Below are 54,999 nucleotides of genomic sequence, written 5' to 3' on the forward strand. Positions count from 1 at the left end.
GCGGTCGAAGGCACCCGCCGCTCGGTGTCTGTCTCGCACCAGGCGGCGGACGAGCTGAGCACCACCGCCCGCAGGCTGACCGGGCTGGTCGACCGGTTCACGGTGTGAGCTTTCTCCGCTGCCCCCAGAACACCTGGTAGTGGCTCATCCAGCCGGCGGCGGGGCGCAGCGGCTCGGCCTCGAGCCGGCACGGCCGCCACTGAGCCTGCCGGCCGCGCGAGATCAGGCCGGCCCGCTCGAGCACCTTGAGGTGCTTGGAGACGGCCGGCAGGGTCATGGCGAACGGCTCGGCGATCTCGCTGACCGTGGCCGGGCCCTCGGCCAGCCGGTCCAGGATGGCCCGCCGGGTCGGATCGGCCAGCGCCGCGAAGACGACGCTCAGCTGGTCCGTGGCCGTCACCGTGATCCCGTCCAACCGCCCCACCGCCGGCCATGAAACGGACTGAAGGCTGTCATGCGGGGACGTAGGTGACCACGTCGACGCCGGTCTTGGTCTGCCAGGTTCCGGTGAGCGACAGGGCGATCTTCGTGCCCTCGGCCCAGAGCTTGCGGCCCTCGCCCAGCACGACCGGGAAGACCATGATCCGGTACTCGTCGATCAGGTTGTGCCGGGTCAGGTAGTTGACCAGGTCGGCGCTGCCGTTGATCAGCAACGCGGCCGGACCGGCCTTGAGCTCGCGCACCGCGTCGGCCACCTCGCCCCGCAGGAAGGTCGCGTTCCACTCCGGCTCGGTGAGCGTCGTGGTGGCCACATGCTTGGGCATCGAGTTCATCCTGACGCCGAAGTCGCCGGTAGCGGCCTCCATCTGCGGCCAGGCCGCCTTGAAGCCCTCGTAGGTCTTGCGTCCCAGCAGCAGCGCGTCGGCCTCGCGGAGATTCGCGTCCTGCCAGCCGCCGAGCTCGTCGTTGAAGTAGGGCCCGCTCCAGCCCGGCTCCTCGAAGACGCCGTCGAGGGTGACATATTCAACCGCAACGATCTTTCCCATGAAAATCCGCTCCCAGCTCGTTGTTTTACCGAATGGTTAATTAACTGACCGGTAAATTACGGTCACCGCGCGCACCTGTCAAGCCACGGAGGGTCTGGACCGGCACTCTCAGGTTTTCGTAAGCTCCCGGTGACAGACCTTCCCGAGAGGTCAGTGATCCTCTAATCTCCGAGGAAATTTCGCCTTTCGAGGAGGCCGGATGGCCGTCGCTCATGGAGTTCCGGTCCTCGCCACCCCGGTCGAACCCGTTCGGCGGTCGTGGATAGGACTGCTCTTCGCGGCCAATCTCGGGCTCTGGATGGCGTACTTCACGCCCATCCAGATCCTGTTGCCGCTCCAGGTCGCCGAGATCACCCCGCAGCACAAAGAGCTCTGGCTCGGCATCGTGACCGGCATCGGCGCCGTCGTCGCCATCGTCATCAACCCGCTGGCCGGCATGCTGTCCGACCGGACCCGGCTCAAGCTGTTCGGCCGCCCCTACGGCCGCCGTCACATCTGGACGCTCGCCGGCTGCACCCTCTCGGTGCTCTCGATCGCCGTGCTGGCCGAGGCGCCCAACCTGCTGGTCGTGACGCTGGCCTGGTGCTTCGTCACCGTCGGGATCAACACGATGCTCGCCTCGCTGACCGCGGCCGTGCCCGACCGGGTTCCCGTGGTGCAGCGCGGCCTGGTCTCGGGCTGGATCGGCATGCCCCAGGCGCTCGGCCTGGTGATCGGGGCCATCCTGGTCACGGCCGTGTTCACCGACATCGGCACCGGCTACATCGCGCTCGGCCTGGGCCTGGTCGTCCTGACCACGCCGTTCGCGCTGCTCACCCAGGACGATCCGCTGCCGCCCGGGCACCCGGTCAAGCTCCGGTGGAAGATCGACCTGCGCGGCAAGCCCGACTACCTGTGGGCCTGGGGCACCCGGTTCCTGGTGCAGCTGGGCAACGCGCTCGGCACGCTCTACCTGCTCTATTTCCTCACCGACGCGGTCAAGCTGGAAGACCCGGACACCGGCCTGCTCTACATGATCCTGCTCTACACGGTCGGCATGATCGGCACGGCCATGCTCGGCGGCTGGCTCTCCGACCGCCTGGGCCGCCGCAAGATCTTCGTGGTCTGGTCGGGCGTGCTGATCACCATCGCGGCCACCCTGCTGGCGATCTGGCCGACCTGGACCATCTCGCTGGTGGCGGCGCTGCTGTTCGGCGCCGGCTACGGGGTCTATCTGGCCGTCGACACCGCGCTGATCACCCAGGTGCTGCCGTCCGAGGGCGACCGTGCCCGTGACCTCGGCGTGGTCAACATCGCCAGCGCCGCCCCGCAGGCGCTGGGCCCGCTGCTGGCCGCCCCGATCGTGACCCACCTGGGCGGCTACCCGGCGCTGTTCGGGCTCACCGGCATCGTCACGCTGGCCGGAGCCCTGGCGGTGATGAAAATCCGCTCAGTGGCCTAGGTACCCTTAGCGGGTGACTGTTCGAGTACGCTTCGCCCCTTCCCCGACTGGCATGTTCCACGTCGGTGGCGCCCGCACGGCGCTGCAGAACTGGATCTACGCCAAGCAGCACGACGGCGTCTTCGTCCTGCGCATCGAGGACACCGACGCCGCCCGCAACCGTCCCGAGTGGACCGAGGGCATCATCTCGGCGCTCGACTGGATCGGTATCGAACGAGGGACGTACGAGGGCCCGTACTACCAGTCCTCCTACGCGCAGGACCACCTCGCCGCCGTCACCCGCCTCTACGGTGAGGGCAAGGCGTACTACTGCGACTGCAAGCGCGAGGACGTCATCGCCCGCACCGGCAACCAGCACACCGGCTACGACGGCTTCTGCCGCGACCGGGCCCTCGGGCCGGGCGAGGGTCGCGCGCTGCGCTTCCGCACGCCCGACGAGGGCGAGACGGTGGTGGAGGACCTCGTGCGCGGCAAGCCGACGTTCGAGAACAAGCTGATCGAGGACTTCGTCATCGCCCGCAGCGACGGCTCCCCGCTGTTCCTGCTGGCCAACGTCGTCGACGACATGACCATGGGCATCACCCTGGTCCTGCGGGCCGAGGAACACCTGCCCAACACCCCCAAGCAGCAGCTGCTGTGGGAGGCGCTGGGTCACACCCCGCCGACCTGGGCCCACGTGCCGGTCATCGTCAACGAGAAGCGGCAGAAGCTGTCCAAGCGCCGCGACAAGGTGGCTCTGGAGAGCTACCGCGACGAGGGCTACCTGGCCGCCGCCATGAAGAACTACCTGATGCTGCTCGGCTGGGCCCCCAGCGGCGACCGCGAGATCGTGCCGTGGGAGGTCATCGAGGACGAGTTCCGCCTCGAGGAGGTCAACCACGCGTCGGCGTTCTTCGACATCAAGAAGCTGCGCGCGTTCAACGGCGACTACATCCGCGCGCTCTCGGTCGAAGAGTTCATCCAGCTCTGCACGCCGTGGCTGAGCGGCACCGACACCATCGCGGCCCCGCCGTGGCAGCCGTCGGACTTCGACGCCGACGTGTTCACCGCGGTGGCGCCGCTGGCGCAGACCCGCATCGCCGTCCTGTCCGAGATCGTGGAGTACGTCGACTTCCTCTTCCTCGACGACCTCACGTACGACGAGGCGTCCTGGGCCAAGGCCATGAAAGAGGGCGCCGGCGAGATCCTGGACGCCACGTTGACCGCCTACGAGGCCCTCGAGGAGTGGGCGGCCGAGCCGCTCAAGGGCGCGCTCGAGGCGGTCGGCCTGGCCCGTGAGCTCAAGCTCGGCAAGACCCAGGCGCCCGTACGCGTCGCGGTCACCGGCCGCTCGGTCGGGCTGCCGCTGTTCGAGTCGATCGAGGTGCTCGGCCGGGAGCGCACGCTCGCCCGCCTCCGGGCGGCGCGGGCGCGTCTTACCGCCTGAAAAGCGCCCTTTATCGCATAGGGGGCCCGGTCGGCCATTCGCCCGCCGCCGTAACGGTGGTGAAATCCGCTGAGCGGGTGACCGGCCCCCCGACGCGTTGCGCGGGGTGGGTACTATTCTGCCCGCTGATCAACGGCCGTCATCGTGTCGAACGTCATCCCCCAGATGGCACCAATTCGTCCGGCCCGAGATGCGCCCGGGCTTCCGCTCGGGAAGGCTGAAGGCCTCGGTCGTTCCACGGCATCCGCCGTGGCAGCGATGAACGGTGCGCGAAGCCATGTCCACCACGGGGCGGGGAGGCCGGACGATGGTTCGAGGGGCTATGAAACGGTTCGTGTCCGCGGCCGGAGTCGTCGCGATGACCGCGGCGCTCGCGATCGGGCTGGCGCCCGGCGCCGCCCTCGCCGCCGAGGCCGCACCGAAGCCCGCGGCCAAGCCCACCAACATCCAGATCGCCGGCAAGGACATCGATGAGACGATCGTCATCACGGTGCTCTCGAGCAAGCGGCTCTTCGGCAGCCTGCTGAGCGAGGTCAACTGGATGGCCTCGGCCCGGCCGCAGACGACCCCGCTCAAGGCCGACAAGCTCGGGCCCAAATACACCGTCACGGTGCTGGCCAACAAGACCGCCCTGCAGAAGTACGAACTGTTCCCGATGGCCGCGGGCGGCCCACGGGCCCACCGCCCGGCGAGTCAGCCCGGCAACAAGAAGGTCACCGACGGCTGGTTCTACGGCCGGCTGACGATGTCCGAGACGCTGCGGGTCAGCGGCGTGCCGCTCAAGGCCAAGCCCGACGTGGTCGGCGGCATCGGCGGCGGCGTCGGTGAGGACCTCGACGCGGCCGCTCAGGAATCGGCCGACGCCGCGCAGGTGCTCGGCGAGATGCGCCGGCTCTACCTGCTCAACGGCGGGGTCCTGATGATCATTCTGGTCGGCCTGGCCGGCATCGCGTTCCTGATCCGCCGCCGGGTCTAGCGCACCGACGTCGCGAACGCCGGGCAGCCGTCGTCGCAGTTCTCGTCGGCCTCGAAGGCGTCGAGCACCCGCTCGTCGGTGGCCACCTGTTCCACCTGGGCACCGGTCAGCGCCGGCTTCCCGCGCTGCGCGCCGGCGTCCCGCTCCCCCACCGCCATCACGGCCAGCGCGCGGTTGCCGCCGATCCGCCGGGCGACGGTCTGCCGCACCTGACGGTCGGCGTCGCTCACGTCGTCGTAGCGGACGAACTCCAGGCCGCCCGCGTGGTCCGGGCGGGCACAGGCGTCCGGCTCGGCCGCCACCGGAAAACACCATTTCCGGCGTACGTCGAAAACCGCGACCTGAACCGTGCCGCGCCCCCGCCCCTGCTCGTCGGCGATGCCGTACGCGCGCCAGCCGTCGCCCCGCCGCTGTGACGCCGGCACGACCTCCAGCCCGCGGCCCATGACCAGAGGCTCCACCACCTCGAGCACCCCGTCGGCGGTCGGCGGCGTGGGTGCCGGCGCCCCGCTGGGCGCCACCGGCGTGACCGCCACGACGCTCGTGGGGCCGGTCGAGACGGTGGCCGGCGGCGACTCGAGCAGGGTGGCGGTCAGCAGATAACCGAGCGCGACGATCAGCCCCGCCGTCCCGGCTCCGGCCAGCAGCACGGCCTGAGTGCGGCGCCGGCGCAGCCGAGCGGCCCGGCGGAAGACTGCGTCGACCTCGTCGCCGACCTCCGGCTCCCCCTCGAGCACGTGCTCGAGCAGCTGGTTCAGCGGCCCGCTCATCCGGCCATCGCTGCCTCGGACTCGCCGAGCAGCTTCTCCAGGGCGGCCAGCCCGGCCCGCTCGTAGGCGACCACCTGGTCCTCGTCGAGGTCGAGCATGGCTCCGGTGGCGTCGGCGTCGAAGCCGTCCCAGTGGCGCAGAACCAGCACGGCCCGGCAGCGCGGGGTGAGCTTGTGCAGGGCGTCCAGCAGCAGGATCGACTCGGCCTCGATCCCGGCCGCGCCGGGCGACGCGACGAAGACGTGCTCGCGGCGGCGGTTGCGGCGGCGGCAGGCCTCCATCAGGTCGGCGTACGCGTAGATGTCCGGATCGGCGACCACGCCCCGCCGGCTGTCCGCCACCAGGCGGGCCAGGGTCGCGCGGGTCAGCTCGGTGGCCATCCGCCAGTCGCCGCACATGAGAAAGGCCGAGCGGCGCAGCTGGGGCAGGCGGCTGGTCACGAACTCGCGCAGGGACGTGTCGTTGTCGCCGGACATAGGCCCTTTATAGGTGCCGGACGGGCCGCTTCGGTGCCGAACCGGATTACGCCACCCGGACGGCGGCCTCGACCAGGCGCACGAGATCTTCGAGGTCGGCCTCGAAATCGCCGGGGCCCGCCGCGGGCGGCAGACCGCCGGTGACCTCGCCGGTCGCGTACCCCAGCAGGAACGCCAGAATCATGCGGGCCAGGCGCGGCACGTGCCCGCCGGGGACGCCGGCGTCGTGCAGGACCCCGCGCAGCGCGGCGCTGAGCCACGAGGCCGAGGCGCCGGCCGGGCGGTTCAGCAACAGCGGGAAAGCACCCGGGTGACGGCCGGCGAGGGCACGCACGGCCCGCCCCAGCGCCCGCAGGCGATGCCGCCAGTCCGGTTCGCCGTTGTCGCCGACCTCGTCGCCGAGTTCGAGGTTGAGCAGGTCGACCAGGCCGTCGAGGAGGGCGTCCTTGCCGCCGACGTACGGGTAGAGCGCCATCGAGGTGAGCCCGACCCGCTCGGCCACCGCCCGCATCGACATGGCGGCCAGCCCCCGCTCGTCGACGAGCGCCAGCGCCTGGTCGAGGATCAGCCGTCTCTTGTCGTCCACCGGTTCACCGTTCCGGCTTCGCGGCCCGGGCGCCGGGACGCGCCCGGGAGCGGGCGGACGGCTCACCCGACCGGGGTACCGGGGTTGCTCAGCACCAGCGCCCCGGCGGCCTTCCGCGCCCGGCGGCGCGGCGGCGCGGGCGGACAGCGCCGTGCAGGTGGCCACCGGCCCAGCCGTGCAGTTCGGTGCGGCAGCCGACCCGGCTCGGTCCCGGGTCGTCCTGGACCACCGGTTCTTCTGCTGCCGGCACGGCGATCGCCGGAACCGGCACCGTCTCGGCTGCCCGCTCGGGATCCATCTCCCGCTCCGTCATCTCGCCTCCCCTCACACTGTCGCGGTCTTTCATCGGCAGTCCACGGCCCGCCCTTACCCCGGACGGGCGCCGGTCTGCCGACGCTAGGACGACACCCTGCCAGGTCACCGACCGGAATCGCGGCAGGGGCGCACCGCTACTCCGGACTAAAACGGCGAATCGGTACGAAACTCACCCCTCCCGCGCTCGTGGCAGGCTAAGGGGCGTGTCCGAGACCGTGCCGGCCAAAGGTGCCGCGAAGCCGCCCCCGGCCGCCACCCTGCGCCGGATCGAGCGGCATGCCGGCGCGCTGGCCACCTCGTCGGTCGCCCGCATGGACGAGACGCTGCCGTGGTTCCGCGCCCTGCCGGCCGACCAGCGCTCGTGGGTCATGCTCGTGGCCCAGGCCGGCGTCCGGTCGCTGGTCGAGTGGCTGCGTTCGGGCGGAGTGGTCGCCGCCACCACGCAGGAGATCTCCGACGAGGTCTTCGCCGCCGCCCCGCGCGCCCTGGCCCGCTCGCTCACGCTGACCCAGACCGTGCAGCTCATCAAGGTGACCATCGACGTCGCCGAGACCGAGGTGGCCGCCCTCGCCGCCCCGGGCGAGGAGGAGCCGCTGCTCCAGGCCATCCTGAAGTTCTCCCGCGAGATCGCGTTCTCGGCGGCCCGGGTCTACGCGCGCGCCGCCGAGTCCCGCGGCGCCTGGGACGCCCGCCTCCAGGCCCTGCTGGTCGACGCGCTGCTGCGCGGCGACTCGTCCGACGTGCTGGCCAGCCGGGCCGCGGCGCTGGGCTGGGCCGACGCGCCCCCGGTGGCCGTGGTGGTCGGCCGCTCGCCGGGCGGCGACATCACCGCCGTGCTGCACGCCGTCTACCGGGCCGCCCGTCGCGCCCGCATCGAGGTGATCGGCGGCGTGCACGGCGACCGGCTCGTCGTGGTCATGGGCGGCGCGTCCGACCCGGTGGCCACGGCCGAGGCGCTGGCCGACAGTTTCGGCGAGGGCCCGATCGTGGTCGGCCCGGCCGTGCCGTCGCTCGACCACGCCACCGTGTCGGCCCGCGCGGCCCTGGCCGGCTTCCGGGCGGCGCCCGCCTGGCCCGGCGCGCCGAACCCGGTGGCCGCCGACGACCTGCTGCCCGAGCGGGTCCTGGCGGGCGACATGGAGGCGCGGCGGACCCTGCGCCACGACGCCTACGGGGCCCTGGCCCGCGCCGGCAGCGGCCTGCTGGAGACCCTGGACGCCTTCTTCGCTTCCGGCGGCGTGCTGGAGAGCGCGGCCCGCGAGCTCTACGTGCACCCCAACACGATCCGCTACCGGCTCAAGCGGGTGACCGAGGTGACCGGCCTGTCGCCGCTCGACGGCCGCGGCGCCTTCGCCCTGCGAGTAGCCCTGACCGTGGGCCGCCTCGACCCTGCGACCTAATTCACTAATCGTCGTTCATCCCGAAGGAGCCCCCGGAGAACGGGCCATATGGGGCGATTCACGGGCGCGTTTGTAGGGTTTCCACAACCGTTGTCGTAGGGTTTGGTGGCCGCCGTCAACCCCGCAACCGCGACCGATCCGGAAGAGTCGACTACGTGCTCGCCGTACTCTCCCCCGGCCAGGGTTCCCAGAAGCCCGGCTTCCTGTCCCCCTGGCTCGCCCTGCCCGGCGCCGAGACCAAGCTGCGCTGGTGGTCGGCCCTCGCCGGGGTCGACCTGATCCACCTCGGCACCGAGGCCGGCGCCGACGAGATCAAGGACACCGCCCGCACCCAGCCCCTGCTGGTCGCGGCGTCACTGCTGGCCGCGGGCGAGCTGCCGCTCGATCGCGTGGACGTGGTCGCCGGGCACAGCGTCGGCGAACTCGGCGCCACCACCCTCGCCGGCGTGCTGCCCGCCGAGGCCGCGGTCGCCCTGGCCGGCCTGCGGGGCCGCGAGATGGCCGCCGCCTGCGCCCTCGAGCCCACCGGCATGAGCGCTGTGCTCGGCGGCGACCCCGACGAGGTGCTGGCCGCGATCGAGAAGCACAGCCTGCACCCGGCCAACCTGAATGCCACCGGCCAGGTCGTCGCCGCCGGCTCGCTCGACGGGCTGGCCGCGCTGGGCGAGGAGCCCCCGGCCAAGGCCCGCGTCCGGGCCCTCGAGGTGGCCGGCGCGTTCCACACGCCCTACATGGCGCCCGCCGAGGCCGCCCTGGCTCTGATCGCCGGTGGCGTCTCCGTCGCCGACCCGGTCCGCACCCTGCTGTCCGACCTCGACGGCGCCGCCGTCACCAGTGGCCGCGAGATGGTCGAGCGCCTGGTTCGTCAGGTCACCGCGCCCGTCCGCTGGGACCAGGTGATGCGCACGCTGGCCGGCCTGGGCGTCACCGGCGTGCTCGAACTGCCGCCCGCCGGCACCCTGGCCGGTCTCGTCAAGCGCGAGCTCAAGGGCGATGGGGCCCCCGAGATCGTCACCCTCAACACGCCGGACGACCTGCCCGCCGCCCAGGATCTGATCGCCCGGCACGGTGGACACCCGATCGAAGGAGCAACACGATGACCGCGGGCACCCGCATTCTCGCGATGGGGCATTACCAGCCCTCGCGCGTCGTCACCAACGACGACCTCGCGGCGACGATCGACACCAACGACGAGTGGATCAAGAGCCGGGTCGGCATCGCCGAGCGGCGCATCGCCGACGGCGAGTCGGTCGCCGACATGGCCACCTTCGCCGCCGAGAAGGCGCTGGCCGCCTCCGGCCTCACCGCGGCCGACATCGACCTCGTCACGGTCGCCACCTGCTCCGCGGTCGACCGCTGTCCCAACGTCGCCACCCGGGTCGCAGCCCGCCTCGGCATCAACGCCCCGGCCGCCTACGACCTGAACACCGCCTGCTCCGGCTTCTCGTACGCCCTGGGCACCGCCGACCACGCCATCCGGGCCGGCGCCTCACGCAACGCCCTGGTCATCGGGGCCGAGAAGCTGTCGGACGTCACCGACTGGACCAACCGCACGACCGCCGTCCTGTTCGGCGACGGCGCCGGCGCCGCGATCGTCACCGGGGTGGCCGACGGCGAGCAGCCCGGCATCGGCCCGGTGCTGTGGGGCTCGGCGCCCGAGAAGGGCGACGCGCTGCGCATCGAGGGCTGGCAGCCCTACATCGAGCAGGACGGCCAGACGGTCTTCCGCTGGGCGACCACCGCGCTCGCCCCGTTCGCGCTCGAGACCTGCGAGAAGGCGGGCATCAAGCCGTCCGAGCTCGCCGCCTTCGTGCCGCACCAGGCCAACACCCGCATCATCGACGGCATCGTCAAGCGGCTGGGCCTGGGCCCTGACGTCGTCGTGGCCAAGGACATCGTGCACTCGGGCAACACCTCCGCGGCCAGTGTGCCGCTGGCCCTGTCGAAGCTGATCGAGAGCGGCGGGGTGCCCTCGGGCGCGCCGGTCCTGCTCTTCGGCTTCGGCGGCGGCCTCACCTACGCCGGTCAGGTCGTCCGCTGTCCGTAAGCGTCCGACCGGCCGGAGCAGTCCCCACCATTGAGAGGAACTACCAGTAATGGCTACTCGCGAAGAGATCACCTCGGGCCTCGCCGAGATCCTGGAGGAGGTCGCCGGCGTGAACCCGGACGACGTCGCCGAGGGCAAGTCCTTCACCGACGACCTGGACGTCGACTCGCTGTCCATGGTCGAGGTCGTGGTGGCCGCGGAGGAGAAGTTCGGCGTCAAGATCCCCGACAACGAGGTCCAGAACCTGAAGACCGTCGGTGACGCCGTCTCCTACATCGAGGCGAACCACTGACATGAGCAACGTCGACGTCGTCGTCACCGGGCTCGGCGCGACCACCCCGTTGGGCGGGGACGTCGCGTCCACCTGGGACGCCATGCTTGCCGGCCGCTCCGGGGTGAGTCGCCTCACCCTGGAGTGGGCCGAGCAGCTCACCGTCAAGATCGGTGCACAGCTCAAGGTCGACCCGTCCGAGGTCATCGAGCGGGTGCGCATGCGCCGGCTCGACCGCTCCGAGGCGATCGCCCTGATCGCCGCGAAGCAGGCCTGGGCCGACGCCGGGCTCGAGGAGGCCGGGCTCGACAAGGAGCGCCTGGCCGTCAGCTTCGGCAGCGGCATAGGGGGTGCGCTCACCCTGCTCAACCAGGACGACATCCTCGAGGAATCGGGCCAGCGCAAGGTCAGCCCGCACACGGTGCCGATGCTCATGCCCAACGGCCCCGCCGCCTGGGTCGGCATCGAGTTGCAGGCTCGGGCCGGCGTGCACGCCATGGCCAGCGCCTGTGCAACCGGCGCCGAGGCCATGTCGCTGGGTCTCGACATCATCCGCTCGGGCCGGGCCGATGTCGTCGTGGCCGGCGGCACCGAGGCAGTGATCCACCCGCTGCCGTACGCGGGGTTCGCCAACATGCGCGCCATGTCGACGCGCAACGACGAGCCCGAGAAGGCCTCCCGCCCGTGGGACAAGGGTCGTGACGGCTTCGTCTTCGGCGAGGGCGCGGGCGCGATCGTGCTCGAACGGGCCGACCACGCGAAGGCCCGCGGCGCGCGGATCTACGCGCGGCTGGCCGGCGCCGGCATCACGTCGGACGGCTTCGACATCGTGCAGCCCGACCCGGAGTGCAAGGGCGGGATCCGCGCGATGACCAAGGCGATCCGCGACGCCGGTCTGACCGGCGCCGACATCGCCCACGTCAACGCGCACGCCACCTCGACGCCGGCCGGCGACATGGGCGAGATCATCGGCATCAAGGCCGCGATCGGCACCCACCCGGTGATCACCTCGACCAAGTCGATGTCCGGCCACCTGCTGGGCGCGGCCGGGGCGCTCGAGTCGATCGCCACGATCCTGGCCATCCGCGACAGCGTGGTTCCCCCCACGATCAACCTGGACGACCCGGACGACAAGCTCGACCTCGACGTGGCCGCGCACAAGGCCCGCCAGCTCGACATCCCCGCCGCGATGAACAACTCGTTCGGCTTCGGCGGTCACAACGTGGCGCTGGTCTTCACCCGCGCCTGATCGTTCCAGGAGGAGGCCCGGCCGTCCGGCCGGGCCTCTTTTCCGTCTGCGCAGCTCGTTCAGCAGGCGGTTCGGGGCAGGCCGGGCACGGCTACGGGTGACTTGCCGGGGGCCTTCGCCTTGCCGGCCAGCACGGCGGCCAGGGCGGTCAGCGAGAGCTTGCTCGACGAGTACGTGGCCACCAGCACCGGCGACTTGGCCGAAGCCAGCAGGTACGGGGTGTCCATCATGACCGTCACCCGGGCCGCCGGGTCGAGGTCGACGCTCTTGTCGCCGTACCCGACAAGATGCACCACCGTGCCGCCCGCCGCCTGCACCTGGAAGCCCTGAGCCTGCAGCGCCCGGACCAGGTTGACTCGCGCCACCTCGCGCCCGCCGGAGGCGGTGACCGTGACCGGGCCGGTCAGCAGCGCCCCGGAGCACGGCCCCTTCAGCACGGTGATCGAGGCGGCGTCGAGAGCCGCCACCGCCTTCTCGTGCTCCGCGGTCGCCGAGGCGGCCAGCGGCGGACGGGTGGTGCCGCGAAACTTCAGCGTGAGGATGCGGGTGACGGCCTCGACCAGGCGGTCCTTCTTCAGCGAGCCGTTCTTCAGCCCGGCCAGGATGCCGTCGCGGGCGGCGCCGATGTTCGGCGGCATGAGCAGCATGTCGTTGCCGGCGTTGAGGGCTCGTACCGCTGCCTCGCCGGGTGTCCACTTCATCGCGGGCGGCATGTTCATGGCGTCGGTCATCGCGACGCCGGTGAACTTGAGCTGACCGCGGAGCACGTCAGTCATGATCTTTTTGGAGAAGGTGGCCGGCACGCCCTTGTCGAGCGCCTGCACGTCGAGGTGGCCGGACATCACGACGCCCGCGCCCGCACCGACGCCGGACTGGAAGGGGGGCAGGTCCTGGGCTGTCCAGGCCGCCTTGCTCTGCGACACCACCGGCAGCCCCTCGTGGCTGTCGCCGCTCGTGTGCCCGTGGCCCGGGAAATGCTTGAGGCCTGCCGCCACCCCGGAGCTCTCGAGACCCCGAACGGCCGCCGCGACCTGCTGGGCGTTGGCCTCGGGGTCGGAGCCGAACGCCCGTGAGCCGATCACCGTGTTGGCCGGCGGCCCCAGCGTGTCGGCGACCGGGGCGAAGTCGACGGTGATGCCCATGGCGGCCAGTTCGGCGCCGGCTGCCTTCCACGCCGCCTCGGTCAGCTCGGGCCGGCCCGCGGCGCCGGCTCCCATCGCCGAGGGCAGCATGGTCACACCCTCGGTGATGCGGGTGACCACTCCGTACTCCTGGTCGGTGCCGATCATCAGCGGGGCGCCACCGGGCAGCTTCGCCGCGGCCGCCTGCAACCCGTCGGTCAGCTCACGCACCTGCTTCGGGTTCTCGACGTTGGTGGTGGGGTTGGTGGCGCCGGTCGGGTCCTTGGCCGTGAAGGCGACCAGGATCAGGCCGCCCAGGTGGTACTTGGCGATCATCTCGGCCGGCGTGTCCACACCGGCCAGGCCCTGGTTGCCGGCGGCCGAGCCCTTGTCCACGGCCGTGGCGGAGCTGCCGTAGGCATACGGCATGAGAACCTGACCGGCCAGGTCGGAGTCGCTCATCGCGGCCACGGCGGCCGCCGCCCGGGTTGCCGGGTCGCCGGTCGGAGCAGCCGAGGAGGGCGCCACTGACGGCGGAGGCGCGGTGGACGTGCTCGTGGCGGGTTCCGGCTCCTCGTCCGAGCCGCACGCTGCCACTGCCACTGCCAGCAGTAGCGGTACGACCAGAGCCGCCGGATTCCTCACACCCGCCCGTTTCATCACGCCCGTCATCGAATCAGCACCGGGTTGCCCCGGCATCTCGGGGGCCCGAATTGCCCACCCTTCGGCGGCGGCCCGGCCCACCCGCGATCGCTTTCACGGGCTGCGGAGTGCGGCCGCGCGACACGGCCCGTGGATGCGATCCGCGGCTCGGCCCTGATCGCGTTCACGGGCTGCGGCGTGGCGGACGCGCAGCACGGGCCGGGAAGTGGATCATGGGTGGCGGGGTCAGCCCACCCGGGTCAGCAACGTCACCGGCGCGCCGTCACCGGCGTACCGGTAGGGCTCGAGCTCGGAGTCCCAGGCGGTGCCCAGAGCCTTGTCGAGGGCATGCGAAAGGGCCTCCGGCGCTCGCGCGGAGGCCATGATCGCGCGCAGCCTGTCCTCGCCGATCTGGATGTCCCCCGACGCGCCCATGATCCCGTGAAAGAGGCCGCGACCGGGGACGTGCATGAAACGCTCGCCGTCAACGCCCGGACTCGGTTCCTCGGTCACCTCGAAACGGATCATGGGCCACTGCCGGAGGGCAGCAGCCAGCTCGGCGCCAGTACCGGCGCGCCCGGTCCAGCTGCACTCGGCGCGCCGCATGCCGGGATCGACCGGCTGCGGCGTCCAGTGCAGGGTGACCGGCGCGGTCAGTACGCGCGCGATCGCCCACTCGACGTGCTGGCACACGGCGAGTGGAGTCGAGTGGACGTATACGACGCCACACGTTGGCACGGTGACCTCCCGGAGACCGAGGTGCGTCTTCCCCTACGACCTCGACCGCGGTTGATCGTGTCCCATGATGCCGGTTGGTACGGATGGTGCGCCAGAGAATCGGCAACATCGACATCGGATCGGCCGTAGTGGCACACCCTGAACAACGCTCCAACCTGCTCGGACGGCACGGTCCCGCGGACATCGTGTAGAGTTACCAAGGCCTTTTTTCTGCGTTCCTCAAGGAGTCCCGCCGTGGCGAGCAACACCTCAAAGACCGCCCGCGCATCAGTCCGCGCCGGCCAGGGATCTGGCGGCGCTCTGAGCGTTCTTGGTGAGTACAAATACCTCATCCCGCTCGCCAACGGCCGTTTCGCGTATGTGCGTAACCTGACCAACGGCAAGACCGCGCACCTCAAGACCGACTCCGACGCCTTCGTCGAGGAGGTCCGCATCCTGGCCGCAGCCGGCCACGGCGCCAAGATCCGCGCCGAGCTGACCGCGCTCGACGAGGCTCACCCGGCCGACGGCTGGGGCGCCACCGAGAAGCGCCTCGCCGACGCCGGCGTCTTCGAGGGCTGAGCACCGATCGCTGAAAGGCGCCCCGGCCGATGGCCGTGGGCGCCTTTTCGCATGGTGAAGATCAGCGCACGGAGATCATCCGGGCCGGATCACGACTTAACGGACGATCAGGGCAGCAGTTCGACCAGGCCCGTGTCGAGGTCGTAGACGGCGCCCACCATGGCGACCCGGCCCGACGTCACCGCGTCGGCCACCACGTCGACCGCGTTCAGCCGGCGCACCGTGCGGCCCACGTGGGCCCGCATCGCCTTTTCGGGCGCGTCAGGGTCGTCGACACCCACCCCGCGCACGGCCGGGGTGATCTCGTCGACCAGATAGCCGATCTCGCCGGCCGGGATCTCGCCCGCCCGCAGCGCGGCGACGGTCGAGCTCACAGCGCCGCAGCGCTTGTGGCCCAGCACCATGATCAGCGGAACGCCCAGTTCGGCGACCGCGAAGCCGACCGACCCCAGCACGGCCCGGTCGAGCACGTGTGCCCCCGAGCGCACCACGCAGATCGACCCGAAGGTCTGGTCGAAGATCGCCTCGAGCGGCACCCGAGAGTCGATACAGCCGAGAACGACCGCGTGCGGCTGCTGGCGGCCCGAGGCGGCGGCCGCGGCCGACACCTGATGCCCGTGCTCGGGGCGGCCACTCACGAATCGCTTGTTGCCCGCTAGCAGTTCTGCCAGGGCATCCTCGGCGTTCGTGATCGGAACTGAGGGCCCTGCCGACGGGTCGGTGGTCATACGTGTGATTCTCACTCAGATCTGCCGCATGAACAGCGAGTGCGAGGCAACTCACGTTCCGCACGGGACTTTCGGCCCTACCGGTCCCCGTGCCCCGAATCTGCCGGTGGCTTTTCCGGAGATCGCGAGTGATGATTATTACCCGTGGGTACGGAGGGGGTCGTGCGAATCTCGGAGGTGCCCATGGCGGAGCTGACCCTTCCCGATGGCGTACGCCTGCATGTCGAGGCCCACGGCCCGGCCGACGCCCCGGTCACCGTCGTTCTGCTGCACGGATGGTGCCAGGACAGGCGCACGTGGCAGCACCAGGTCGCCGCGATGCGGGTGCTCGGCGTCCGCCGCCCCCGCGTGATCACCTACGACACCCGCGGCCACGGCCGGTCCGGCGCCACCCGCCTGGCCGGCGCCACCCTGGCCCAGCTGGGTGACGATCTCGCCGAGGTGCTCCGCCGCTACGCACCCACCGGCCCGATCGTCCTCGGCGGCCACTCCCTGGGCGGCATGACGATCATGGAGTACGCCGCCGCCCATCCCACCACCTTCGCCGACCGGGTGGCCGGCCTGCTGTTCGTCTCGACCACCGCCGAGGGCCACACCCACACCCAGTACGGCCTGCCGTCCCGGCTGGCCGCCCTGATGCGCGCCGGCGAGACTGTCGGGGCCGGCCTGCTGGCCCGCTCCGGCCCGTGGTGCCCGCACCGCGCGCTGCTGCCCGCGCTGCGCCCGGCGGTCCGCTGGCTCCTCTTCGGCGACGAATGCGACAACGAGGCACTCGAACTGGCCATGCGCGCCTTCGGCCGGGCGCCGTTGCGATCGGTCGGCGGCTTCCGCGCCTCGATCGGCACCCAGCAGCGCCTGGAGACCCTGGCTGCCCTGGCCGATGTGCCGGCCGCGGTGCTGGTCGGCTCGCGCGACCGCCTCACCCCGCCGGCCTGCGCCCGCTCGATCGCCGGAGCCCTGCCCTTCGCCGACCTGAGCGTCCTGCCCGGGGCCGGTCACATGCTGCCGCTGGAGCGGCCGCAGGAGGTCTCGGCCGCCCTGACCGGAATCGTGGAACGCGTGACGCCGGCCCGCCGCCGGGTCAAGCGGCGTGCCGCCACGCAGCTCAAGAAGGCCGCGTAGCCGGTCCGGGCACCCCCACGGGGTCGAATCACGCCGATGTCCAGGCCGGGTGAGACGCGGGTGGCGTCGGAGGAGTAAGTTCGAGTGCTCCCTTTTTTTGCGAGCACGCTGCCCGAACGCGTGCACCGGGGGCCGGAAAGTGAGATTCACCGTCTTGAGCGACGCCACCGTTCTTCAGCAGGAGATCGCGGTCGAGCAGCAGCACGTCGACCTGGTCTACGCGCGCCTCGCCGAACTTCGCCGCGATGCCTCCCTCGCCGAGAAAGCGGGCTACCAACTGGCCGGGGTCGGCACCTTCGGCGCGCTGGTCGAGCGGGACGCGATGGTCTACCACGCCGCCCGCCGCCGGCACGCCCTCGACACCGAGCACGAGGGCCTGGTCTTCGGCCGCCTCGACATGAACTCGGGCGCGACCCACTACGTCGGCCGCATGGGCATCCGCGACGACAGCGCGCAGCCGCTGGTCGTCGACTGGCGCGCCCCGGCCGCCGCCGCCTTCTACCGCGCCACCCCGGCCGACCCGCTCGGTGTCGTCCGGCGCCGCATGATCCAGTCGAGCCGCGAGCGGGTCACCGGCATCGAGGACGACCTGCTCGACCCCGAGGCGGCGCCGGCCGACATGCGGGTCGTCGGCGACGGCGCGCTGCTGGCCAGCCTGTCCAAGGCCACCGGAAGCGGCATGCGCGACATCGTCGCGACCATTCAGCGCGAGCAGGACGACGCGATCCGCTCCCCCGCGGGCGGCATCACGATCGTGACCGGCGGCCCGGGCACCGGCAAGACGGCCGTCGCCCTGCACCGGGCGGCCTACCTGCTCTATTCCGACCGCAACCGGTTCGCCGGCGGCGGCATCCTGGTGGTCGGCCCGTCGGGCGTGTTCGTCCACTACATCGCGACCGTGCTGCCCTCGCTGGGTGAGGACACGGCGACCCTGCGCTCGCTGGGTTCGCTGGTGCCCGGCTACGACGCCGTCCGGGTCGACCCGAGCGACGTCGCCGCGATCAAGGGCTCGCTGCGCATGCGCCGGGTGCTCGAGCGCGCCTCGCACGACGCGGTGCCCGACGGACCCGTCGAGCTGCGCCTGCTCTACCGGGGCGCCCTGCTGCGGCTGAACCGGGCCGACCTCGACCGCATCCGCCGTTCGGCCCTTCCCCGCGGCGCCCGCCGCAACGAGGTGCGCGGCGCAGGCTTCGACCGGGTCTTCGACGCCTTGTGGGCTCAGGCCCGCCAGCAGAAGGTCAGCGGCCTGCCCGAGAAGCGCGAGTTCGAGGCCGAGCTGGCCGACCGCGCCGACTTCCGCGACTTCCTCAAGGCCTGGTGGCCGCAGTTCACGCCGCTGCGGGTGCTGCGCTGGCTGGTCGATCCGGCACGGCTGCGGGCGTACGCGAACGGTCTGCTCTCCAAGGACGAGATCGCGCGCCTGCAGGGGTCGTTCGACGCGCTCGCGGCCGAGGGCCCGACCATCGCCGACGTGGCCCTGCTGGACGAGCTCGACGAGCTGATGGGCCGCCCGCGCAAGCCCCAGCGCAAGTCGAAGAACCCGTTCCACGTCCGCGACGGCATCCAGGAGCTCAGCACGGCCAACGAGCGGCAGGCCGCGACCCGCGCCCAGCAGGTGCAGCGTGACGAGGACTACCGGGACTACGCGCACGTGGTGGTCGACGAGTCGCAGGACGTCTCACCGATGCAGTGGCGGATGATCGGGCGCCGCGGCTCGTACGCGTCGTGGACGATCGTCGGCGACCCGGCCCAGACCGCGTGGTCGGGCGACCCGGACGAGCTCGACCGGGCCCGCGACCGGGCGCTGGGTTCGCGCAAGCGCAACGACTACGCGCTGACCACCAACTACCGGAACTCGTCGGAGATCTTCGCGGTGGCCGCCTCGGTGATCCGCCGCATCATGCCGGACCTGCCCCTGCCGAGCGCCGTCCGCAGCACCGGCGTCGACCCGGTCGACCTGGTGACCGACGCGACGCGACTGCCCGACCTGGTGCGCGAGGTGACCGAGAAGCAACTCGCCGACGTCGACGGGACGATCGGCGTGATCACCCCGGTGCTCCGCCGCGACGAGATGGCGGGGTGGGTCGCCGGCCTGCCGGAGCGGGTCCAGGTGGTCACGGCGCTGGAGGCCAAGGGCATGGAGTACGACGCGGTGGTGCTGGTCGAGCCGGGCTCCCTCACGCGGGATCCGGCCGGCATGCGCACCCTCTACGTCGCCCTGTCCCGGGCCACCCAGCGCCTGACCACCGTCGGCACCGATGAAACCTGGCGTGGGTGAGAACTACGGAATGGGCACGGCCACGGCGTTGTACGTCGTGGTCGGCTCGGCGGGCGTGGTGAACCGGGCGTTCGGCAGATAGAACTTCCGGCCGTACTCCGCGATGGTGGTCGGCACGTCGAACGTCGCGCTGCCGGTGCGGGAGACGACCTCGCCCGTACGGGCCTCGCGGTCCAGCGCGACCTCAGCGATCACGTTGAGCCGGTTCTGCACGACGTAGAGCGTTCGGCCGCGCAACCACAGGCCGTCGCCGTTGACGACCGTCTCGGCGTCGTTGAGCTTGATCTCCCGGCTGCGTCCGTCGTAGCCGACCCGGAAGAGCTTGCCCAGGTTGGACTGCACGATGATCAGGCCGCGGCCGTCCGGCGTACGGGAGATGCCGTTGGCGTTGTTGCCGGTGGTGTACTGGATGTCGCCGGTCAGCGGAACGGCCACCGGCTGCGACTTGAGGCTCAGCGGCACCTTCCAGAGCACCGGGTTGGCCGAGTCGGTGAACCAGGCGGCGTCGCGGGTGAGCACGACGTCGTTGATGAACCAGGTCGTGGTGCCGGGACCCTTCAGCGTGTACGACTTGAGGATCCGGCCGCTGCGCAGGTCGACCACGCGGGCGGTGCCGGCGCTGCCCCCGGCCACGAAGAGCCGGTGGTTGTCGATCTTGAGGCCGAGCGACGGGTTGCCGGCGCCGGGGCCCTCACTGAAGACCGCGCCCTTGCCCGTACGCAGGCTGACCCGGTAGATGTCGCCGTCGACCCGGGAGCCGAAGTACGCGTACGGCTTGTCCCCGATGGCGATGCCCTCGGGCTGGAACCCGTCCGGCAGCGCCAGCGAGCTGGGCCACCTTTGGGAGGAATGTGCTGCGGCCGGCGCCGCGCCGGCCACCACGGCGAGCACCGTGGAGATGACAATCGCGAGGGTACGTCTGGACACGGATATCCCTTTCCAGGCGGAACTTGGCTGTCATCACCTTCCTACCCCGGTTTCGGCGTTCGGGTTCACCCCGCCGGGCCGCCCGCTCATAACCAGGAGACCTTCTGAGACCTTGCATATATAGCGATGTCCGCATACGTTAGCGCGGTTGACGAACGGCGACGGAAGGTTGACTCATGGGGGCCGGGCACGATCACGGAGGCCAGGCGCTGCGCGCGGGGGCGAAACACCGCAAGCGGCTCTGGTGGGCTGCCGGCCTGCTCGCCGGCTTCATGGGTGTGGAGGCGGTGGCCGCGTTCCTGACCGGCTCGCTGGCCCTGCTCTCCGACGCCGGGCACATGTTCACCGATGTGCTGGGCATCGCGATGGCCCTGGCCGCCATCACCGCGGCCGGCCGCGCCGCCACCGACTCCCATCGCACGTTCGGCCTCTACCGCCTCGAGGTGCTGGCCGCGCTGGCCAACGCCGCGCTGCTGACCGCGGTGGCCGGCTTCGTCGTGGTGCAGGCGTTGCGCCGGTTGACCGACCCGCCCGAGGTGCCGGCGGGCGCGATGCTGGTCGTCGCCGTCGGCGGCCTTGTCGTCAACCTGATCGCCTTCGGGCTGCTGCGCAGCGGCGCCCAGGAGAGCATCAACGTCCGGGGCGCCTACCTCGAGGTGGTCGGCGACCTGCTCGGCTCCGCCGGCGTCATCGTGGCGGCCGCCGTCATCGGGCTCACCGGGTGGGCGTACGCGGACCCGATCGTCGCCGTGATCGTCGCGCTCATGATCCTGCCGCGCACCTTCGCGCTCGGCCGCTCGGCGGTCCGCATCCTCGTGCAGGCCGCTCCCGAGCATCTCGACATCACCCGGGTGCGGGCCCGGCTGGCCGAAGTGCCGGGCGTCTGCGACGTGCACGACCTGCACGTGTGGACGCTGACCTCGGGCATGGACGTGGCCTCGGCCCACCTCAGCCTCGAGCCCGAGGCGGAATTGGGCGACGTGCTCACCACCGCACGGGAGGCGCTGCACGAGGACTTCCACATCGACCACGCCACGCTTCAGGTGGAGCCGATGGCCGCGGCCGGAAGATGTTCTCCCGCGGGGTGGTGAAGGTATGGCGATCATCACACCTCAGGGCGCACGATGATCACACCGGTCACCGCCTGTGCCGAGTTCCGTCCGGGCCCGGGCTCGCTCTCTACGCTTGGTGACCATGTCATCACGGGAGGACACCAGCATGACCACCGTCATCCACCAGCCGAGAGTCGCGTTCGACGCTGCCCGCGCGTTCGTGCTCGCCGCGGGCAGCCCACACTCCGAGGCCTTCGCCGCGCGGGTACTCAGCCGGTTGGGCAGCGAGATGTACGGCCACTTCGCCGACACCCGTCAGCGGCTGCTGACCGCGCTGGTCGAGACCGGCGGCGACCGGCACATGGCCGACGTCGAGGCCGGCAAGTGGCGCGTGCGCCTGGAGGACCTGTTGCGCACGCGGCCCGAGCTGACCGGCCCGGTGCTCGAGCTGGCGAACGAGGGTTTCGAGCTCTGACGGCTTTTGCGGTAATCCGCACCTAAACGGAGCTCTGCGGCAAGAATGCCTTTATGGGCGACGCTCGGGTGATGGTTTTCGCGCCGGCACCGCAACTCACGGTGACTATCGAACAGCAACACAACCAGCCGGAACTGCACGTCCATCCGGGCGGTCAGGGCATCTGGCAGGCCCGCATGGTCACCTCGCTCGGCGCCGAGGTGACCCTCTGCACCGCGGTCGGCGGCGAGGTGGGCCGCGTGCTCAAGCCGCTGCTCGACTTCAAGGGCGTCCAGCTGCGCACGGTGCCGCGCGAGAGCGGTAGCGGGTGGTACGTGCACGACCGCCGCAACGGCGCTCGCGTGGAGCTCGCCGAGCAGCCGGGTGCGCCCTTCACCCGCCATGAGCTGGACGAGCTCTACAACCTGGCGCTGGCCGAGGGACTGCGGGCCGGCAACGCGATCCTGAGCGGCCCGGCGCACCCCTCGGTGATCCGGCCCGAGGTCTACGGGCGGCTCGCCCACGACCTGCGCGCCCACGGCTGCCGGGTGATCGCCGACCTGTCCGGCGACCACCTCAAGGCGGTGCTGGAGGCCGGGCTCGACGTGGTCAAGGTCAGCCACGAGGAGCTGCTGCGCGACGGTGTGATCAAGGACGACTCCGAGAAGACGCTGACCGAGGCGCTGATCAACCTGCACGAGAACGGCGCCGAGATGGCCCTGCTGTCCCGGGCCGACGCGGGCGCGCTCGCCCTCTTCAACGAACAGATCTACCGGGTCGGCATCCCGAAGCTGACCATCGCCGACCACCGCGGCGCCGGCGACTCGATGACCGCCGGGATCGCGGCGGTGCTGGCCAAGGGGGGCGAGATGATGCAGGCGGTGCGAACCGGGGCGGCCGCCGGCGCGCTCAACGTCACCCGGCACGGGCTCGGCACCGGCCACCTGGACGCCGTTCAGGTGCTCACCGAACGGGTCAAGCTCACCCCGATCAAGAAGGCGCGATGACAAGAATCCTGGTCACCAACGACGACGGCATCGACGCGCCGGGGCTGCGCTGGCTGGCGCGGGCGGCGGCCCGCGACGGCCACGACGTCGTGGTCGCCGCGCCGGTCACCGAGGCCAGCGGCAGCAGCGCCGCGATGACCGCCGTCGAGGAACACGGCAAGATCATTCTGCACAGGCGCGAACTGCCCCACGCCAAGCACATTCCGGCGTACGCGGTAGCCGCCTCCCCGGCCTACATCGTGCTGCTGGCCCTGCGGGAGGCGTTCGGCGAGCCGCCGGAGATGATCCTCTCGGGCATCAACCGGGGCGCCAACGCGGGGGCCGCGGTCGTGCACTCCGGCACCGTGGGCGCCACCCTCACCGGCTCGTACGCCGGCCTGCACGGGCTTGCCGTCTCGCTCGACGTGCTGTCGCCCCGGGTATCCACGACCCGCAGCGGTGGCGCTGCGCTGGCCGCGCTGGACCACGAGGAGGACGAGAAGCGGCACTGGGGCAGCGCGGCTGAGCTGGCCGTCCGCCTCCTGCCGACGCTGACCCACACACCGGCCGGCACGATCTTCAACCTGAACGTGCCCGACCTGCACCTGGACGGGATCCGAGGGCTGCGCCGGGCGTCACTCGCCCAGTTCGGGCAGGTGCAGGTGAGCATCGCCGAGGCCGGCGAGGGCTTCGTGCGCACGGCCGTGCAGGCCGCCGACGACACCCTGCAACCGGACACCGACCTGGCCGCTCTGGCCGAGCACTTCGCGGTGGTGACGCCGATCCGCCCGCCGCACGAGATGACCGAAGTCAAGATCAACCTGGAGACCATCCCGCTGCACGCGTCGGCGCTCCAGTAGAAGCGGCAGTCCAGGCGCACGAAGAACGGCAAGAATCTGCGCCGCAGCAGGAGTGGCCGCATCTGCGTCCAGCGGGGCGGCCGGCGTTGGCGGCGCGGCGCGGGGCGGAGGGCAAACGAAAGCGGCCGGGTCGAATGACCCGGCCGCCTTCGTTGATCAGGTCAGGCGCCCGAGACCGCCGGCTGGGCCGCCCCGGCCTCGCCGAAGGGCTGCGGGTTGCCGAACAGGCCGAGCAGCCCGGTCACCCAGAGCTGACGATGCGCGAAGCGGCTGGGCCGCGTCACGACGAGTTTTACCTCACTGACCTGAGCGAGCTGGAACGCGGCAACGAGCGCGCTGATGCCCACCGAGTCGATGAAGGTCACGTTCTGCAGATTGAGCTCGATGCGTACGAGCTTTCCGGCCCCCAGCTGCGTCGCCACAGCCTCACGGATCTCGTATGCGTTCTCGACGTCGATCTCGCCGCTGGGCGAGACCTCCACCACGTCGTCGGCAAGCGTCGACGTCATTATCGACAGCGTCACGCCAATTCCCTCCACCCGCCCGGGACTTCCGAGCGTCTTTCCTCGCACGCGAGGGACAACCTGAGCGAGCCGTTCTCGCTCAGTCACCCCCACGCCCGGGGGCAGTCGGACTACCCCCGGAAGGTTCGGTGAAACTGACCAAAAGGTTAGGACCCGAACCTGTCAGGCACCTGAGTGCCTCGTGTGAACCGGGTCAAGAGTACCGGTGGGTGGCAACTTGTTTCCGAAACGTGATGGCGTCCACACCGGACACGTTTGCTGAACGCGGCACGAGGGCAGGGTTAAGGGCGAGCGAGCCGGGAGGTAAGAGAAATGTTCTCCACCAAGAGCAAGACGGAACGAACCGCCACGCAGGCTTGGGAGTACCTGACGGCTGCCATGGCAGCAGCAACGGACACCGCCAAGGACACGACCGACAAAGCCGCCAAACTGGCCGGTAAGGCCAGTGATCAGAGTCACAAGCTGGCCGGCCGGAGTCAGCAGCTCGCGGGCAAGGCGGGTGGCAAGGCCGACGTGGCGTGGGCCCGGGCCAACGCCGCCGCGGCCGCCCTGGCCGGGCAGAAGCCCTCGCGGCCGTGGGGCCTGATCGTCGGAGTCGGGTTGCTCGGCGTCGCCGTCGGCTGGGCCGTGGCCACCTCGGCCCGGGCCGCCCTGGAGCAGCAGGCCGAGGCCGAGGAGCGTGAGCTGGCCGAGACCGCAGTCGTGGTCACGCCCACGTACGACAACTGACTCGACACTTCCCGGGCGGTGCTTCGTGCCGCCCGGGAAGTGTCGTACCCCACTTCTAGGCTCTGGGGCATGGCAGCAGAGTTCTTCGATACCCCGGCCGAGCTGCGCGCGTGGTTCGAGCAGCATCACGAGACCGCGCCCGAGCTGTTCGTGGGCTACTGGAAGAAGGGGTCGGGCCGCACCGGGGTCACCCATCCCCAGGCCATCGAGCAGGCCCTCTGCTTCGGCTGGATCGACAGCGTCGGCCGCACCATCGACGACCGGCGCTACCAGGTGCGCTTCACCCCGCGGCGCAAAGGCAGCGTGTGGAGCGCGATCAACGTCGCCAAGATCGCGGAGCTGACCGAGGCCGGGTTGATACATCCGTCCGGCCGGCGGGCCTTCGAGCAACGCAAGCCCGACCGGGTCGCCGTGTATTCGTACGAGCAACCCGTCGACGCCGTCCTCGACGACTCGCAAACCGCCCGATTCCAGGCAGATGATGCGGCCTGGCAATGGTTTTCGGCCCAGTCCCCGTCCTATCGGCGGGCGGCTGTGCATTGGGTGGTCAGCGCGAAGCGGGCCGATACTCGCGAGCGCCGCCTGGCCCAGCTCATCGCCGATTCGGCCGCCGGCCGCAAGGTGCCCCCTCTGACCCCCCGCTGAGCTCGCGGGCCAGTTACAGTTTCGCCGTCGCTCCGCTGTGGTTCGCCACCCGATTAGATAAGGTCCGTTGGTGCTTGCTGCCGGACACCTGCTGGGCAACCGTTACCGGTTGGACGAGCGCATCGCCACAGGCGGGATGGGTGACGTCTGGCGCGGCACCGATGTCGTGCTGGGCCGAGTCATCGCCGTCAAGGTGCTGCGCTCCAACATGATGGCCGACCCCGAGTTCGCCGCCCGTTTCTACGGCGAGGCCCGCATGATGGCGGCCTTCCGTCACCCCGGCGTCGTCGAGGTCTACGACTACGCGAGCGCCGGCGAGTCCGGCGGCGACGACGGCATGGCCTATCTGGTCATGGCCTACGTCGAGGGCGAGCCGCTCTCGACCCGGGTCAAGCAGGGCCCCATGCCCGTCCCCGAGGTCATGTCGATCGTCGGTCAGGCGGCCGACGCGCTGCACGCCGCCCACCAGGCCGGCACGGTCCACCGCGACGTCAAGCCGGGCAATCTCATCGTCAAGCCCAACGGCACGGTCGTGCTGGTCGACTTCGGCGTGGCCCGCTCGGCCGCGGTGACCAGCGTGACGGCGGTCAACGCGATCGTCGGCACGGCGCTCTACATGGCCCCCGAGCAGGTCGCCAAGGGCAACGTCAGCGCGGCCACCGACATCTACGCCCTGGGCGCGGTGGCCTACCACTGCATCGCCGGTCACCCGCCGTTCGACGGCGACAACGCGCTCCAGGTGGCGCTGCGCCACCTCGAGGACGAGCCCGAGCCGCTGCCCGAGCACGTTCCGCTCGAGGTGCGCCAGCTGATCGAGCGGGCCATGGCCAAGCAGCCGGGCGACCGCTTCCAGTCGGGTGAGGAGTTCGCCGAGGCCGCCTTCGCCGCGGCCGGGCCGCTGGACTGGAAGAGGATGACCGGCACCACCATGGTCGCCCCGCTCAGCCCGGCTGCGCCCACCCGGGCCGTGCCGATGCCCCGCGACCTGCCGCCCAAGGTGCCGCCGACGACGCCGGCGTCGCTCACCTCGACGTCGCTGGGCGCCAAGCGCCCGCCCCGCAGCCAGACGGCGCTGCTGGTCGCCGTGATCGCCCTGCTCGTGCTGGCGGGCGGGCTGGCCTTCGCGATCGCCCTGAGCGGCGACGACGACAAGGCCCCGATCAACAACTCCGTGCCCCCGGGCGCCTCGGCCGACCCGACCACCGGCCCCAGCTCCGAGGTCTCCGAGGAACCGAGCGAGACGCCGACGAGCCAATCGACCACGCGCGGCAACGTTCCCAACCGCACCCGCACGCCGAGCCCGACGAACACCTCGGCGCCGTCGTCCGCGCCCACCACCACGCCGCCCACCACCACGCCGCCGGCGACGACGCGACCGGCCACCACGCCGCCGACCACACCCCCGACGACGCCGCCGACGACTCCCCCGGTCACCCCCACCACGCCGATCGTCCCGCCCGTCGAGGGCGCCGACCCGTAGGGCCGCCGGGCCGGCGTGACGTGCCCGGCCGGGCGCTTCCGGTTCACGCGGGAGAGAGAGCCGAAGTCGTGACTGATGCCCGGTGGTGCCTGCGCAGTGCCGCGCGAAGCGCTGCGTCGCGCCGGCGACGTCGGCCGCAGGCCGGTCGCATTCAGTGCCGCGCGAAGCGCTACCGGGGTTGCATGTGGCCGCCCGTTGTGCGGACGCCCTCCTCAGCCCCGCCGCAGGCCCGCGTGATCCGGGAAACGGGCTTTTCCGCTTGACCCTCACACAGTGTCAGGCCCGAGAGTGAGGGGACCATGTTCAGTATCGGAGAGTTCGCGGGCCTCGGCCGGGTGTCGGTGCGCATGCTGCGCCACTACGACGCCATCGGGCTGTTGCGCCCCGCCCAGGTCGATCCGCACAGCGGATACCGGTCCTACACGGCTGCTCAGCTGCGTCTGCTCAACCGCGTGACCGCCCTCAAGGATCTCGGCTTCAGCCTGCAGCAGGTGCAGACATTGATCGACGAGAAGGTCGACACGCAGGAGCTGCGCGGCATGCTGCGCCTTCGGCGGGCCGAGCTGGCGGCGCGGATGGTGCAGGACACGGCCCGTCTGGCCCAGGTCGACGCGCGCCTCCGGATGATCGAGAGTGAGGGGCACATGGACACGGGAGATGTCGTCCTCAAGAGCGTTCCGGCCACCCGGGTGGCCATGCTTTCCGCCACCGCGACCAGTTACGACGACCCGACGTCGATCACCGAGAACCTCAGCCCGCTCTATCCGCGGCTGATGGAGCTCATGGAGAAGCACGGCGTGCCGATGACCGGGGCGCCGATCGCCTACTACACCGAGGCGCCGACAGGGCCGGGCGACGAGACGATCGGCGTCCATGCCGCGTTCCCGATCGGCGACGCCGCCGTTCCGGCCGACGCCGGGTTCGACGCGGTCGTGGTGCCGCCGGTCGAGCAGGCCGCCACCGCGGTGCATCACGGTTCGATGTCCGAGGCTTTCCGCACCGGTCAGAAGCTCGCCAACTGGATCGACGACAACGGCTACCGCGCGGTCGGCCCCGGGTTCGCGGTCGAGGTGTACCTCGACTGCCCGCCCGGCGACTTCGACAAGTGGGTCACCGAGATGCAGGTGCCGGTGCGGGTCGCAACCGAAGGCTAGGGCCGGTCTGCTGGGTCACGTAGGAGTGCAGCAAGATCCAGGCGGCGCCCGGCGTCGGCCGCGGGAAGACCGCATACCGGTGCCGCCTGGGCCACGCCGCGGCCTTGCGTGATCCAGCAGACAGATTCTTGCCTAAGGTCGGGGTCGGAGCGGCCGATGATGCCGGGCGGCACGGAAAATGCAACCGGGCCGCTACCGAAAGGCCGCGACCATGACAGCCCCGATCCCGTACGCGCAGTACCCGACCAACCCGCCCTGGGTGACGCCGGAGCCGGACCCGGAGCCGGCCGCGGCAACGGGTCCGCACACGGATCACGGCCGGCTGCTCGTGCGTTTCCCGGAAGAAATGGCGCGGGCAGCGCGGCCGCAGGCGCCGGCGTGGGCCCCGGTGGTGTTCTGGACGTTGCTGCTCGGCCTGCCCGGGGTGGTTTCGGCGTTCCGTCGCGGCGCGGAGGCGCACCGCGGCGGTAACGAGCGCTACCCGTACTGGCTGGCCTTCGGCACCGTGCTCACCGCCGCCGTCGTGGCGTTCCTGGCTCTCCGGACGACGTGAGGCGACCGCCAGTCACCGACACGGTGATTGGCGGTCGCAGACACAAAGCCCGGCGCCGGTGACGAAGCAGTGCTTGCGGACAGGGCGACGCGAGTGGTCAGAACTCGACGGGCACGCCGTCGCGGACCAGCTGCCAGTTCTTGACGAAGAAGTCGGCCGGGTCGATGGCGCCCTGGGCCTGGGCCCAGTCGATCAGTAGCTGCCGGATCTCCTGCTGGGCGTTGTAGACCTGCGTCTTCACGATCCCGGGGAAGTTGCCGCCCCCGGAGCGGCGGTAGTTGTTGACAGCCACCACGAAGCGCGCGGCCGGGTCGACGTCGTCGCCGGCGATCTGCAGGCGGGTGATGCGGGAGCCGACGGGCTGGCCGATGTCGATGTCGTAGTCGACGCCGGAGAGGACGTCGTAGTTGTAGTCGGGCACGGCGGGATCGCTGATCGTGGCCGGGTCGGCGGGAGCACCGGGCGCGAGCGTCACGAAGTACTTCGCCGAGTATTCGAGGTACGCCCTCACCTCGGCGCCGGTCAGCACGACGGCCTCGAGCGTGTTGTCGTAGATGTAGAGGCCGGCCACGTCCTTGATCTTGACGTCGCCCCGCGGGAAGACCGCGGTGCGGCTGAACGGGGCGGCGATCGACAGCACCGGCAGACTCGCGTGCTCGGTGCCGGCCAGGGCGGCGGCGACCGTGTCGGTCTGCACCTTGTTGATGTAGTCGAGGATCGGGGTGTCCTCGTAGCGGGAGGACGCCGCAGAGAGTTCCTCGGTCGAGGTGGCCACGACCTGGTTCACGTACGCCACGGTCTTGTTGTGCTGGGCGCGGACCGCCGCCAGGACGTGCGGGTCGGGCTCGACCGTGTTGGTGTTCAGGGTGGCCGACGACTTGGCGGTGACCGCCCAGCGGCCGTTGCGGCGCACCAGGTCGAAGTCCATCTTCGTGAGGCGCTGACCCCACTTGGACGGCTCGGAGAGCAGCACCTGCTTGCCCGTGCGCGCGTTGGTCACGAACCGCTGGGCCACCTCGGCGTGCGCGTGCCCGAAGAGGATGGCGTCGATGCCCGGCACCTGCTCGGCGATGAGCGCCGACGGGTTCTCGTTGGGCAGTTCGGGCCCGTACGACGAGGTGCCGCTGTCGCCGCCGTGTGCCGAGATCAGGACGATGTCAGCCCCACGGGCCCGCATGATCGGCACCCATTTGGCCGCGGTCGCCACCAGGTCGAGGAATTCGAGCCTGCCCTCGACGTTGGCCCGGTCCCAGATCGCCACGCCGGGGTTGGTGAGCCCGAGGATGCCGACCCGCAGGGTGGGCGCGTGCCGGCCCGGCGAGACCTTCTTGATGACGTACGGGGTGAAGGCGGGCCGGCCCGTCCGCGCGTTCACCGCGTTGGCTGCCAGCGCCGGGAAGCCGAGCTGGCGGATCCACAGGTCCAGCAGCGGTAGTCCGTAGTTGAACTCGTGGTTGCCGAGCGTCACCGCGTCGTACCGCAGCATGTTCATGGCCCGGGCCATCGGGTGCTTCTCGCCGGTCGTGGTGATCGGCTCCTGCTTGGCGTAGTAGGTGGCCAGCGGCGTGCCCTGGATGGTGTCGCCCGCGTCGAGCACCAGCGTCGCCCCGGTCGCCTCGGCACGCAGCCGGTTGACGAGGGCGGCCAGCTTGGCCACGCCGACGTCGTTGTGCGCGCTGTCGTCGTATTCGGCGTCCTTGTAGTAATCCCAGTTGTAGACGTTGCCGTGGGTGTCGGAGGTGCCGAGCACGGTGAGCCGGTAGCTGCGTTCCGGGTGAGCCTGAGCCGCGCCGGCGCCGACGATCGGGGCCGCCACCGAGGCGGCCCCGACCGCCAGCAGGGTTCGCCGGGAGAGAGTCATGTCTTGGCCTTTCACAGTGGAGACATAGCACGATAGCCCTCGATGCCCGGCCGCGGTCCCTACATGGCCTCGGGCACCGGGATGCCGAGCAGATCGAGGCCCAGCCGCAGGGTGTCGCCGGTGCGCGCGGTCAGGCTCAGCCGGCCGGGCGAGGACTGGATCGGGCATCTCTCGTAGAAGGTGGAGAACGCCGCCGCCACCTCGTGCAGGTGGACGGCGAGCCGGTGCGGTTCGCAGTGCTCGATCGCGGCCGCCACGACCGGCTCGAGGCCGAGCAGGGCCAGGGCCAGCCGCCGCTCGGCCGGGTCGCCCAGAACGACCGGGCCGGGCTCGGCGACGGCCTTCCGCAGCACCGACCGGATCCGGGCCACGGCGTACTGCAGGTAGGGGCCGGTGTTGCCGGTCGTGGCCAGCATCCGGTCCCAGTCGAAGACGTAGTCGCCGCGCCGGTCGGAGGAGAGGTCGGCGTACTTGATCGCGCCGATGCCGACCGCGGGCGCGGTGGCCCGGGCGTCGGCCTCGTCGAGCAGGTCGACCAGCTTGATCGTCTCGCCCGACCGGCTCTTGAGCATCTTGCCGTCGGCGCCCAGGATCGACCCGAAGCTGATGTGCTCGGCGGTCGCCCCGTCGCCCAGCCAGCCCGCGTCCCGGCCCACGGCGAAGACCATCTGGAAGTGCATGCTCTGCGGGGCGCCGACGACATAGAGCAGCCGGTCGCCCTTGAGGTCGCGCGTCCGGTGCCGCAGGGCCGCGAGGTCGGTCGCCGCGTACCCGAAACCGCCGTCGCTCTTGCGTACGATCAGCGGGAACGGCTCGCCGTCGCGGCCGGTGAACCCGGCCGGGAAGGCGCAGAGCGCGCCCTCGCTCTCGACGAGCAGACCCTTGGCGGTCAGCTCGTCGAGCACCGACGCGAGCTGGTCCTGATAGGAGCTCTCGCCCGCGAAGTCCGCCGCGCCGAGCGTGATGCCGAGCCGGGCGTAGTCGGCCACGAACGACCGCTCCGACTGCTCGACCAGCCGCTGCCACATCTGCCGGGTGGGCTCGTCGCCGCTCTGGAGCGCGACCACCCGCAGCCGGGCCCGGGTGCGGAAGTCGTCGTCACCGTCGAACTTGACCCGGGCCTGCCGGTAGAAGGCGGTGAGGTCGCTCAGGCTGAGCTCGCCCGACGGGCCGCCGAGATCGGCCATGTGCTCGATCAGCATGCCGAACTGGGTGCCCCAGTCGCCGAGGTGATTGACCCGGACGACGTCGTGGCCGGCCCACGTGAACAGCCGGGCCAGGGCGTCGCCGATGATCGTCGACCGCAGGTGGCCGACGTGCAGTTCCTTGGCCACGTTGGGGCCGGAGTAGTCGATCACGACACGCTGCGGCTCGACCGGCGGCGGAGCGACGGGCTCGGCGAGCAGCGCCACCAGCACGTCGTCGGCGACGGTGAGGTTGAGGAAGCCGGGGCCGGAGATCTCGGCCTCGGCCAGGCCCGCGAGGTCGGCCCGCGCGGCCACCTCGGCGGCGATCTGCCGCGGGGGGCGGCCCAGCTTGCGGGCGAGGGCGAGCGCTGCCCCGGACTGGAAGTCGGCGTGCTGCGACGCCCGCACCACGGGATCGACCGGCTCGCCGGCGACGGCCTCGAGGGCCACCGCCAGCCGGGCGGCGAGGAGAGCTTCGAGATTCATGATCAAACCCATCGACGTACGCGGATGACGGGTCGACCGGGTGTGCGGGAAGCATCCGGCGGGATCGACCCGCCGGGGAACAGCAAGGACTCAGCGGCGGCCGTGAAGAGGCCGGCGTCGCTCGCTGAAGGTCTGCATGGGCACACAGTAACGCACGCGGCAAGATGAGAACCGTGACGATGCCGTTGTGGGTGACGGGTGAGGCGGGGCTGCTGCGGCTGCCGTCGGGGCGGTCGGTGCGGGGGCGCGGGCTGCGGGAACCGATGCCGTCGGGGCATCCGCCGACGTTCGGGGTCTACCTGCTGGGCTCGGCGCCGCCCGAGTTCGGGTGGGTCAGCCGGTGGATCCGGTGGCCCGACTTCCGGCTGCCGGGCGATCCGGCGTACGCGGGAAGGGTCTTGGAAGAGGCTTGGCAGCGCGCCCGGACGGAGCGGGTCGAGATCGCCTGCGGCGGCGGGCGCGGGCGTACCGGAACCGCGCTGGCCTGCCTGGCCGTGCTCGACGGGGTGCCCGCGACGGAGGCGGTGGCGTACGTCCGCGAGCACTACCACCCGCGAGCCGTCGAGACGCCGTGGCAGCGCCGGTTCGTGCGGGACTTCCACGCGCCCAAGAAAACGGGGCAGTGATCAGAAGCGGCCATTACGCTGGAGCAGCATGCCGTCACCCTGGGGGACTCATGATTGTCGTGGAGCGCACGCTTGCCACCAATGTCGCCCCTGGTGTGGCGCTTGATTATCTGAGCGACTTCGGCAACACCGCGGTCTGGGATCCGGCCGTGCGGCAGACCACCCGCAACGACGCCGGGCCGATCGCACCCGGCGCGAGCTGGCACCAGACCTGCCGGCTGCTCGGCATCACCACCGAGATGACGTACACGCTGGTCGAGTTAGCTCCCGGGCGGCTGGTGTTCCACGGGCGCAACGAGGGCGCCACCTGCATCGACACAGTGGCAGTGCGGCCGGCCGGCACGGGCAGCGAGGTGACGTACCGGATCGAGCTCGAGATGCACGGGCTGGCCAAGCTGGCCGGCCCGGTGATCAAGATGGAGTTCGAGAAGCTGGGCACCGCCGGCGCCGGCGCTCTCGCCGCGGCCCTCGACCAGCTCGCCCCCGGCGCTCGCGCCGCGGAGCTTCAGTTCCCCGCCGATGTCCCGCACTCCCCCACGCTCCCGTCCCGCAGCCAGGAGGCCCAAGCCTGAGGGGAAGCGCCTCCTTTGTGGAGGGCGCTCCCCGTGAAGCCTGTCTCAGGCGCGTGTCGCGACGATCTGCAGGTAGGTGGACGGGATGCGGGCCGTGCCGTCGGTGGCGGTGTTGTAGCGGCCGACCAGAGACACCAGGTCGTCGTAGAGCGGCTTGCCGCCGTCCGGGCCCAGCGCCTCGAACGCCTTCAGGGTCGGACCGTAGTGCTCGCGGAAGTAATCGGCGAAGTGCTCGGGCGTGGCGAACCGGAAGACGAAGTCGTGCCGCTCGGTGCGCAGGTCGCTGACCCGGTCGCCGAAGAGCTCGCGGACGCGTTCCTCGCTGCCCCACTCGACCGGACCGCGGATGCCGGGCGGCGGCGGGACGCGGCGGCCGACGGTCCGGAACATCTCGCCGATGAAGCCGTCCGGCGTCCAGTTGGCCAGGGCGATGGTGCCGCCACGGCGGCAGACGCGGGTCAGTTCGGCCGCCGTGCGCTCCTGATCGGGGGCGAACATCGCGCCGACCACCGACACCACCGCGTCGAAGCGGCCGTCCGGGTAGGGCAGGCTCTCGGCGTCCGCGACCTCGGTGGTCAACGGCAGTCGCTCGGCGTCGGCCCGCTCCCGCGCCCGGGCCAGCAGACCCGGCACGTAGTCGGTGGCCGTCACCCGGCAGCCGCACCGTGCCGCCGCGATCGAGGCGTTGCCGGTGCCGGCCGCGACGTCGAGCACATCGGCTCCGGCCGAGAGGTCGGCCGCCTGGATCGTGTCCTCGGCCATCGGATGGATCAGGGCCGCCACCGCGCCGTAGTCGCCGCTCGCCCAGGTCTTCTGCTGCTTGGCCTTCAGGCCCTCAAGTACCAGTTCGCTCATGTCTTCGACGGTAGAAATCCGGGCTTCCCAGCACATGGGGAGAGCTCCCCATGTTGGCCGCACGCTCCCCCTACAGAAGACCGCGGTCGCGGGCCTCGGCGGCGGCGCGGCCGCGGGACGAGACTCCGAGCTTGGCCAGCACGGCCGAGACGTGGTGGTCGACGGTCTTGGCGGAGACGGTCAGGCGGGCCGCGATGTCGGCGTTGCTCAGCCCCTCGGCGATCAGCCCGAGCACCTCCTGCTGGCGGCCGGTCAGCCCGGTCGGATCGGCGGCGGTGGACGGGCGCGGGCCGCGGGGCACCCGCAGGCCACGTTCCCGCAGATCGGTCCGCAGGCGACGGGCCGGCGCGACCGCGCCCAGGCGGTCGAAGACGCGCAGCGCCTCGGCCGCCGCCGGGGCATCGCCGTGGGCCAGACAGCAGGCGGTCAGGTAGGTGCAGCCGCGCTCCGACCACGCGGCCGCGGCGGCCCGCCAGTCACCGTCGATCACCAGCCGGAACGGCTCCGCCGCGACCGCCGGGGCCGGCGAGCTGTCACCGCAGCGCCACTTCCAGAAGGCCAGCTCGCCGGCGAACCAGGGATGGCCGATCCGCACCGCCACTCTCAGGCCTCGCTCGGCCTCCTGGGCGGCCCGCACCGGATCGCCGGCCAGCCAATACGTCTCGGCCAGCGCGATCGCGGCCGGGCAGACGAACTGGGCCTCCTCCGTCGGGTAGCCGCGTTTCCCGGCATCGTGGGCGTCGTCGAGCGCACCCGGTTCATCGCGCCGGGCCCGCAGCACGGCCCGGACCGCCACGGCCGGCACCAGGCCACCGCCGTGCATCGTCGGGCCAGCCAGCGCCTGCGCGGCGTCGTCAGCCGCGGCCGCCCAGTCGCCACGGGCGAGCAGCAGGCGAGCGCGGTAACCGAGCAGGTGGCGGTGGTAGCCGTCGAGGTCGCGGGCGGCCAGGAACGGGAAGATCCGGTCGAACGTCTGCTCGGCGATGTCGAAGTCGTAGTTGTCGACAGCGTTGCTGCCCAGGTTGACCAGGGCACGGCCGGCGGAGTCGTCGAGCCCGCCCACGGCCACCGCCAGGTCGTGGGCGTGGCGCAGCTCGGCCATGCCGACCGGGTCGCCCCGGTGCAGCCGGGCCGACCCCAGGTTGATCAGCGCGTGCACCTCGGTGTCCCGGTCGTCGAGGGCGCGGGCCAGCTCGAGGGCGCGTTCGCCCCAGGCGATCGCCCGCACGTTGTCGTCGCCGAGCATGAACAGCTGGGACAGGTTGCTGTAGGCGGCGGCCAGCTCGGGACCGGGCGGCTGCGTCTCGAGCACCTCGACCGACCGGAAGCCGTAGTCGCGGGCCTGGCCGGGACGGCCGTTCCACCAGCTCAGGCGGGACATCCAGCGCAGGTCGACGCCGATCGCGACGGGATCGCCGAGCTCGGTGCGCAGGGCCAGCGCGGCCTGGCACGCGTCCAGTGCCTCCGTCAGCCCACCGTGATAGGCGGCTTGCACGTACTCCTCGAGCAGTTCGGCACGCTCGGCCGCGGGGCGGTCGGCGGCCAACGGCAACACCCGGGCGTAGTGGGCCGCCGCCTGTTTGTGGGCGCCGAGGGAGGCGGCGCGGCGCGCGGCGACGGGAGTCAAGCGCAGGGCGGCCACGGTGTCACCGGCGTGGTGGGCGTGGTGCACAAGGCGGGCCGGGTCGACCGAGCCGGCCGCCTCGAGGACGCTCAGGATCTCGGCGTGCAGGGCCTGACGGCGTACGGGGGAAAGACTCTCTTCGACCGCGCGGCGCAGCAGCTCGTGGCGGAACGCGACGCCGTTGCCGCGAGCCGTCAGCACCCCCCGGTCGAGGCACTCGTCGACCTCGGCCAGGCGGTTGCCCAGCAGTTCCAGGCCGGCCCGCGACGGCACGACCGACACCAGATGCGCCACCTCACGGGCGGGCGGCGTCAGCGTGGCCAGACGGCTGAGAACCAGGTCCCGTACGGTCGGCGGCACCCCCTCGGCCGGCGCCGCGAGCACCTCCGTGACCAGTAGCGGGTTGCCACCGGTAACCGCATGGACGTCGGGGGCCCGCCGCCCCGCCCGGCGCGCCAGCTCAGCCACGGCGGCCGCAGTGAGCGGCGGCAGACCCACCCGGCGGATCAACCCCGGCGGCAGCCCGGCCAGAACGGTGCGCAGCCGATGGTCGGGACCCACCTCGTCCTCGCGGTAGGTGATCACCAGCAGGGCCCGGCAGAGTGCGAGCCGCCGGCCCAGGAACGCCACCATGTCGAGCGTCGCCTCGTCGGCCCAGTGCAGATCTTCCAGCACGACCACCGGGCGGGCGGCCTGCGGCGGCCGGTCGAGCGCCTCCAGCAACAGGTCGAAGACCTCGCCGCGAGACCCGTCGCCGATCCGCTCGCGCAGACGCCCGCCCAGCCGCCGGGCGATATCGTGCAGCGGCCCGAGCGCGCGCGGCGTGAGCAGCGGATCGCAGGCGCCCCACAGCATCTGCGCGCGCGGCCCGGCGGCCTCGGCGAACGCGGCGGCCAGGGTGGACTTGCCCGCGCCGGCCTCGCCGCTGACCACGGCGACGCGCCCACCGGCGGCGCAGCCGGTGAGCAGGCTGTCCAGGGCGGCGAGCTCGGCCGAGCGCTCCAGCAGCACCGTCACGCGCTCAGGCTAGACAGGCAGCTCAGCGCCTGCCTAGCGACTATCGGACAGCCTCACTGCCCCCGAAGGGTGAGGTAGCCCCCACGGACCCGGCCGAACTGGTTCATCGTGTGGACCGCATAGCCGAAAGCGCCGCCGGTGGGCTGGTCGGCCCAGGCTCGGCGCAGGCCCAGGTTGCCGGCCAGCGACACCAGCTTGACCAGCGTGACCCGATCGTCGCGGAACTGCGGGGACGGGACCTCGTCATAGGCTGCGGTGAGCGCGATGACGTGCTGGTTGAGACGCTTCTCGGCCGACTCGCGGTCGTTCTCGTACAGATCGTCCAGCGCGAAGAACGTGACCTCGCTGGTCCACAGTCCGACGCCGTGCGTCAGGACGGTCTCGACCGGGATGGCGCCGGGGGCCGACAGGTCGACGGAGTGACTGACGTTGTCACCGATCCTGGTGTCGAGATATTGGACGGTCGCGCCGCCGAAGGCCGCGTCGGCCGTCTGCAGCTCGAGGACGACCCAGTACGTCTCGCCGTACGCGAGGTCGGGCGCGAAGATCCGGATGCCCTCGTCGTCGCGGATCAGGTCGGGTCTGTTGTGGACGCCGAACTCCTTTAGCGACCGGCGGCGGGCGGCGTCGGCCTCCGCCAGCACCGCCGTGCGGCCGGCCGGGTCGGTGATCAGGTCGTGGCCGTACAGGTGCCAGACCGTCGTCTCCTCCGGGATGTCGATCCGGAGCTGGATGTTGATGGCGGCCAGGCTTTCCCGGCGGGTCAGATCTTCGGAGAGGGTGAGTGTGACCTCCTCGGGCTGGGTGACGAACGTCCAGTGACCGCCGCTGATGCCGGCCAGGGCCCGCAGCTCGGGGATCCGGGCGTCGGAGCCGAAGCCGAAGCACGAGAGAGTGACGGTGCCCCGCAGCCGGGCCGCCACATTGGCCCGGATCTTGACCCAGTCGGTCTCGCCCGAGGTCGGGTCGCCGTCCGAGAAGAGGTAGACGCAGTTCACCGTCTTCGACGAGGCGAACCGCTCGATCTCGTTGAGGGCGAAGGCGAGGCCCAGATTCAGGTCGGTGCCACCGCTGGCTGCCATCGAGGCGATCAGGCGGCCGATCTCGTCGGCCGGCAGGTCGGCCTTGCGGGTGGCGCGCAGCAGCGTACGGGCCTGGTCGTTGAAGACGATGATGCCGAGCACGTCGTCGTCGCGCAGGCGCGCGTGCAGCTCGCGGATGGCGACCACGACCTGATCGAGCTTCTCGCCCCACATGGATGCGCTGACGTCCACGGCGAACACGAAGTTGACCGGCAGCGGTTCGCCGGTCTTCGGCCCGTCCGAGGACTGGGCGCCGGCCCGCAGGGCGATCTCGACCAGGTGGGTGGTCTCGGGGTGCGCCTTGAGCGCGCCGCTCACCGCAGCCGTGCCGTGGCTCACGGCCACCGCCGCGCCCGGGGCGGGCGCGGGGATGTGGTCGGTGTTCGAGGCGATGAAGTCGTCGAACCGGATGTGCGTCTGGTCGATCAGGACGCCCTGGTCGATCAGCTCGGCGATGCCCAGCGTGGACCGCGTGCCGAAGGCGTTGTTGCGGCGGATGAACAGCCCGTTGTGCGGCAGCGGCCCGCTGCGCTCCGACGTCGGCGGCCGATGGCCCGGCGCGCCGAAATAGTTGGTCTGCGTGTTGCTGTTGCCCACCTGCACACCCTGCGACTCAACCGTGTCGATATGAAAGCGCGAAGGGAGCGGCAGCGGATCTCCGTCGGCGGCCCACGGGTCCACCGCCGAGAAAGGCTGGTCATGAGCCAGCCAGTCGTTTTCGTAGTATTCGTCCTCCGTCGATCCGCTTGACGGCGGAGCGGCGTCGGCTGTCCGTGACGAACGGGCGTCAAGCCAACCCAACGTCTCATGGGAAAGCAATACGTCCTCGTAGTCGGCATCGCTGGGTGGCGGAGCTGACCCACCGGAGGCGGGCCCCGCGCCGAGACCGCGATCGTTGTCGCGCCGGAACAACCGATCGTCCTGCTTTCTGTCCTGTGCTTCCCGCTCGAACCGGAACGCGCGCGCCTGCTGCCGGCCCCGGTCGACGATGTCGACAAACGACTCGGCAGCGTCGTCGTCCGGCTCGCTGATGACCAGGGCGTCGACGCGGCTCAGCAGGTAGATGAGCTCGCCGGGCCAGCTGCGCCAGACATCGACCGGCACCGGAGTGAGCAGCACCAGGCATCGGAGCCGGCGGACGTCCTCGGCCTCCAGCCTCTCCACCGCGGCCTCGCGCGCCGCGTCGTGATCCAGGTGACCGGCGCCCGGCAGACAGATCGGGACGATCAGCTCGGCGATGACCTCGCGGCCCAGCCGTTCCGCGTACTCACGGCACACCGTCAGCTGCGTGTCGAGGGCAGCGTCGGAATCGCACGGCTGGAGGGCGACGATGATCGCGGTGTTATCGCCGGGCGTGCTCATGGCAACTCTCCTCAGGACCAGTCCGGATCGGGGAACGGGCAGAGCGAGACCACCTCGCTGCGCGAGCGGATGCCTGGTTCCAGCATCCGGTGCCGGCGCAAACAGTCCGTCCAGTTGTCGAGTGCGGGGCTCACCCCGTGGGCGTCCTCGGCCAGCCGCTGCGCGGCCGCCCGGTCGCTGGATTCGTTGGTCAGCACCAGTTGAGTGATCTTGGCGGCGATGCTCGGCAGGTGGCGGGCGTCGCAGCGCAGGGCCCGATCGAGATACTCCGCTTCGACGAAGGCATTGCGCCGCAGGCGGGCCGCCCGTGCCCTCAGCAGCCAGTACTCCGCATCCCTGGCCGTGCTCGGGATGCCTGCCAGCGAACGGTCGGCGCCGTCAGGGTCGCCGTCGCGCAGGCTGCGGCCGGCCGCCGCGAGGTTCCGGTAGGCGACGTCGTCGACAGCCACGAGCCCGAACCGCCGCACGACCTCGCCGATGGGAACGGCATAGAGCACCGTCGAGGCCGCCGGGCGTCCGCCACCGGCCGGGCGGTTCCGCTGGTGCACCTGCTCGCACAGCACACCGAGGACCGTGCGGGCACGCGCATGGGCCCGGACAGCGCTGCCCGAGTAGCCGCCGTAGTCGCCCAGCGGCTGCTCGACGTCGAGTTGCAGCATCGCCACCTCGGCCCCGCCGTCGTTGACGATGATCCGCCCGGTGGCCGTCACGCGCCCGTCGAGCTGCGGGTCGTTGCTCGCCGGACGGCTGGTGACGACCCATCGGTCGTCGACTGCTGCGGCGGCAGACAGCAGCGGCGGCGCCGCCCCGGAAACTGCCAGCACGGCCACATCGAGGCTCGGATCGCTTTCCACAGCCGTCACGGCACATACGTCATCGCCGACCAGAACCTGGATCCGATCGGCCGGCTTGCCCTTGAGAACGTGGTTGGCCGTGATCACCACGCCCGGTGACCACACGAAGGCGCTGCCGGACGGACGGGCGTCCGGCCCGAGCAGGATCGTGGCGTCGGTCATTCGCCTCGCCGGAAGGTCACCGTCACCTCGAAGGTCGCCTCGGCCGAGGCCTTGCTCAGCACGACGCCCGCCTCGGCCACCAGCGCGATGCCGAACGTCGCGGAGACCTCGTCCGGCTCCCAGCCGCCGACCGCGGGCAGGTCCTTGATGCTGGCCGCGATGGCGCTCACCCCGTCGGAGACGGCCTGGCGGACATCGGAGACCCGCTCGCCCAGCCGCTCGGTGAGGCCGTCGCCCCAGCCGATCTCGCGTCCGCTGCGAAGCTCGACCACCTTGACCCGGGTGCTGCCGTCTGCCTCGCTCATGCGCCGCCCTTCTCGAGGCCGTTCCGTGCCGACTGCGTCAACTTACTGGCGCCCCGCGGACCGGCCAACTTGGACTTCCGTCGGAAGGGTGACACGGCCGTCCGGATCAACGACCGTCCGAGCCGTACGGATAGAGGCCCTCGATCGTGACCGGGAGGCGGCCCGGCGCGGGAGCCTCGCCGCGCAGCACCGCCGCCAGCGCGGCCAATGAGGGCGGCTGGTATCCGTACGCGGCTACGAACGTCTTCGCCGAGGGGAAGGAGGCCAGGTCGTACGGGGTGCCGACGGCGGCCACCACGATGGGCTTCCCGGTGGCCAGCAACGCCGCGACCAGTCTGGGTTGGGTCGGATCGGACCACGCGTTGAACGTCGTCACCACAGTGACGTCGGCCTCGCCGGCGGCCGCCACCGCCTGGGCGATCAGCGCGTCGGACGGCGATCCGGTGTAGAGCCTGGTCGCGCCCAGGGCCGTCGCCAGCGTGGTCGTGGTGGTCGCTCCCCAGCCGGTCACCAGCACCTTCTGTCCGGGGCGGAGCGGGAGGGCGGCCGAGCGGAGCGTGGTGATCGACCGCCGGGCGATGCCGGACATCGTGGTCAGGGCGGCCGGCGTGCCGACCGCGGGCGGCTCGGACACGTACGGACGGGTGGTCTTGGTCTTGAGGATGCGGCGCACCGACTGGTCGATGCGACGCTCGCTGAGCTGTCCGGACGCGACGGCGTCGAGCAGGATGCGGATGGCGCCGGGGACGCTGCGGGGCATCAGCAGTTGATCCACCCCGGCCCGGACGGCGCCCAGGATCACTTCCTCATCGGTGTAGTCCTCGAGCGCGGCCGCCTCGAGCGCGTCGGTCACCACGACACCGTTGAAGCCGAGCCGCTCGCGCAGCAGGCCCGTGATGATCGGCTGCGAGAGGCTGGCCGGGGCGCCGCTGGGGTCGAGCGCGGGCGCGACGATGTGGGCGGCCATGATGCTCTGCGCGCCGGCCGCGATGACCGCCCGGAACGGGGGCACGTGGGTCCGGAGGATCTCGGCGCGGCTCTGGTCGGTGACCGCGACGCCGTTGTCGGTGTTGACCGTGGTGTCGCCGAGGCCCGGGAAGTGTTTGGCCGTGGTGCCGATCCCGGCCGCGCGGTATCCACGTTCGGCGGCGGTGCCGAAGGCTGCGACGTGCGCCGTACGGTCGCTGAACGCCCGCACCCCGTCGGCGGCGTTCCGCGGGTTGGTGTTGACGTCGACCACCGGGGCGTGGGTGACGGTGATGCCGAGCGCCCGCAACTCGGCGCCGCTCACCTTGGCCGCGTCATGGGCCGTACGCGGGTCGAAGGTGGCCCCGATGGCCATGTTCCCGGGCGAGATCGCCAGCGGCGCTCCGATCCGGTTGACCGTGCCGCCCTCCTGGTCGGTGCTGATCTGCAGCGGGATGCCGGTGTCGCCCAGCGCCGCGCGCTGCAGCCCGTTGGACAGGCCGGCGATCTGCGGCGGGTTGCTCAGGTTGCCGCTCCAGGTGAAATAGATGACCCCGCCGAGGTGGTAGGTCTCGACGGCCTGGGCGGGCGTGGCCACCCCGGGGCCGAACATCGCCTCGTTGGCGGCCGACGCGCTGGTCGCGCTGTCGCCGTAGACGTACGAGACGATCATCTGCCCGACCTTCTCGGGCAGGCTCATGGCCGCGATGCGCCGGCCGAGCTCGTCGTGGGCCCCGGCCGGGGTGGCGATCGAGGCCACGGTCAGCGCCACCGTCGAACAGAGCGCGAGGATGCGGCGAGTCATGCTCCCATCGAAGCGCGGCTATCCATCCGGGTCAATCCGAAGACGTCCTCGGCCAGGTCGAGGGCCTTGATCCAGGGGAACGGGGCGTCGCTGCCGGGCACCCAGCCGTCGACCGGGCCGAACAGCACACGGACCCCCTCGGCCCGCAGTTCGTCGAGGGAGCGGCGGAACGGGCGGCGGGCCGCCAGCGGCTCGTTGACCGCGGGCACCACGACCGTGGGGACGCCGCGGCCGATCACGTCGGCCATCGAGCTCAGCGGATAGGTGTCGGCGATGCCGTTGGCCAGCTTGTTGATCGTGTTGAAGGTCGCCGGGGCCACGATCATGGCGTCGGCCGGCGGCGAGATGCGGGTGCCGTCGGCCGCGAATTTGTACGTGGTGCGGATCGGCCGCCCGCTGACCCGGGCGACCTCGCTCGGGTCCATGAACTCGAGGGCGTTCTTCGTCGCCGTGACGTCGACCGTCCAGCCGCGCCGGCAGGCCTCCGCGATCAGGTCGAGCACTCCCCCGGCGGCCGATCCGCCGCAGACCACCACCCGTAAATCACCCATGGTCAGGATTCTCCTGGATTGTCGGTGCCCGCCGCAGGTTCTTCTTCGGAACGAGGCGGCGGCGTGGCTGTTGCGTTGTAGGAGCGATAGGTGAGCCAGAGGGCCACCACTGCGGCCACCGCGGCGGCCACACTGGAGAGTTGGTCGGCCCGGGTCGGCCCGAGGGCGGCCACGAAGACGGTGACGGTCAGCAGCACGAGCACGCCGAAGCCGGCGGTGCGCACCCGCGGCGAGGGCGGCCCGATGCCCCGATAGCGCAGGATCATATTGAAGGCGGCCTCGATCAGCACGATCGCGGCCGTGACGAGGATCGGTACCTGCCAGGCGTCGATCTCGACGTCGTTCATCCCAGCGCTCCCTGCAGATCCTCGATGAACCGCTGGGTGAGCGGCTCCCCCTCGTGGAGGTAGCGGCGCATGTGATCGGCGAAGGACTCGGAGAAGTTCGCGTACCGCTTGTGCATCGGGCGCGGGCGGGCCGACTCCATCGCGAGCCGGATGTCGTAGAGGTGCGGAAGCGCCTCGCTCAGGCCGGGGTCGATGTAGGCGCCCAGCCCGGTGGGTGCGAAGCCGTACTTGGCCAGGTGCAGCTGCGAAGAGGCGCTGGTGAGGAAGTGGATCGCCGTCTCGGCCGCCTCCCGGTTCTCGCTGGCGGCCGAGACGGCCAGGCTCTGCCCGCCGATGATGCCGATCGGCAGGCCGCCGATCCGGACCTCCGCGGTCTCCTTCTTGGTCCGCTCGGCGCGGTCGATCGCCGGGTACGACCTCGGCCAGTTGCGCATGTACCGCAGATCGGACCGCTGGAACGTGCGGGTGGTGTAATCCTCGCCGGCCTCGGTGCGCACCCGCTCGGCCTTGATCGCCGCGGCCAGCGGGCCGATCGCCTCGCGCCACTGGCCGAGGCTGAACGAGAGCGTGCCGTCGGCCGTCAGGATCGCCTCGTCCTGGGCCAGCGCGTGCTCGAGGATGTTGATCACGAAGGCCTCGTCGGTCTGCGGGCCGACCGTCCGCAGCTGGCCGACGAAGGTGCCGGGCGAGCGGGCCAGCACATCAGCGAGCTCGGGCTTCTCGTCGGCGACGGCCTTGTCGGTGATCCGGCGGTAGAGCATGCCGACGTCGGTGTTGAACGGCAGCGCCCAGAAGTCGTCGGAATCGGGCCGTGCGCTGAGCCGGCGCACCATGGGCAACAGCTGCAACTCACCGCGCGGGGCGATCGGGACGATGCGGCCGTCCTCGGCGAAGCGCGGGATGTGGATGACGTCGAGGTTGAAGATGTCGGCCTTGGTGCCCAGGAACGTCTCGTACTGGTCGCGGGTCGAGCTGTTGACCTCTTTGAGCTCGATGCGGGCGCCCGGGTTGAGCTCGTTCCACATGGTCACCAGCAGGCGGCGGCCGCCGGTCGGGTCGGCGCCGGAGGCCAGGGTGAGCTGCACCGATTCGCGACGGGTCAGCACGTAGCCGGCGGCGGCGGAGAGGGTGCCCGCCGTGAGCACGCCGGCCAGGAACGACCGTCGTGAGTAGAGCTCCGTCATGCACGCCCTCCGTTTCGCGCCTACTCACCGTACCCGCTTGATCGCCCTTGCGTGATCCCGGTCACTCGCCGACTTTCGCTCAGCGGTCCGACAGGCCCTGACGGGCCGAGGACTTTGGTCCCACCCGGTCGGGCGTGATGGCCCGGGTGCGGACCCCCTCGTCGGAGGACTCTCGGAGGTGAGAGAAAACGACGAAGGAGGCCGAGATGAACACCATCCGCCGGAACACCGTGACCCACCTCGAGACGGCCGAGGCACCCGGCGCCATGATCACCCGGACCGCCGCCAAGGGCCTGGCCGTACTGCGGATCTCGGTGGGGTTCGTCTTCCTCTGGGCCTTCCTGGACAAGACCTTCGGCCTGGGCTACTCGACCCCGTGGGAGCGTGCCTGGATCAACGGCGGCTCGCCCACCAAGGGCTTCCTCTCGGCCGTCGAGGTCGGGCCGTTCCAGGGCTTGTTCCACTCGATCGCCGGTGACGCCTGGACCAACTGGTCCTTCATGCTCGGCATGCTGGCCATCGGCGTCGCGCTGATCGCCGGTGTCGGCCTGCGCCTGGCCGCCGTCGGCACCACGGTCCTGATGGCTCTCATGTGGGCGGCCGAATGGCCCCTCGCAAGCGGCTCGAGCAACCCGGTGGTCGACTACCACGTCATCTACGCGATCGGCGCCGTCGTCCTCGCCCTCACCTACGCCGGGCACACCTGGGGCCTGGGCCGCTGGTGGGCGAAGCTCCCCCTGGTGCAGAAGAACCGCTGGCTCATCTGAACCTGCCCCACAAGCCCTCGGCCGCACCATCGGCCGAGGGCTTCTTTGCGCCGGCTACGCGAAATCGTTGGCGGAGGAATGATCGGTTCGGTCAAGGTGTGGGCATGACTAGCTTCGACGGCATGTGGGCGGCGCCCGGCAGTGATCCTCGGACCTTCGACAGTCCGGTCGGCGAGATGGCCACGATCCGGGAGTATCTGACGAACTATCGGCTCACGCTCGGCCTCAAATGCGAGGACCTGACAGCCGAGCAGTTGGCCACCCGGTCGGTGCCGCCGTCCACGATGAGCCTGCTCGGGCTCGTACGGCACATGGCCCGGGTGGAGCACAACTGGTTCTTCCGGGTGTTGCAGCGTCACCTCGACGTGCCGCGGATCTACTGGTCCCCGGAGGACAACGACCTGGACTTCAACGCCGTGGCCGGTGACCCCGCGGCGGTCGACGAGGCGTTCAAGGACTGGCGGGAGCAGATCACCGCGGCCGACCGATGGCTCGACGACGTCACCGATCTGGGGGCGACATTCGCGCTGCCCGGCGATCGCGGCGGCGAGGCCAGTGTGCGCGACATCCTGATCCACATGGTCGAGGAATACGCCCGCCACTGTGGACACGCCGACCTCCTGCGCGAGTGCATCGACGGTCGTACGGGTCAGTAGGGCGCTTGGTCGCACTTCGTATTGTCGGCCGTATGGAACCGTCGCTCGGCGCCCGGGCCATGCGGGTACTCATTCAGGCGTACGCGGCGGCGGCCGGCCGCAACGGCTCGGCGGTCAGCACGCTGGATGTGGCGGGCTGGATCTCGGCGTACGACGCAAGGCTCTTCGCCGGCGCCGGGTGGAACAACGTGCGGAACTTCGCCATCGCGCCGGCCCGTGTGCCCGATGCGGCGGAGCCCTCGCCCGGACCGTTCCACCCCGCCGTGCCGGACATCCTGCGCGAGGTCGAATGGCGGGCCCGCCGACTGCCGTGGGCCGCCGGCCGGCCGGACTGGACACCGGCCGTCCGCGTCGTCATCACGGGCGCGCTGGAAACGGCTCAAGTTCCCTTCGCGGGGCCGCCTCATCTGATGCGCGCGATGCTGGATCTGCCGCACTGCGCGGGAACAAGCTTCGTCTTCCCGTACGAGAAAGGGCGTGCCGAGGCGCGCCTCACCGTGGGCCCCGCCCTGCGCCGCTCCGACGAGCCTCATCCCGACCTCGACCACGTGCGCCTGATGGTCTCCCCCGGCCGGCGGCCCCTCCGGGGGAAACTGCTCATGCGGATGCTGCGGCTCGCCCGCGTCAGCCCGCTGCTCACCGAGACGGTGACCGAGGCCAGGCGCCAGGCCGTACGCCTGGGTCACGACGTGATCGGTCCGGGCCACCTGATGCTGGCGCTGCTGACCTTCGACGACATCCTGACTGCGGCCGGCACCCCCATTTCTGACGCACACAACTGCGGCGCCTTCCTGCTGCGCGCCCACGGCATCGGGACAACCGATCTGAGGTACGGCCTTCCGTTGCGCGACCCCACGGCGGAAGAACTGGCCGGCCAGCTGGAACGCTTGAAGCCCGGCGACCCCTTCGACGAGACGGCCGGCATCCTGGCCCGCGCCGACGAGATCTCGCTGGCCCACCACCATCCCGACACCGGCACCAGCCACCTGCTGCTGGCCCTGCTCGACTCCGAGGCCGCCCCACTCGCCGGCGACGCGACCGCCCTACGCGAACGGGTCGCAGAAGACCTCCGCATGGTCCCCGCCGCCTGGCACTGAAGGCCGGCCGGAACAGTTGTACGACCTTGCCGACGGCTGACTAGCTCGGCGAAGCGACCGACTGAGCCTGGTCGACAGTCAACGGCACCTGCGCGATCGTCCGCCCGTCCGGATCGGTGAACTCCACTTCGTACGCCACGTTCGGCCTTTCGAAGACATGGACCACTGCGCCGACAGCTCCTGCCTTCAAGCCTTCACCGGGCAAGTCGACCAGCAGTCGAACAGTGTCGTAGAGCTCCACGTCGCCTCCATCACGGGAAGGAAACAGTCACCAGTGGTGACCGCGGCCGGCTGGTCACGGTGGCACCCGGTCAGTGCTTCCGCCCATACGGCCGAAGCTAGCAACCCGCATCCACGGACGTTGATCATCTGTCGGCTGGTTGACTGCTCCTGCCGAGCTTCTGCCACAGGAATTCCAGGATCAGCGACCACATCGTGGCGGCCTGCTCGTTGTCGGCGGCGCCACCGTGGCCACCCTCCACGTTTTCGTAGTAGAAAACCTCGTGGCCCTCTTCGCGCAGCCGTGCCGTCATTTTGCGGGCGTGGGCCGGGTGGACCCGGTCGTCGCGGGTCGAGGTCAGGAAGAACGCCGGCGGGTATCGGCGGTCGGGCCGGATGTTGTGGTAGGGCGAGAATTCGCGGAGGTAGGCCCAGTCGGCCGGCACGTCGGGGTCGCCGTATTCGGCTGTCCAGGATCGGCCGGCGAGCAGTTTCGAGTAGCGGCGCATGTCGAGAATGGGCACTCGCGCGACCACCGCGCCGAACAGCTCGGGGTATCGGGTCAGCATGACGCCCATCAGCAGGCCGCCGTTGCTGCCGCCCATGATGCCGAGCTGGGACGGGGTGGTGATTCCCCTGGTTACCAGGTCGGCGGCGACGGCTGCGAAGTCCTCGAAGGCCCGGACGCGATTCTGCCGCAGGGCCGCCCGGTGCCATTCGGGGCCGTATTCGCCGCCGCCGCGGATGTTCGCGACCACGTAGGTGCCGCCCCGGGCGAGCCATCCGCGGCCGAGGATTCCGCTGTAGCTCGGCAGCAACGGGACCTCGAATCCGCCGTACCCGTCGAGAAGGGCGGGGCCGCCCTCGGCGCCGCCCACCACGAAGTACGGGACGCGGGTGCCGTCGGCCGAAACGGCGAAGAACTGGCGTACGTCCATGCCTTCGGCGGTGAAGAACGACGGCTCCTGCTTCAGCACCTCGGCTTCCAGGCTCAGCGTGGCCGGTCGCAGGAAACCCTCGGACGAGATGAGGTACGAGTCGTTGTTGTCGGGGTCGGTGTCGACGATCCAGGTCTGGTCGAATTCGGCGGCGTCGCCGATCGGTTCGCGCCGCCAGTCCGGGGTGCCGGGAGTGAGGACGTGCACCTGGGTCCGGACGTCGGTCATGGTGACGAGCAACAGATGGTTCCGCGTCCACGAGTACGACCGGAGGAATGTCCGCTCGTCGGGCCGGAACAGCACAGTGAATTCCCGTTCGCCGTCGAGGAAACGGTCGAATCCGGTGGCCAGCAGGGCGCCGGCCGGGAAGCCCAGCCACGGCGACCGCAGGCGGACCAGCAGCCAGTCCCGGTGCACGTCGGCCCGGGCGTCGTCCGGGATCTCGATGCGCACGAGGGCCCCCGCGGGCGTACGAAGGAATTGCTCGCTGTGATAGAAGTCGATGAATCGGCCCGCGAAGTCGCGTTCGAATCCGGGCGTCGGATCGTGCCTTACCAGCACCGAGACGTCGTCGGCGTGCCCTTCGAAAACAAGCTCGGCCGCGGCGAGTGGGGTGCCACGCCGCCACCTTTTGGCGACCCGCGGATACCCCGAGGAAGTCAGTGAACCGGGCCCGAAGTCGGTGCCGACAAAGATGTGGTCGGCGTCGATCCACCCGACGTAGGTCTTGGCCTCGGGCACGACGAACCCGTCCTCGACGAATACCCGCCGCACGAGGTCGAATTCACGCACCACCGTGGCGTCGGCGCCCCCTCGGGAAAGCTCGATCAGGCAGCGGTCGTAGCCCGGCCGCAGCACCTCCACGCCGGCCCAGGTCCAGTTCTCGCCCTCGGCCCGGTTCAGCTCGTCGACGTCGAGCAGCACATCCCACTCCGGCTCGTCCCGCCGGAACTGCTCCGGGGTCGTACGCCGCCACAATCCGCGCGGATGGTCGGCGTCGCGCCAGAAGTCGTAGTAGAAACCGTCGCCGCGCCAGCCCGGATAGGGAATTCGGCCCTTGCTGTCGAGCACTTCCCGGAGGGCGTCCCGCGTATCGCCGATGGTCAGCCCGGCCAGTGTTTCCGCATTGCGTTCGCCGACCCAGCTCAGCGCCTCGGGCGATTCGAGGTCTTCCAGCCACAGATAAGGGTCGTCCGGGTCCGCCACCGCTCGACCATCGCACCTTCCGATGCCGGTTGCCAACCACGCCGGGCGGTAGCCTTGCCGTCCATGCAGCCCGCCACGAAGCGCGGAGCGGGGCCTGCTTTCCGGCCCGGTCGAGCATGTGGCGGCGACCCGCGACCGGCGGCCGCTGCGCTTCACCGCGGCCGGCGACGGCGCGCGCGAACAGGCGTACCACGTGCAGTGGATGCCGGCCGAGCTGACCGAGCAGCAGCGGGAGAGGCTGACCACCCGCCAGAACGAGCCGCCGGACCTGGTGGTGGTGCAACCTCTGAGGGCGTTCACCTGCGCCCGCTGCAGGCGCACCGACGCCGACATGCTGATGACCGAGGACGCCGGGGCGATCTGCCTGGCCTGCGCTGACCTCGACCACCTGGTGTTCCTGCCGGCCGGCGACGCCGCGCTGACCCGGCGCGCCCGGCAGGCCAGCCGGCTGTCGGCGGTCGTGGTGCGGTTCAGCCGGTCCCGCCGGCGGCACGAGCGGCAGGGGCTGCTCGTCGAGCGGGCCGCGATCGAGCAGGCCGAGCAGCAGTGCCTGTCCGACGAGGAGGCCCGGGCCCGCCGACGCGAACGCGACCGGCAACGGCGGGAGGTCGCGGACGAGTCATTCCAGCAGGAACTGGCCGGGCACATCGTCCGGATGTTCCCCGGCTGCCCACCGGAACGGGCGGCCGAGATCAGCCGGCACACGGGCGAGCGCGGCAGCGGCCGGGTCGGTCGTAGTGCCGCCGGCCGCGCGCTGGATCCGGACGCCGTGCTGCGGGCGGTGGTCGCCTCGGTGCGGCACGAGGACACCCCGTACGACGAAATGCTGATGGACGGCGTCCCCCGCGACGAGGCCCGGGAACGCATCCGCGGCGACATCGACCGGGTCCTCGCAGCGTGGCGGCGGGGTGGTGCCAGCCCCACCGGCGGCTCGGGTCCCAGCACTCCTGACCCGGCGGGCTGACGCGAGCAGGCTGATTCCTGACGGTAAGGCATACCGACAGGGAGACTTCTCATGCAGCGACGGACCCTTCTCACCGGTACGGCCCTGGGCGTGGCCGGCGCCGCGCTGGGCCTCACGCGCCCTGCCGAGGCCGGAGCCGAGCTAGTCGCCGTCCTCGGCGTGACCGTGATCGACGCGTCCGGTGGCGCCCGGCGCGGTCAGACCGTACTCGTCCAGGGTCAGCGCATCCTCGACGCCGGTCCGGCCCGGCGGGTGGCCGTGCCGCAAGGTGCGACGATCATCGACGGCGTCGGAAAGTTTCTGATCCCGGGCCTGGCCGATATGCACACCCACGCCGTGGGCATCGACGACACCGACCCCGAGCTGTACGTGCTCAACGGCGTCACGACCACGCGGCAGATGTCCGGCGGCCCGCTGGCTCGCAGCTGGCAGCAGCAGATCGCCGCCGGAGCGCGGCTCGGCCCGCAATGGTCGATCGGCAGCCGGATCATCGACGGCTCGCCCTCGTTGTGGGACGGGCTCGACGGGGACGGGTCGGTGCATCTCGCCGTCGCGAACCCGGCCGAGGCCCGGGCGGCCGTGCGGCAGGAGCACGCCGCCGGCGCCGAGTTCATCAAGACGTACACGCGCCTGACCCGCGATTCGTTCCTGGCGGTGGCCGCCGAATGCCGGCGGCTCGGCCTGCCGTTCCTCGGTCACGTGCCCGACTTCGTCCAGCTCACCGAGGCCAGCGACCGGGGCCTGCGCACGGTCGAGCACCTGTTCGAGGTCTGGTACGACACCTCGTCCGAGGAGGACAGGCTGCGCGCCGCCGTCGCCGCGGTGCCGGTCGGCTCCGGTGAGTACAACGGCTGGTTCAACCGCATGCACCCGATCGAGTACGCCGCGGCCCGCACCTACGACCGGCGCAAGGCCGACAAGGTCTTCCGCCGCGTCGCCCGCAACGGCACGTACTTCACGCCGACGCTCGTGTTGCACGAGACGAACGACCAACCCGAGCGCATCGACCGCCACGACCCGCGCCACCGGTACTTCAGTGCTGACATGATCGGCTACTGGGACTGGGCCCTGGACAATCTGTACCTCCCCGGCCGCACGCCGGCGCAGGTCGTGCAGTCGAAGGAGCTCTTCCGCCGCCGTCTGGCCCTGACCGCCGACCTGGCCGCGGCCGGCGTGCCCCTGCTGGCCGGCACCGACCTGGGGACCACCTATCTCATGCCCGGCTTCAGCCTGCACGACGAGCTGCACCAGCTCGTACGGGCCGGTCTGGAGCCCCTGCAGGCCCTGGGCGCCGCGACCCTCAATCCGGCCCGCTACCTCGGCCGACGCGACGCCGGCGTCATCACCCGGGGCGCCGTGGCCGATCTCGTCCTGCTGGATGCCGACCCGCTGCACGACATTCGGAACACCACGAGGATCAACAGCGTTTTCGTACGCGGTGAATTGATCAACCCTGCCCGGCGACACCGCATGCTGGCCGAGCTCGAGGCCCGCGCCCAGCAGCCGAAGCCGCCGGCCGCCGCCCCGGTAGTTTTCCGGGGTTGCCCCTGCTGAGCCGGCACCCAAGGCACGTTTCTGCTCGCCGGTGTTGTCACCGGGCGCCCTGTCCCACGACCGTCGCGACCGTCTCAAGATCGGCGGTGCGGTATAACTGCCTGATGCGCCAGGCCCGTCCGCATCCGGCGCGGACCGTGACTCTGGCGTTCCTCGGTGCGATCACTGTCGGCACCGCGCTCCTGCTGCTGCCCGTCTCGCGCGCCGGGCCGGAGTCGCCACCGCTGCTGACCGCGTTCTTCACGGCGACCTCGGCCGTCACCACGTCCGGGATGTCGACGGTCGACACTGCCACCTACTGGTCCGGCTTCGGTCACGTGCTGCTGGCCGTGCTGACCCAGGCCGGCGGCTTCGGCATCACCACCATCGCTACGCTGGCCGGTCTGCTCGTGTCGCAGCGGCTGGGGCTGCGCGGCCGGATGATGACCGGCGCCGAGACGAACCCCGGGCTGGCCCACGGCGACGTCCGGGCGGTGCTGGTTCTCGCGGCCCTCGTCATGTTCATCAGCGAAGCCGTGATCGCCGCGATCTTCACCACCCGGCTGTGGCTGGCCTACGACGTGCCGCTGGGCCGGGCCGCCACCGAAGGGGTGTTCAACGCGATCCAGGCGTTCAACAACTGCGGCTTCTCGCTGCGCAGCGACGGCCTGACCAGCTTCGCCGGCGACTGGTGGGTCTGCCTGCCGCTGACGCTCGGCGTGATAGTCGGCGGCATCGGCGTGCCCGTGCTCCACGAGATCCTCCGTGAGGCGCGGCGACCGGCTGCGTGGTCGACCCACACCCGGCTCACCGTCGGCGGCACACTGGTGCTGCTCGTCGTGGGGTTCGCGGCGGTGCTGGGCCTCGAGTGGGGCAACGAGGACACACTGGGACCGCTCAGCGTCCCGGGAAAGATCCTGGCCGCCTTCGTCCAGGGCACGATCCCCCGCTCGGGCGGCTTCAACACGGTCGACTACGGCGCCATGAACGAGGACACGTCGGCGATCATCGTCGGCCTGATGTTCATCGGGGGCGGCAGCGCCAGCACCGCGGGCGGGATCAAGGTCACCACGTTCTTCCTGCTCGCGTACGTCATCTGGACCGAGGTGCGGGGCGAGCGCGACGTGGTGGTCGGTCGCCGCCGCATCGCCGAGACCACCCAGCGCCAGGCGACGACGGTCGCGCTGCTCGGCGTGGCCACGGTCGCCACCGGCACCCTCGTGCTGCTCGCCATCACCACCGGCATCCCGTTCGACCGGGCCCTGTTCGAGGTCATGTCGGCGTTCAGCACCTCCGGCCTCACCACCGGGCTCACCGCCGAGCTGTCCGCGCCCGGCCAGCTGATCCTGAGTGCGATGATGTTCATCGGCCGCGTCGGGACGGTCGCCGTCGCGTCCGCCCTGGCCCTCAACACCCGCCACCGGCAATACCGGTACCCCGAGGAGCGACCCATCGTTGGCTGACAACGGCATCGCCAGGGACGAGAACGTCGCCGTCATCGGTCTGGGCCGGTTCGGCGGGCAGGTGGCCGACTCGCTGCTGCAGCTGGGGCACGAGGTGCTCGGCGTCGACGAGAACGACCGCCTGGTGCAGCAGTGGTCCGACAAGCTCACCCACGTCGTGCAGGCCGACGCCACCGACGAGGACGCGCTGCTCCAGGTCGGGATCAAGGAGTTCGCGCGGGCCGTCGTCGGCATCGGCAGCGACATCGAGGCCAGCGTGCTGACCGTTCTCACCCTGAGCGAATTAGGCGTACGGGATATCTGGGCCAAAGCGGTGTCGGCCAAGCACGGCCGCATTCTGCGCTCGGTCGGCGCCCACCATGTCATCTATCCCGAGGCCACCATGGGCGAGCGCGTGGCTCACCTGATCGCCAGCCGCATGCTCGACTTCATGGAGTTCGACGACGGATTCGCCATCGCCAAGACCCGGGCCCCCCGCCACTCCGCCGGCCGCACCCTGGCCGACCTGGCGCTGCGCACCAAGCACGGCATCACCGTCGTCGGCATCAAGACCCACGGAGCCGACTTCGAGTACGCGTCCCCCGACACCGTGGTGCCCGAACACGCCGAACTGGTCGTAGCCGGCCGCACCGAGCAGATTCAGCGCTTCGCCGCTACTACTTAGCCCTGTTGCAGAATCCGGATCGCGTTGCCCGACGGGTCCCGTACGCCCATGTCGGTGCCGTAGAAATGCTTGGTGGGCTCCTGGGTGAAATCGGTGACGCCGCGGGCTTTGAGGGTCTCGTACAAAGCCTGTACGTCGTCGGTGACGAGAACCAGACCGCCCAGGGCGCCCTTCGTGATCAGCGCGCGCAGCTGCTCGGCCGTTGCCTCGTCGTGCAGCGGCGGCCCCGGCTCCTCGAGCGAGATCTCGGTGCCACCGCCCGCGACGCGCACAGTCAGCCAGCGGTACGAGCCCTGCTGAACGTCGTTGCCCTTCTCGAGCCCGAGCTTCCCGACGTAGAAATCCAGCGCCTCCTCCTTGTCGAGCACATAGATGGAGGCGACGTTCACTTTCGCAATCATGGCCATGGTCGTCAGGCTAGTGAGACCGCGGCGACGCCGGCTTCTCCGGAACTGCTGAGTTCCGCCGCGGCCGGGTGTGGGCCATCTGAACGCAGTGCGGCGCCACCAGCGGCCCGTGCCCGCGCCGATAACCCGACGGGCTCTCCCCCACGATCGCGCGGAACGTCCGGCTGAAGGTCCCGAGACTGCCGAAGCCGACCTCGGAGCAGATACCGGTGACGCTGCGCCCGGTCTCCCGCAACAGGAACATCGACCGCTCGATCCGCCGCCGTTGCAGGTACCGATGAGGCGTCTCGCCGAACGCATCCCGGAAGCACCGGCTGAAATGCGCCGGCGAGAGGTGCGCCACCGCCGCGATGGCCCCGACGTCGAGCGGGCGGGCATATCCCCGGTCGATGGCGTCCCGGGCCCGGAGCAGCCGCCGGTTCAGTTGCTCGACCGCACGCCCCACCACGCCATGCTAATGGTTCCGCGGCGGTAGGGTCGTGACTCAGCCGATCTGGGCCGCAGTCGGTCACGGCGTCGCTCGACGAGCTGCCGCGGCGCACCGTACTCCAGCGCGCGATCGTCGATCATCTGCGGGCCGGCCGCCATTGGCACTGGCGGCGCGGCACCTTTCCGGCCTAGCTACGTCCCGCCGGTTGACTGACGGTCGTACGTAGCGAGTTCACCGCGTCGGACAGGAGCTCGCGCAAGGCGCGCTTCTCGTCCGGAAGCGTCCATTTCTGGAACGCCACCTGCTGCGCGA

57 protein-coding genes and 1 pseudogene (2 of these 58 cut by a window edge) are annotated in these 54,999 nt (G+C 71.0%); 31 read left to right on the forward strand and 27 right to left on the reverse strand.

What is annotated here, in order from left to right; translation table 11 throughout:
* Positions 1 to 108, forward strand: partial view of a methyl-accepting chemotaxis protein gene (locus KXC43_RS50765; RefSeq protein ID WP_255644022.1) — the end only. 915 nt of this gene lie to the left of the window's left edge; the window shows 108 of its 1,023 coding nt (coding positions 916-1,023); the start codon falls outside the window, past its left edge; the stop codon is at positions 106 to 108.
* Here KXC43_RS50765 and KXC43_RS13395 read toward each other — a convergent pair.
* Entirely contained in the window at positions 98 to 400 is a 303-nt protein-coding gene (locus KXC43_RS13395; RefSeq protein ID WP_438870884.1) for an ArsR/SmtB family transcription factor, read from the reverse strand. The two genes, KXC43_RS50765 and KXC43_RS13395, sit on opposite strands and share 11 nt — an antisense overlap.
* 52 nt (positions 401 to 452) lie before the next feature.
* Complete coding sequence (locus KXC43_RS13400) at positions 453 to 986, reverse strand: dihydrofolate reductase family protein (RefSeq protein ID WP_221376363.1); 534 nt, start codon at positions 984 to 986, stop codon at positions 453 to 455.
* Positions 987 to 1,185: 199 nt separating this feature from the next.
* Between KXC43_RS13400 and KXC43_RS13405 the strand changes: the two genes are divergently transcribed.
* From KXC43_RS13405 to KXC43_RS13415, 3 genes are all read left to right on the forward strand, one after another.
* Positions 1,186 to 2,427: an MFS transporter gene (locus KXC43_RS13405; RefSeq protein WP_221376364.1), complete on the forward strand. Its 1,242-nt coding sequence runs from the start codon at positions 1,186 to 1,188 to the stop codon at positions 2,425 to 2,427.
* Between the two features lie 13 nt (positions 2,428 to 2,440).
* The gene (gltX, locus tag KXC43_RS13410) at positions 2,441 to 3,853 is read left to right on the forward strand and encodes a glutamate--tRNA ligase (RefSeq protein WP_221376365.1); all 1,413 of its coding nucleotides are present in this window, start codon (positions 2,441 to 2,443) and stop codon (positions 3,851 to 3,853) included.
* Positions 3,854 to 4,175: 322 nt separating this feature from the next.
* A complete protein-coding gene (locus tag KXC43_RS13415; RefSeq protein ID WP_255644023.1) occupies positions 4,176 to 4,829 on the forward strand; it encodes a hypothetical protein in 654 nt (217 codons plus the stop codon).
* Here KXC43_RS13415 and KXC43_RS13420 read toward each other — a convergent pair.
* The 4 genes from KXC43_RS13420 to KXC43_RS13435 form a co-directional block, all read right to left on the reverse strand.
* Positions 4,826 to 5,599 (reverse strand): hypothetical protein, encoded by a 774-nt coding sequence (locus KXC43_RS13420; protein WP_221376366.1) that lies wholly within the window; start codon positions 5,597 to 5,599, stop codon positions 4,826 to 4,828. The two genes, KXC43_RS13415 and KXC43_RS13420, sit on opposite strands and share 4 nt — an antisense overlap.
* The gene (locus tag KXC43_RS13425) at positions 5,596 to 6,075 is read right to left on the reverse strand and encodes a SigE family RNA polymerase sigma factor (RefSeq protein ID WP_221376367.1); all 480 of its coding nucleotides are present in this window, start codon (positions 6,073 to 6,075) and stop codon (positions 5,596 to 5,598) included. The genes KXC43_RS13420 and KXC43_RS13425 overlap by 4 nt, the downstream gene beginning before the upstream one ends.
* 46 nt (positions 6,076 to 6,121) lie before the next feature.
* Positions 6,122 to 6,661 carry a TetR/AcrR family transcriptional regulator gene (locus KXC43_RS13430; protein ID WP_221376368.1) on the reverse strand — a complete coding sequence of 180 codons (540 nt, stop codon included), beginning with the start codon at positions 6,659 to 6,661 and terminating at the stop codon, positions 6,122 to 6,124.
* An 88-nt stretch (positions 6,662 to 6,749) separates the two neighbouring features.
* Positions 6,750 to 6,974 (reverse strand): hypothetical protein, encoded by a 225-nt coding sequence (locus KXC43_RS13435; protein WP_221376369.1) that lies wholly within the window; start codon positions 6,972 to 6,974, stop codon positions 6,750 to 6,752.
* Positions 6,975 to 7,179: 205 nt separating this feature from the next.
* On the opposite strand from KXC43_RS13435, the gene KXC43_RS13440 reads away from it, so the two are divergent.
* From KXC43_RS13440 to fabF, 5 genes are all read left to right on the forward strand, one after another.
* Positions 7,180 to 8,376, forward strand: a complete 1,197-nt coding sequence (locus tag KXC43_RS13440) for a PucR family transcriptional regulator (RefSeq protein ID WP_251800169.1) — start codon at positions 7,180 to 7,182, stop codon at positions 8,374 to 8,376.
* 155 nt (positions 8,377 to 8,531) lie between these two features.
* On the forward strand, positions 8,532 to 9,476 hold the full coding sequence (locus KXC43_RS13445; RefSeq protein WP_221376370.1) for an ACP S-malonyltransferase: 945 nt from the start codon (positions 8,532 to 8,534) through the stop codon (positions 9,474 to 9,476).
* Positions 9,473 to 10,423 (forward strand): beta-ketoacyl-ACP synthase III, encoded by a 951-nt coding sequence (locus KXC43_RS13450; protein WP_221376371.1) that lies wholly within the window; start codon positions 9,473 to 9,475, stop codon positions 10,421 to 10,423. The genes KXC43_RS13445 and KXC43_RS13450 overlap by 4 nt, the downstream gene beginning before the upstream one ends.
* Before the next feature lie 49 nt (positions 10,424 to 10,472).
* Positions 10,473 to 10,715, forward strand: coding sequence for an acyl carrier protein (locus KXC43_RS13455; protein WP_184953034.1), 243 nt, complete (start codon positions 10,473 to 10,475; stop codon positions 10,713 to 10,715).
* A gap of 1 nt (position 10,716) precedes the next feature.
* A complete protein-coding gene (fabF, locus tag KXC43_RS13460) occupies positions 10,717 to 11,943 on the forward strand; it encodes a beta-ketoacyl-ACP synthase II (protein ID WP_221376372.1) in 1,227 nt (408 codons plus the stop codon).
* Positions 11,944 to 12,002: 59 nt separating this feature from the next.
* Here fabF and KXC43_RS13465 read toward each other — a convergent pair whose 3' ends face one another.
* Positions 12,003 to 13,724: a glycoside hydrolase family 3 protein gene (locus KXC43_RS13465; protein WP_221376423.1), complete on the reverse strand. Its 1,722-nt coding sequence runs from the start codon at positions 13,722 to 13,724 to the stop codon at positions 12,003 to 12,005.
* 228 nt (positions 13,725 to 13,952) lie between these two features.
* On the reverse strand, positions 13,953 to 14,444 hold the full coding sequence (locus KXC43_RS13470; protein ID WP_221376373.1) for a DUF3145 domain-containing protein: 492 nt from the start codon (positions 14,442 to 14,444) through the stop codon (positions 13,953 to 13,955).
* A 234-nt stretch (positions 14,445 to 14,678) separates the two neighbouring features.
* On the opposite strand from KXC43_RS13470, the gene KXC43_RS13475 reads away from it, so the two are divergent.
* A complete protein-coding gene (locus KXC43_RS13475) occupies positions 14,679 to 15,005 on the forward strand; it encodes a hypothetical protein (RefSeq protein ID WP_221376374.1) in 327 nt (108 codons plus the stop codon).
* Between the two features lie 107 nt (positions 15,006 to 15,112).
* On the opposite strand, the gene KXC43_RS13480 is transcribed toward KXC43_RS13475, so the two are convergent.
* The gene (locus KXC43_RS13480; RefSeq protein WP_221376375.1) at positions 15,113 to 15,733 is read right to left on the reverse strand and encodes a carbonic anhydrase; all 621 of its coding nucleotides are present in this window, start codon (positions 15,731 to 15,733) and stop codon (positions 15,113 to 15,115) included.
* 183 nt (positions 15,734 to 15,916) lie between these two features.
* Here KXC43_RS13480 and KXC43_RS13485 point away from each other — a divergent pair, with 183 nt between their 5' ends.
* Entirely contained in the window at positions 15,917 to 16,855 is a 939-nt protein-coding gene (locus KXC43_RS13485; protein ID WP_255644045.1) for an alpha/beta fold hydrolase, read from the forward strand.
* Between the two features lie 154 nt (positions 16,856 to 17,009).
* Entirely contained in the window at positions 17,010 to 19,133 is a 2,124-nt protein-coding gene (locus KXC43_RS13490; protein WP_221376376.1) for a HelD family protein, read from the forward strand.
* 3 nt (positions 19,134 to 19,136) lie between these two features.
* On the opposite strand, the gene KXC43_RS13495 is transcribed toward KXC43_RS13490, so the two are convergent.
* On the reverse strand, positions 19,137 to 20,060 hold the full coding sequence (locus KXC43_RS13495; protein ID WP_221376377.1) for an SMP-30/gluconolactonase/LRE family protein: 924 nt from the start codon (positions 20,058 to 20,060) through the stop codon (positions 19,137 to 19,139).
* A gap of 176 nt (positions 20,061 to 20,236) precedes the next feature.
* Between KXC43_RS13495 and KXC43_RS13500 the strand changes: the two genes are divergently transcribed.
* The 4 genes from KXC43_RS13500 (at position 20,237) to surE (ending at position 23,412) form a co-directional block, all read left to right on the forward strand.
* A complete protein-coding gene (locus KXC43_RS13500; protein WP_221376378.1) occupies positions 20,237 to 21,151 on the forward strand; it encodes a cation diffusion facilitator family transporter in 915 nt (304 codons plus the stop codon).
* A 103-nt stretch (positions 21,152 to 21,254) separates the two neighbouring features.
* Entirely contained in the window at positions 21,255 to 21,587 is a 333-nt protein-coding gene (locus tag KXC43_RS13505; protein ID WP_255644024.1) for a hypothetical protein, read from the forward strand.
* Positions 21,588 to 21,658: 71 nt separating this feature from the next.
* The gene (locus KXC43_RS13510) at positions 21,659 to 22,573 is read left to right on the forward strand and encodes a 1-phosphofructokinase family hexose kinase (RefSeq protein WP_438870885.1); all 915 of its coding nucleotides are present in this window, start codon (positions 21,659 to 21,661) and stop codon (positions 22,571 to 22,573) included.
* On the forward strand, positions 22,570 to 23,412 hold the full coding sequence (gene surE / locus KXC43_RS13515) for a 5'/3'-nucleotidase SurE (RefSeq protein ID WP_221376380.1): 843 nt from the start codon (positions 22,570 to 22,572) through the stop codon (positions 23,410 to 23,412). Before KXC43_RS13510 ends, surE begins: the two co-directional genes overlap by 4 nt.
* Before the next feature lie 161 nt (positions 23,413 to 23,573).
* Here surE and KXC43_RS13520 read toward each other — a convergent pair whose 3' ends face one another.
* The gene (locus KXC43_RS13520) at positions 23,574 to 23,936 is read right to left on the reverse strand and encodes an STAS domain-containing protein (RefSeq protein WP_221376381.1); all 363 of its coding nucleotides are present in this window, start codon (positions 23,934 to 23,936) and stop codon (positions 23,574 to 23,576) included.
* A gap of 312 nt (positions 23,937 to 24,248) precedes the next feature.
* On the opposite strand from KXC43_RS13520, the gene KXC43_RS13525 reads away from it, so the two are divergent.
* From KXC43_RS13525 to KXC43_RS13545, 5 genes are all read left to right on the forward strand, one after another.
* Positions 24,249 to 24,665 carry a hypothetical protein gene (locus tag KXC43_RS13525; protein WP_221376382.1) on the forward strand — a complete coding sequence of 139 codons (417 nt, stop codon included), beginning with the start codon at positions 24,249 to 24,251 and terminating at the stop codon, positions 24,663 to 24,665.
* Between the two features lie 69 nt (positions 24,666 to 24,734).
* Complete coding sequence (locus KXC43_RS13530) at positions 24,735 to 25,310, forward strand: YdeI/OmpD-associated family protein (RefSeq protein ID WP_221376383.1); 576 nt, start codon at positions 24,735 to 24,737, stop codon at positions 25,308 to 25,310.
* 70 nt (positions 25,311 to 25,380) lie between these two features.
* On the forward strand, positions 25,381 to 26,790 hold the full coding sequence (locus KXC43_RS13535; protein ID WP_221376384.1) for a serine/threonine-protein kinase: 1,410 nt from the start codon (positions 25,381 to 25,383) through the stop codon (positions 26,788 to 26,790).
* A 299-nt stretch (positions 26,791 to 27,089) separates the two neighbouring features.
* Positions 27,090 to 27,944, forward strand: a complete 855-nt coding sequence (locus tag KXC43_RS13540; RefSeq protein WP_221376385.1) for a MerR family transcriptional regulator — start codon at positions 27,090 to 27,092, stop codon at positions 27,942 to 27,944.
* A 211-nt stretch (positions 27,945 to 28,155) separates the two neighbouring features.
* Positions 28,156 to 28,497 (forward strand): hypothetical protein, encoded by a 342-nt coding sequence (locus KXC43_RS13545; protein ID WP_221376386.1) that lies wholly within the window; start codon positions 28,156 to 28,158, stop codon positions 28,495 to 28,497.
* 97 nt (positions 28,498 to 28,594) lie between these two features.
* Here the strand turns inward: KXC43_RS13545 and KXC43_RS13550 are convergent, their stop codons facing one another.
* Positions 28,595 to 30,358 carry a bifunctional metallophosphatase/5'-nucleotidase gene (locus KXC43_RS13550; protein WP_221376387.1) on the reverse strand — a complete coding sequence of 588 codons (1,764 nt, stop codon included), beginning with the start codon at positions 30,356 to 30,358 and terminating at the stop codon, positions 28,595 to 28,597.
* Between the two features lie 59 nt (positions 30,359 to 30,417).
* Positions 30,418 to 32,031: an arginine--tRNA ligase gene (argS, locus tag KXC43_RS13555; RefSeq protein WP_221376388.1), complete on the reverse strand. Its 1,614-nt coding sequence runs from the start codon at positions 32,029 to 32,031 to the stop codon at positions 30,418 to 30,420.
* 179 nt (positions 32,032 to 32,210) lie between these two features.
* Between argS and KXC43_RS13560 the strand changes: the two genes are divergently transcribed.
* The gene (locus KXC43_RS13560) at positions 32,211 to 32,657 is read left to right on the forward strand and encodes a protein-tyrosine phosphatase family protein (protein ID WP_438870886.1); all 447 of its coding nucleotides are present in this window, start codon (positions 32,211 to 32,213) and stop codon (positions 32,655 to 32,657) included.
* Between the two features lie 50 nt (positions 32,658 to 32,707).
* Positions 32,708 to 33,229, forward strand: coding sequence for an SRPBCC family protein (locus KXC43_RS13565; RefSeq protein WP_221376390.1), 522 nt, complete (start codon positions 32,708 to 32,710; stop codon positions 33,227 to 33,229).
* Positions 33,230 to 33,274: 45 nt separating this feature from the next.
* Here the strand turns inward: KXC43_RS13565 and KXC43_RS13570 are convergent, their stop codons facing one another.
* The 9 genes from KXC43_RS13570 to KXC43_RS13610 form a co-directional block, all read right to left on the reverse strand.
* Positions 33,275 to 34,084, reverse strand: coding sequence for a class I SAM-dependent methyltransferase (locus KXC43_RS13570; protein WP_221376391.1), 810 nt, complete (start codon positions 34,082 to 34,084; stop codon positions 33,275 to 33,277).
* A 70-nt stretch (positions 34,085 to 34,154) separates the two neighbouring features.
* Positions 34,155 to 36,725: an ATP-binding protein gene (locus KXC43_RS13575; protein WP_221376392.1), complete on the reverse strand. Its 2,571-nt coding sequence runs from the start codon at positions 36,723 to 36,725 to the stop codon at positions 34,155 to 34,157.
* A 53-nt stretch (positions 36,726 to 36,778) separates the two neighbouring features.
* Positions 36,779 to 39,169 (reverse strand): VWA domain-containing protein, encoded by a 2,391-nt coding sequence (locus KXC43_RS13580; protein WP_221376393.1) that lies wholly within the window; start codon positions 39,167 to 39,169, stop codon positions 36,779 to 36,781.
* An 11-nt stretch (positions 39,170 to 39,180) separates the two neighbouring features.
* Positions 39,181 to 40,185 (reverse strand): S1 family peptidase, encoded by a 1,005-nt coding sequence (locus tag KXC43_RS13585; protein WP_221376394.1) that lies wholly within the window; start codon positions 40,183 to 40,185, stop codon positions 39,181 to 39,183.
* On the reverse strand, positions 40,182 to 40,490 hold the full coding sequence (locus KXC43_RS13590; RefSeq protein WP_221376395.1) for a CU044_2847 family protein: 309 nt from the start codon (positions 40,488 to 40,490) through the stop codon (positions 40,182 to 40,184). The genes KXC43_RS13585 and KXC43_RS13590 overlap by 4 nt, the downstream gene beginning before the upstream one ends.
* A 106-nt stretch (positions 40,491 to 40,596) precedes the next feature.
* Entirely contained in the window at positions 40,597 to 42,261 is a 1,665-nt protein-coding gene (locus KXC43_RS13595) for a glycoside hydrolase family 3 protein (protein ID WP_221376396.1), read from the reverse strand.
* A complete protein-coding gene (locus KXC43_RS13600; protein WP_221376397.1) occupies positions 42,258 to 42,812 on the reverse strand; it encodes a flavoprotein in 555 nt (184 codons plus the stop codon). Before KXC43_RS13600 ends, KXC43_RS13595 begins: the two co-directional genes overlap by 4 nt.
* A 2-nt stretch (positions 42,813 to 42,814) precedes the next feature.
* Positions 42,815 to 43,159 (reverse strand): hypothetical protein, encoded by a 345-nt coding sequence (locus tag KXC43_RS13605; protein WP_221376398.1) that lies wholly within the window; start codon positions 43,157 to 43,159, stop codon positions 42,815 to 42,817.
* On the reverse strand, positions 43,156 to 44,343 hold the full coding sequence (locus KXC43_RS13610; protein ID WP_255644026.1) for an extracellular solute-binding protein: 1,188 nt from the start codon (positions 44,341 to 44,343) through the stop codon (positions 43,156 to 43,158). The genes KXC43_RS13605 and KXC43_RS13610 overlap by 4 nt, the downstream gene beginning before the upstream one ends.
* 206 nt (positions 44,344 to 44,549) lie before the next feature.
* Here KXC43_RS13610 and KXC43_RS13615 point away from each other — a divergent pair, with 206 nt between their 5' ends.
* From KXC43_RS13615 to KXC43_RS13625, 3 genes are all read left to right on the forward strand, one after another.
* A complete protein-coding gene (locus tag KXC43_RS13615) occupies positions 44,550 to 45,110 on the forward strand; it encodes a DoxX family protein (protein WP_221376399.1) in 561 nt (186 codons plus the stop codon).
* A 104-nt stretch (positions 45,111 to 45,214) separates the two neighbouring features.
* Complete coding sequence (locus KXC43_RS13620; protein WP_221376400.1) at positions 45,215 to 45,766, forward strand: DinB family protein; 552 nt, start codon at positions 45,215 to 45,217, stop codon at positions 45,764 to 45,766.
* A 32-nt stretch (positions 45,767 to 45,798) separates the two neighbouring features.
* On the forward strand, positions 45,799 to 46,863 hold the full coding sequence (locus KXC43_RS13625; RefSeq protein WP_221376401.1) for a Clp protease N-terminal domain-containing protein: 1,065 nt from the start codon (positions 45,799 to 45,801) through the stop codon (positions 46,861 to 46,863).
* A gap of 40 nt (positions 46,864 to 46,903) precedes the next feature.
* On the opposite strand, the gene KXC43_RS13630 is transcribed toward KXC43_RS13625, so the two are convergent.
* Both KXC43_RS13630 and KXC43_RS13635 read right to left on the reverse strand, forming a co-directional pair.
* On the reverse strand, positions 46,904 to 47,104 hold the full coding sequence (locus KXC43_RS13630) for a DUF4926 domain-containing protein (protein WP_221376402.1): 201 nt from the start codon (positions 47,102 to 47,104) through the stop codon (positions 46,904 to 46,906).
* A gap of 124 nt (positions 47,105 to 47,228) precedes the next feature.
* Positions 47,229 to 49,226 (reverse strand): prolyl oligopeptidase family serine peptidase, encoded by a 1,998-nt coding sequence (locus tag KXC43_RS13635; protein WP_221376403.1) that lies wholly within the window; start codon positions 49,224 to 49,226, stop codon positions 47,229 to 47,231.
* 118 nt (positions 49,227 to 49,344) lie between these two features.
* Here KXC43_RS13635 and KXC43_RS52685 point away from each other — a divergent pair, with 118 nt between their 5' ends.
* The 4 genes from KXC43_RS52685 (at position 49,345) to KXC43_RS13655 (ending at position 53,850) form a co-directional block, all read left to right on the forward strand.
* A complete protein-coding gene (locus KXC43_RS52685; protein WP_308129070.1) occupies positions 49,345 to 50,190 on the forward strand; it encodes a DUF2293 domain-containing protein in 846 nt (281 codons plus the stop codon).
* Positions 50,191 to 50,241: 51 nt separating this feature from the next.
* Positions 50,242 to 51,744 (forward strand): amidohydrolase family protein, encoded by a 1,503-nt coding sequence (locus tag KXC43_RS13645; RefSeq protein WP_221376404.1) that lies wholly within the window; start codon positions 50,242 to 50,244, stop codon positions 51,742 to 51,744.
* A 104-nt stretch (positions 51,745 to 51,848) separates the two neighbouring features.
* Positions 51,849 to 53,186, forward strand: coding sequence for a TrkH family potassium uptake protein (locus KXC43_RS13650; protein ID WP_221376405.1), 1,338 nt, complete (start codon positions 51,849 to 51,851; stop codon positions 53,184 to 53,186).
* Entirely contained in the window at positions 53,179 to 53,850 is a 672-nt protein-coding gene (locus KXC43_RS13655) for a potassium channel family protein (RefSeq protein ID WP_255644028.1), read from the forward strand. Before KXC43_RS13650 ends, KXC43_RS13655 begins: the two co-directional genes overlap by 8 nt.
* On the opposite strand, the gene KXC43_RS13660 is transcribed toward KXC43_RS13655, so the two are convergent.
* The gene (locus KXC43_RS13660; protein ID WP_308129071.1) at positions 53,847 to 54,257 is read right to left on the reverse strand and encodes a VOC family protein; all 411 of its coding nucleotides are present in this window, start codon (positions 54,255 to 54,257) and stop codon (positions 53,847 to 53,849) included. The two genes, KXC43_RS13655 and KXC43_RS13660, sit on opposite strands and share 4 nt — an antisense overlap.
* 10 nt (positions 54,258 to 54,267) lie before the next feature.
* Positions 54,268 to 54,702, reverse strand: a complete 435-nt coding sequence (locus tag KXC43_RS13665; RefSeq protein ID WP_221376406.1) for a helix-turn-helix domain-containing protein — start codon at positions 54,700 to 54,702, stop codon at positions 54,268 to 54,270.
* Between the two features lie 74 nt (positions 54,703 to 54,776).
* Here KXC43_RS13665 and KXC43_RS13670 point away from each other — a divergent pair.
* Positions 54,777 to 54,878 (forward strand): annotated as a pseudogene (locus KXC43_RS13670) (acyltransferase domain-containing protein); the annotation flags it as partial.
* Here the strand turns inward: KXC43_RS13670 and KXC43_RS13675 are convergent.
* On the reverse strand, positions 54,875 to 54,999 hold the 3' portion of the coding sequence (locus KXC43_RS13675) for a TetR/AcrR family transcriptional regulator (RefSeq protein ID WP_221376407.1). It continues 457 nt past the right edge of the window; the window shows 125 of its 582 coding nt (coding positions 458-582); the start codon falls outside the window, past its right edge — the gene reads right to left on this strand; the stop codon is at positions 54,875 to 54,877. The pseudogene KXC43_RS13670 and the gene KXC43_RS13675 sit on opposite strands and share 4 nt — an antisense overlap.

This window comes from Paractinoplanes polyasparticus, from assembly GCF_019710575.1.
Classification (GTDB): domain Bacteria; phylum Actinomycetota; class Actinomycetes; order Mycobacteriales; family Micromonosporaceae; genus Actinoplanes; species Actinoplanes polyasparticus.

What these genes read in the sequence shown, in the direction of transcription:
- KXC43_RS13400 (WP_221376363.1), bottom strand. Translation starts at nt 986, where the DNA reads ATGGGAAAGATCGTTGCGGTTGAATATGTCACCCTCGACGGCGTCTTC.
- KXC43_RS13405 (WP_221376364.1), top strand. Translation starts at nt 1,186, where the DNA reads ATGGCCGTCGCTCATGGAGTTCCGGTCCTCGCCACCCCGGTCGAACCC.
- KXC43_RS13415 (WP_255644023.1), top strand. Translation starts at nt 4,176, where the DNA reads ATGAAACGGTTCGTGTCCGCGGCCGGAGTCGTCGCGATGACCGCGGCG.
- KXC43_RS13420 (WP_221376366.1), bottom strand. Translation starts at nt 5,599, where the DNA reads ATGAGCGGGCCGCTGAACCAGCTGCTCGAGCACGTGCTCGAGGGGGAG.
- KXC43_RS13425 (WP_221376367.1), bottom strand. Translation starts at nt 6,075, where the DNA reads ATGTCCGGCGACAACGACACGTCCCTGCGCGAGTTCGTGACCAGCCGC.
- KXC43_RS13435 (WP_221376369.1), bottom strand. Translation starts at nt 6,974, where the DNA reads ATGACGGAGCGGGAGATGGATCCCGAGCGGGCAGCCGAGACGGTGCCG.
- KXC43_RS13450 (WP_221376371.1), top strand. Translation starts at nt 9,473, where the DNA reads ATGACCGCGGGCACCCGCATTCTCGCGATGGGGCATTACCAGCCCTCG.
- KXC43_RS13455 (WP_184953034.1), top strand. Translation starts at nt 10,473, where the DNA reads ATGGCTACTCGCGAAGAGATCACCTCGGGCCTCGCCGAGATCCTGGAG.
- fabF (WP_221376372.1), top strand. Translation starts at nt 10,717, where the DNA reads ATGAGCAACGTCGACGTCGTCGTCACCGGGCTCGGCGCGACCACCCCG.
- KXC43_RS13465 (WP_221376423.1), bottom strand. Translation starts at nt 13,724, where the DNA reads ATGAAACGGGCGGGTGTGAGGAATCCGGCGGCTCTGGTCGTACCGCTA.
- KXC43_RS13480 (WP_221376375.1), bottom strand. Translation starts at nt 15,733, where the DNA reads ATGACCACCGACCCGTCGGCAGGGCCCTCAGTTCCGATCACGAACGCC.
- KXC43_RS13485 (WP_255644045.1), top strand. Translation starts at nt 15,917, where the DNA reads ATGGCGGAGCTGACCCTTCCCGATGGCGTACGCCTGCATGTCGAGGCC.
- KXC43_RS13500 (WP_221376378.1), top strand. Translation starts at nt 20,237, where the DNA reads ATGGGGGCCGGGCACGATCACGGAGGCCAGGCGCTGCGCGCGGGGGCG.
- KXC43_RS13505 (WP_255644024.1), top strand. Translation starts at nt 21,255, where the DNA reads ATGTCATCACGGGAGGACACCAGCATGACCACCGTCATCCACCAGCCG.
- KXC43_RS13510 (WP_438870885.1), top strand. Translation starts at nt 21,659, where the DNA reads ATGGTTTTCGCGCCGGCACCGCAACTCACGGTGACTATCGAACAGCAA.
- surE (WP_221376380.1), top strand. Translation starts at nt 22,570, where the DNA reads ATGACAAGAATCCTGGTCACCAACGACGACGGCATCGACGCGCCGGGG.
- KXC43_RS13525 (WP_221376382.1), top strand. Translation starts at nt 24,249, where the DNA reads ATGTTCTCCACCAAGAGCAAGACGGAACGAACCGCCACGCAGGCTTGG.
- KXC43_RS13530 (WP_221376383.1), top strand. Translation starts at nt 24,735, where the DNA reads ATGGCAGCAGAGTTCTTCGATACCCCGGCCGAGCTGCGCGCGTGGTTC.
- KXC43_RS13540 (WP_221376385.1), top strand. Translation starts at nt 27,090, where the DNA reads ATGTTCAGTATCGGAGAGTTCGCGGGCCTCGGCCGGGTGTCGGTGCGC.
- KXC43_RS13545 (WP_221376386.1), top strand. Translation starts at nt 28,156, where the DNA reads ATGACAGCCCCGATCCCGTACGCGCAGTACCCGACCAACCCGCCCTGG.
- KXC43_RS13550 (WP_221376387.1), bottom strand. Translation starts at nt 30,358, where the DNA reads ATGACTCTCTCCCGGCGAACCCTGCTGGCGGTCGGGGCCGCCTCGGTG.
- argS (WP_221376388.1), bottom strand. Translation starts at nt 32,031, where the DNA reads ATGAATCTCGAAGCTCTCCTCGCCGCCCGGCTGGCGGTGGCCCTCGAG.
- KXC43_RS13560 (WP_438870886.1), top strand. Translation starts at nt 32,211, where the DNA reads ATGCCGTTGTGGGTGACGGGTGAGGCGGGGCTGCTGCGGCTGCCGTCG.
- KXC43_RS13565 (WP_221376390.1), top strand. Translation starts at nt 32,708, where the DNA reads ATGATTGTCGTGGAGCGCACGCTTGCCACCAATGTCGCCCCTGGTGTG.
- KXC43_RS13570 (WP_221376391.1), bottom strand. Translation starts at nt 34,084, where the DNA reads ATGAGCGAACTGGTACTTGAGGGCCTGAAGGCCAAGCAGCAGAAGACC.
- KXC43_RS13580 (WP_221376393.1), bottom strand. Translation starts at nt 39,169, where the DNA reads ATGAGCACGCCCGGCGATAACACCGCGATCATCGTCGCCCTCCAGCCG.
- KXC43_RS13585 (WP_221376394.1), bottom strand. Translation starts at nt 40,185, where the DNA reads ATGACCGACGCCACGATCCTGCTCGGGCCGGACGCCCGTCCGTCCGGC.
- KXC43_RS13590 (WP_221376395.1), bottom strand. Translation starts at nt 40,490, where the DNA reads ATGAGCGAGGCAGACGGCAGCACCCGGGTCAAGGTGGTCGAGCTTCGC.
- KXC43_RS13595 (WP_221376396.1), bottom strand. Translation starts at nt 42,261, where the DNA reads ATGACTCGCCGCATCCTCGCGCTCTGTTCGACGGTGGCGCTGACCGTG.
- KXC43_RS13600 (WP_221376397.1), bottom strand. Translation starts at nt 42,812, where the DNA reads ATGGGTGATTTACGGGTGGTGGTCTGCGGCGGATCGGCCGCCGGGGGA.
- KXC43_RS13605 (WP_221376398.1), bottom strand. Translation starts at nt 43,159, where the DNA reads ATGAACGACGTCGAGATCGACGCCTGGCAGGTACCGATCCTCGTCACG.
- KXC43_RS13610 (WP_255644026.1), bottom strand. Translation starts at nt 44,343, where the DNA reads ATGACGGAGCTCTACTCACGACGGTCGTTCCTGGCCGGCGTGCTCACG.
- KXC43_RS13615 (WP_221376399.1), top strand. Translation starts at nt 44,550, where the DNA reads ATGAACACCATCCGCCGGAACACCGTGACCCACCTCGAGACGGCCGAG.
- KXC43_RS13620 (WP_221376400.1), top strand. Translation starts at nt 45,215, where the DNA reads ATGACTAGCTTCGACGGCATGTGGGCGGCGCCCGGCAGTGATCCTCGG.
- KXC43_RS13625 (WP_221376401.1), top strand. Translation starts at nt 45,799, where the DNA reads ATGGAACCGTCGCTCGGCGCCCGGGCCATGCGGGTACTCATTCAGGCG.
- KXC43_RS13645 (WP_221376404.1), top strand. Translation starts at nt 50,242, where the DNA reads ATGCAGCGACGGACCCTTCTCACCGGTACGGCCCTGGGCGTGGCCGGC.
- KXC43_RS13650 (WP_221376405.1), top strand. Translation starts at nt 51,849, where the DNA reads ATGCGCCAGGCCCGTCCGCATCCGGCGCGGACCGTGACTCTGGCGTTC.
- KXC43_RS13660 (WP_308129071.1), bottom strand. Translation starts at nt 54,257, where the DNA reads ATGGCCATGATTGCGAAAGTGAACGTCGCCTCCATCTATGTGCTCGAC.